At 63.4% G+C, this 48,041-nt stretch carries 44 protein-coding genes, 1 tRNA gene and 1 pseudogene (1 of these 46 only partly in view); 22 read left to right on the forward strand and 24 right to left on the reverse strand.

Annotated features, from left to right (window positions below; genetic code table 11):
- Together BN1136_RS03805 and ubiU are read right to left on the reverse strand one after the other, a co-directional pair.
- Positions 1-620, reverse strand: the 5' portion of a protein-coding gene (locus BN1136_RS03805) for a U32 family peptidase (protein WP_043759878.1). It extends 253 nt beyond the left edge of the window; the window shows 620 of its 873 coding nt (coding positions 1-620); the start codon lies at positions 618-620; the stop codon falls past the left edge of the window.
- A 60-nt stretch (positions 621-680) separates the two neighbouring features.
- Positions 681-1,676: a ubiquinone anaerobic biosynthesis protein UbiU gene (gene ubiU / locus BN1136_RS03810; RefSeq protein WP_043759880.1), complete on the reverse strand. Its 996-nt coding sequence runs from the start codon at positions 1,674-1,676 to the stop codon at positions 681-683.
- Between the two features lie 190 nt (positions 1,677-1,866).
- Here ubiU and ubiT point away from each other — a divergent pair, with 190 nt between their 5' ends.
- A complete protein-coding gene (gene ubiT / locus BN1136_RS03815; protein ID WP_043759906.1) occupies positions 1,867-2,394 on the forward strand; it encodes a ubiquinone anaerobic biosynthesis accessory factor UbiT in 528 nt (175 codons plus the stop codon).
- Here the strand turns inward: ubiT and BN1136_RS03820 are convergent.
- A complete protein-coding gene (locus tag BN1136_RS03820; protein ID WP_043759882.1) occupies positions 2,359-2,775 on the reverse strand; it encodes a hypothetical protein in 417 nt (138 codons plus the stop codon). The genes ubiT and BN1136_RS03820 overlap by 36 nt on opposite strands.
- A gap of 180 nt (positions 2,776-2,955) precedes the next feature.
- On the opposite strand from BN1136_RS03820, the gene trmJ reads away from it, so the two are divergent.
- The 20 genes from trmJ to BN1136_RS03920 all read left to right on the forward strand — a co-directional run bounded on the left by trmJ (position 2,956) and on the right by BN1136_RS03920 (position 22,003).
- Positions 2,956-3,690, forward strand: a complete 735-nt coding sequence (gene trmJ / locus BN1136_RS03825) for a tRNA (cytosine(32)/uridine(32)-2'-O)-methyltransferase TrmJ (protein WP_043759883.1) — start codon at positions 2,956-2,958, stop codon at positions 3,688-3,690.
- Positions 3,691-3,784: 94 nt separating this feature from the next.
- Complete coding sequence (gene iscR / locus BN1136_RS03830) at positions 3,785-4,288, forward strand: Fe-S cluster assembly transcriptional regulator IscR (protein WP_025327241.1); 504 nt, start codon at positions 3,785-3,787, stop codon at positions 4,286-4,288.
- Positions 4,289-4,340: 52 nt separating this feature from the next.
- A complete protein-coding gene (locus BN1136_RS03835) occupies positions 4,341-5,555 on the forward strand; it encodes an IscS subfamily cysteine desulfurase (protein WP_043759886.1) in 1,215 nt (404 codons plus the stop codon).
- Positions 5,556-5,609: 54 nt separating this feature from the next.
- Entirely contained in the window at positions 5,610-5,993 is a 384-nt protein-coding gene (gene iscU / locus BN1136_RS03840) for a Fe-S cluster assembly scaffold IscU (RefSeq protein ID WP_010675059.1), read from the forward strand.
- A gap of 15 nt (positions 5,994-6,008) precedes the next feature.
- Positions 6,009-6,332: an iron-sulfur cluster assembly protein IscA gene (gene iscA, locus BN1136_RS03845; protein ID WP_042076614.1), complete on the forward strand. Its 324-nt coding sequence runs from the start codon at positions 6,009-6,011 to the stop codon at positions 6,330-6,332.
- Between the two features lie 172 nt (positions 6,333-6,504).
- Positions 6,505-7,023, forward strand: a complete 519-nt coding sequence (hscB, locus tag BN1136_RS03850) for a co-chaperone HscB (RefSeq protein WP_043759888.1) — start codon at positions 6,505-6,507, stop codon at positions 7,021-7,023.
- Between the two features lie 28 nt (positions 7,024-7,051).
- The gene (hscA, locus tag BN1136_RS03855; protein ID WP_043808068.1) at positions 7,052-8,902 is read left to right on the forward strand and encodes a Fe-S protein assembly chaperone HscA; all 1,851 of its coding nucleotides are present in this window, start codon (positions 7,052-7,054) and stop codon (positions 8,900-8,902) included.
- A gap of 1 nt (position 8,903) precedes the next feature.
- Entirely contained in the window at positions 8,904-9,242 is a 339-nt protein-coding gene (gene fdx / locus BN1136_RS03860; protein WP_043759889.1) for an ISC system 2Fe-2S type ferredoxin, read from the forward strand.
- 157 nt (positions 9,243-9,399) lie between these two features.
- A complete protein-coding gene (pepB, locus tag BN1136_RS03865) occupies positions 9,400-10,704 on the forward strand; it encodes an aminopeptidase PepB (RefSeq protein ID WP_043759891.1) in 1,305 nt (434 codons plus the stop codon).
- Positions 10,701-11,993, forward strand: a complete 1,293-nt coding sequence (gene pepB / locus BN1136_RS03870) for an aminopeptidase PepB (protein ID WP_043808069.1) — start codon at positions 10,701-10,703, stop codon at positions 11,991-11,993. The genes pepB (BN1136_RS03865) and pepB (BN1136_RS03870) overlap by 4 nt, the downstream gene beginning before the upstream one ends.
- Before the next feature lie 271 nt (positions 11,994-12,264).
- Complete coding sequence (ndk, locus tag BN1136_RS03875) at positions 12,265-12,693, forward strand: nucleoside-diphosphate kinase (protein WP_043759893.1); 429 nt, start codon at positions 12,265-12,267, stop codon at positions 12,691-12,693.
- Positions 12,694-12,860: 167 nt separating this feature from the next.
- A complete protein-coding gene (locus BN1136_RS03880) occupies positions 12,861-13,964 on the forward strand; it encodes a dual-specificity RNA methyltransferase RlmN (RefSeq protein WP_043808070.1) in 1,104 nt (367 codons plus the stop codon).
- Positions 13,965-13,975: 11 nt separating this feature from the next.
- Positions 13,976-14,767: a PilW family type IVa pilus biogenesis/stability lipoprotein TapF gene (gene tapF / locus BN1136_RS03885; RefSeq protein ID WP_081843715.1), complete on the forward strand. Its 792-nt coding sequence runs from the start codon at positions 13,976-13,978 to the stop codon at positions 14,765-14,767.
- The gene (locus BN1136_RS03890; protein ID WP_043759922.1) at positions 14,757-15,692 is read left to right on the forward strand and encodes a RodZ domain-containing protein; all 936 of its coding nucleotides are present in this window, start codon (positions 14,757-14,759) and stop codon (positions 15,690-15,692) included. The genes tapF and BN1136_RS03890 overlap by 11 nt, the downstream gene beginning before the upstream one ends.
- Positions 15,693-15,702: 10 nt before the next feature.
- A complete protein-coding gene (ispG, locus tag BN1136_RS03895) occupies positions 15,703-16,833 on the forward strand; it encodes a flavodoxin-dependent (E)-4-hydroxy-3-methylbut-2-enyl-diphosphate synthase (RefSeq protein ID WP_043759924.1) in 1,131 nt (376 codons plus the stop codon).
- Between the two features lie 153 nt (positions 16,834-16,986).
- A complete protein-coding gene (hisS, locus tag BN1136_RS03900; protein WP_043759925.1) occupies positions 16,987-18,264 on the forward strand; it encodes a histidine--tRNA ligase in 1,278 nt (425 codons plus the stop codon).
- A gap of 3 nt (positions 18,265-18,267) precedes the next feature.
- The gene (locus tag BN1136_RS03905) at positions 18,268-18,918 is read left to right on the forward strand and encodes a YfgM family protein (RefSeq protein WP_043759927.1); all 651 of its coding nucleotides are present in this window, start codon (positions 18,268-18,270) and stop codon (positions 18,916-18,918) included.
- Positions 18,911-20,095, forward strand: coding sequence for an outer membrane protein assembly factor BamB (gene bamB, locus BN1136_RS03910; RefSeq protein WP_043759929.1), 1,185 nt, complete (start codon positions 18,911-18,913; stop codon positions 20,093-20,095). Before BN1136_RS03905 ends, bamB begins: the two co-directional genes overlap by 8 nt.
- A 74-nt stretch (positions 20,096-20,169) precedes the next feature.
- Positions 20,170-21,666, forward strand: coding sequence for a ribosome biogenesis GTPase Der (der, locus tag BN1136_RS03915; RefSeq protein WP_043759931.1), 1,497 nt, complete (start codon positions 20,170-20,172; stop codon positions 21,664-21,666).
- A 106-nt stretch (positions 21,667-21,772) separates the two neighbouring features.
- Positions 21,773-22,003 (forward strand): zinc ribbon domain-containing protein, encoded by a 231-nt coding sequence (locus BN1136_RS03920; protein ID WP_043759933.1) that lies wholly within the window; start codon positions 21,773-21,775, stop codon positions 22,001-22,003.
- 322 nt (positions 22,004-22,325) lie between these two features.
- Here the strand turns inward: BN1136_RS03920 and mltF are convergent, their stop codons facing one another.
- Positions 22,326-23,819, reverse strand: coding sequence for a membrane-bound lytic murein transglycosylase MltF (gene mltF, locus BN1136_RS03925; RefSeq protein WP_043759935.1), 1,494 nt, complete (start codon positions 23,817-23,819; stop codon positions 22,326-22,328).
- 149 nt (positions 23,820-23,968) lie between these two features.
- On the opposite strand from mltF, the gene purL reads away from it, so the two are divergent.
- Positions 23,969-27,862 (forward strand): phosphoribosylformylglycinamidine synthase, encoded by a 3,894-nt coding sequence (gene purL, locus BN1136_RS03930; protein WP_043759937.1) that lies wholly within the window; start codon positions 23,969-23,971, stop codon positions 27,860-27,862.
- Positions 27,863-28,108: 246 nt separating this feature from the next.
- Here the strand turns inward: purL and nuoN are convergent, their stop codons facing one another.
- The 20 genes and pseudogenes from nuoN to BN1136_RS20355 form a co-directional block, all read right to left on the reverse strand.
- Entirely contained in the window at positions 28,109-29,572 is a 1,464-nt protein-coding gene (nuoN, locus tag BN1136_RS03935) for an NADH-quinone oxidoreductase subunit NuoN (protein WP_043759938.1), read from the reverse strand.
- 43 nt (positions 29,573-29,615) lie between these two features.
- Positions 29,616-31,133 carry an NADH-quinone oxidoreductase subunit M gene (nuoM, locus tag BN1136_RS03940; RefSeq protein ID WP_043759940.1) on the reverse strand — a complete coding sequence of 506 codons (1,518 nt, stop codon included), beginning with the start codon at positions 31,131-31,133 and terminating at the stop codon, positions 29,616-29,618.
- A gap of 73 nt (positions 31,134-31,206) precedes the next feature.
- Positions 31,207-33,054 carry an NADH-quinone oxidoreductase subunit L gene (gene nuoL, locus BN1136_RS03945; RefSeq protein WP_043808073.1) on the reverse strand — a complete coding sequence of 616 codons (1,848 nt, stop codon included), beginning with the start codon at positions 33,052-33,054 and terminating at the stop codon, positions 31,207-31,209.
- On the reverse strand, positions 33,051-33,359 hold the full coding sequence (gene nuoK, locus BN1136_RS03950) for an NADH-quinone oxidoreductase subunit NuoK (RefSeq protein ID WP_010675036.1): 309 nt from the start codon (positions 33,357-33,359) through the stop codon (positions 33,051-33,053). Before nuoK ends, nuoL begins: the two co-directional genes overlap by 4 nt.
- 79 nt (positions 33,360-33,438) lie before the next feature.
- On the reverse strand, positions 33,439-33,978 hold the full coding sequence (gene nuoJ / locus BN1136_RS03955) for an NADH-quinone oxidoreductase subunit J (RefSeq protein ID WP_043154784.1): 540 nt from the start codon (positions 33,976-33,978) through the stop codon (positions 33,439-33,441).
- A 9-nt stretch (positions 33,979-33,987) separates the two neighbouring features.
- Entirely contained in the window at positions 33,988-34,530 is a 543-nt protein-coding gene (gene nuoI / locus BN1136_RS03960; RefSeq protein ID WP_042076570.1) for an NADH-quinone oxidoreductase subunit NuoI, read from the reverse strand.
- A gap of 10 nt (positions 34,531-34,540) precedes the next feature.
- Positions 34,541-35,506 carry an NADH-quinone oxidoreductase subunit NuoH gene (nuoH, locus tag BN1136_RS03965; RefSeq protein WP_043759947.1) on the reverse strand — a complete coding sequence of 322 codons (966 nt, stop codon included), beginning with the start codon at positions 35,504-35,506 and terminating at the stop codon, positions 34,541-34,543.
- Positions 35,503-38,232 carry an NADH-quinone oxidoreductase subunit NuoG gene (gene nuoG, locus BN1136_RS03970; protein WP_043759949.1) on the reverse strand — a complete coding sequence of 910 codons (2,730 nt, stop codon included), beginning with the start codon at positions 38,230-38,232 and terminating at the stop codon, positions 35,503-35,505. Before nuoG ends, nuoH begins: the two co-directional genes overlap by 4 nt.
- A gap of 57 nt (positions 38,233-38,289) precedes the next feature.
- A complete protein-coding gene (gene nuoF / locus BN1136_RS03975) occupies positions 38,290-39,675 on the reverse strand; it encodes an NADH-quinone oxidoreductase subunit NuoF (protein ID WP_043759950.1) in 1,386 nt (461 codons plus the stop codon).
- Positions 39,672-40,211, reverse strand: a complete 540-nt coding sequence (gene nuoE, locus BN1136_RS03980; protein ID WP_010675030.1) for an NADH-quinone oxidoreductase subunit NuoE — start codon at positions 40,209-40,211, stop codon at positions 39,672-39,674. The genes nuoF and nuoE overlap by 4 nt, the downstream gene beginning before the upstream one ends.
- A gap of 72 nt (positions 40,212-40,283) precedes the next feature.
- Positions 40,284-42,089, reverse strand: coding sequence for an NADH-quinone oxidoreductase subunit C/D (gene nuoC / locus BN1136_RS03985; protein WP_043759952.1), 1,806 nt, complete (start codon positions 42,087-42,089; stop codon positions 40,284-40,286).
- 2 nt (positions 42,090-42,091) lie between these two features.
- A complete protein-coding gene (locus BN1136_RS03990; RefSeq protein WP_043759954.1) occupies positions 42,092-42,766 on the reverse strand; it encodes a NuoB/complex I 20 kDa subunit family protein in 675 nt (224 codons plus the stop codon).
- Positions 42,767-42,795: 29 nt separating this feature from the next.
- On the reverse strand, positions 42,796-43,200 hold the full coding sequence (locus tag BN1136_RS03995) for an NADH-quinone oxidoreductase subunit A (RefSeq protein WP_043759955.1): 405 nt from the start codon (positions 43,198-43,200) through the stop codon (positions 42,796-42,798).
- A gap of 256 nt (positions 43,201-43,456) precedes the next feature.
- A complete protein-coding gene (locus tag BN1136_RS04000; RefSeq protein WP_043759957.1) occupies positions 43,457-44,332 on the reverse strand; it encodes a flagellar motor protein MotB in 876 nt (291 codons plus the stop codon).
- Positions 44,310-45,068: a flagellar motor protein gene (locus BN1136_RS04005; protein ID WP_025327212.1), complete on the reverse strand. Its 759-nt coding sequence runs from the start codon at positions 45,066-45,068 to the stop codon at positions 44,310-44,312. Before BN1136_RS04005 ends, BN1136_RS04000 begins: the two co-directional genes overlap by 23 nt.
- 523 nt (positions 45,069-45,591) lie before the next feature.
- Positions 45,592-45,679 (reverse strand) — tRNA-Ser (locus tag BN1136_RS04010).
- A gap of 176 nt (positions 45,680-45,855) precedes the next feature.
- Positions 45,856-46,473 carry a TPM domain-containing protein gene (locus BN1136_RS04015; RefSeq protein ID WP_043759960.1) on the reverse strand — a complete coding sequence of 206 codons (618 nt, stop codon included), beginning with the start codon at positions 46,471-46,473 and terminating at the stop codon, positions 45,856-45,858.
- Between the two features lie 21 nt (positions 46,474-46,494).
- Positions 46,495-47,229 carry a TPM domain-containing protein gene (locus BN1136_RS04020; protein ID WP_043759961.1) on the reverse strand — a complete coding sequence of 245 codons (735 nt, stop codon included), beginning with the start codon at positions 47,227-47,229 and terminating at the stop codon, positions 46,495-46,497.
- Positions 47,226-47,831 carry a LemA family protein gene (locus tag BN1136_RS04025; protein WP_043759963.1) on the reverse strand — a complete coding sequence of 202 codons (606 nt, stop codon included), beginning with the start codon at positions 47,829-47,831 and terminating at the stop codon, positions 47,226-47,228. Before BN1136_RS04025 ends, BN1136_RS04020 begins: the two co-directional genes overlap by 4 nt.
- A gap of 42 nt (positions 47,832-47,873) precedes the next feature.
- Positions 47,874-48,041 (reverse strand): annotated as a pseudogene (locus tag BN1136_RS20355) (penicillin-insensitive murein endopeptidase); the annotation flags it as partial.

Below are 48,041 nucleotides of genomic sequence, written 5' to 3' on the forward strand. Positions count from 1 at the left end.
CGGCTGTTGGCCAGCCGTCCGGTGGGGTAGTGGATGCAGGCGAGCTCACAGTTGTCCTTGGGCTTGTCCAGGGAGCGGGCGGTGAAGCAGCGCGCCGAGTAGGCGAGGGGCAGATGACCATAGGCGAAGACCTCCACCTCGAACTGCTGGCGCTCCTTGCCCAGATCCTGGACAAGCTGTACCAGCCAGTCGCGGGAGAGTTCCACCGGCATCACCCAGCGTTGCATCCCGCTCTTGATCAGCATGCGCAGCACGTCGGCGTTGTAGGCGTTGATGGCGGGGCCGCAGACAAAGGGGAGGCCGCCCTCGCGGGCAAGTTGAACCGTGCCCAGATCGTTGGCCTCGATCAGGAGATCGCCGTTGTCGACCAGCCGCTTAACCTCCTTGAGCTCCGACGGGGCCGAGATCAGGGCCAGGGTGGAGAGCACGGCCTGCTTGCCGGAGCCGGCCACCTGGCGGGCCAGGGCAATCCAGTCATCCACTTTGAGTTCGCGGCGCTTGCTGCACACCGTCTCCCCCAGATAGATGATGTCGGCCTGGCTTTGGGCTGCCGCCTCATAGAAGGCCTGGGTATCGGCCTTGGGCCAGTAGAAGAGCAGGGGCCCGAGAGAGAATTGCATCAGTGGCGCTCCTTGTTGCCGCAAGTGAAGAGGAGAAAAGAGAAGGGCATCGGGGACTCCTTACTGCCACTGGCGATGATAGGCACCGAGGGTGGTCTGGCTTCCCTCGGAGACGCGGGCGAGCTGGGCGTCCCACTCGGCCTTGACCTGATAGGCTTCGGGGTTGGCTTGATAGGCATCGATGGCGGCGCGCCAGACCCGGGTTACCTGCTCCACATAGGCAGGACTGCGCTGGCGTCCTTCGATCTTTACCGACTGGATGCCGGTCTGGCACAACTCGGGCAACAGGCCCAGGGTGTTGAGGCTGGTCGGCTCCTCCAGGGCATGGTAGGTCTGGCCGTCCACCTCGAAGCGCCCCTTGCACAGGGTCGGGTAGCCGGCGTTTTCACCCCGGCCGTAGCGATCGATCAGCACCTCGTTGAGCCGCGACTCGAGGCCGAGGGGGGTTTCCTCCCAGCGCACGAACTTGGCGGGTGAGCAGGCCCCCACGGTATTGGGGCTCTCGCCGGTCATGTAGGAGGAGAGGTAGCAGCGCCCTTCCGCCATGATGCAGAGGCTGCCGAAGGCGAACACCTCGAGACCGACGTCGGTCTCGCGAGCCAGCTGTTTCACCTGGTGCATGGAGAGCACCCGCGGCAGTACCACACGGCCGACGTTGAAGTGCTGCTGGTAGAAGCGGATGGCGGCGGCGTTGGTGGCGCTGGCCTGTACCGACACGTGAAGCTCCATGTCGGGGTGGCGGCGGCTGGCGTAATCGAGCACGGCGAGATCGGCGATGATCAGGGCATCGGCCCCGAGTGCCACCCCCTTGTCGACCGCCTGCTTCCAGCGGGCATCGGAGCCAGGGTGGGCGAAGGTGTTGATGGCGATGTGCAACTTGCGGCCGTGCTGGTGCACGTAGTCGACCGCTTTATCCAGCTTGCTGTCGGTGAAGTTGAGGCCGGCGAAATGGCGGGCGTTGGTGTCATCCTTGAAGCCGATATAGACGGCGTCGGCTCCGTTATCCACGGCCGTCTTCAGTGCCGGCAGGCTGCCTGCCGGGCAGAGTAATTCCATCGGGTACGCTCCGAGAGGGCAAAATGCAAAAAAGTGGCCCGATTGTATGCATGCTCGCGCCCCCACTTTTTGACCTGAGGCAGCTTTACGTGGCTTTACCCTTCTCGAGGTAAGTGGGCACAAGTTTGATTTTCAACAGGATCTGGATGAAGGGCCTGTGCTTGAATGCGCAAAAAACTGGGAGTTTATCGTGCTTCAACAACTGCAACACCGCCTGGTCGAACAGGCTCCTCGTCTCTTGCGCCACCCCCTCAAGCTGGTGCCCTTCGCCTTGCAACAGAACCTGATGGAGGCCCTGCTGGCAAAGGTATTCGGGGAGGCCATCGACGAGGGGGATTTTGCATTTCTGGCGGGAAAATGGCTGAAGGTCGAGGTCACGGATCTCGGGCTCTGCTGGTTTATCAGTGAACGTGACGGGAAGCTGGTGGTAGCCCGTCAGTGCGAGCAACCCGACGTCTGCTTCAGCGGCAGCAGCCAGGATCTCATCCTGATCGCCGGGCGCCGTGAAGATCCGGATTCCCTCTTCTTCCAGCGCAGATTGAAGATAGAAGGGAAGACGGAGCTGGGTCTGGAGGTGAAAAACCTGATGGACAGCCTGGATCTCGACGGTCTGCCCGCCCTGATGAAGTATCCCCTGATGGATCTGGCCACGCTGATCGAACGCGTCCGCGCCAACGCGCCCTCAGCGCAGGAGCCGGCTCCCGCGCCTGTGGGTTGAGCTGCGCCTCAGTTGCTTGGCCAACCCCCTTGCATGGTGGCGGTGCAGACGCCGGGCCCACAGGCATCGACAGCCCCACAAACAGGGGAGCAGCGCCAGCAGCGGCGTGGTCTCAGGCAGGCGCAGCAGCATCAGCCCCAGCGCCAGCCACAGAAACGGCAGGGCCTCATAGAACCATTCGGGTTGCAGCCAGCGCTTGGCCGGGAAGATCACGAGATCGGTACGCCGGTAGTTGGAACGCATCATCCAGATGAGGGTCCCCACCACAAACAACAGGGCGGCCGCGAGCCATATCAGGGGAGAGTGGGCGAAGAGCCACAGGGCGGCGGCCATAAACAGATACAGCTGCGGCAGTTGCTCGTAGATCCAGAGAGGAAGCATGGACGGGCTCCGTGACGGCGGCTCATCCTTTAAATCTAGTCTGAGGGCGCACCTCTCCTCAGGCCGGTTGGTTATACGAAGGATCACGTTAGTTCTGAAATGCGAGGTCAGAAGCGGTGCCAAAATAGCGATTGGTTATGTTACAATTGCGCGCCATTTTTGACTGAAGATTGACTGGGCATGCTGGATCAGATTCGTATCGTCTTGGTAAACACCTCCCACACCGGCAACATGGGGTCTGCGGCGCGGGCCATGAAGACCATGGGGTTAACCCAGTTGGTGCTGGTCGATCCGCAAGCCTTGCCAGACGAGGAAGCGGTCGCCCTGGCGGCCGGTGCCAGCGATGTCCTCGCCAGTGCCCGTATCGTGCCGACGCTGGATGAGGCCATCGCCGATTGTGGCCTGGTCATCGGTACCAGTGCCCGCTCCCGTACCCTGAGCTGGCCCATGCTGGATCCCCGCGAGGCGGGCCACCAGCTTGTGCAAGAGGGGGAACAGCATCCGGTCGCCCTGGTCTTTGGCCGGGAACGCACCGGCCTCACCAACGACGAGCTGCAGAAGTGCCACTACCATGTGGCCATTCCGGCCAACCCCGACTATAGCTCGCTCAATCTGGCCATGGCGGTGCAGACCCTCTGCTATGAGATACGGATGCGCTGGCTGGCGCTGCAGGAACAGCCGGCCTCAGAACCGGGTGCGGAGCCGGTGGCCTATCCCAGCGCGCAGCAACTGGAGGGGTTCTATCTGCATCTGGAGCAGACGCTGCAAAAGACGGGATTCATTGCCGACGATCACCCTGGTCACGTGATGAGCAAGCTGCGTCGCCTGTTCAATCGGGCTCGACCGGAGGCGGTGGAGCTGAATATCCTGCGCGGTATCCTCACCTCGGTTCAGAAATCCCGGCCGCAGGATTAATCCCGACTGATTTACTCAACCATATACTTGACTGATTTAGTCGGGTATGTGACCATGTGCCTTATATTGATTGGTTCGCAAGACGGTAAGGCATATGAGACTGACCTCAAAAGGACGTTACGCAGTGACAGCCATGCTCGACGTGGCGTTGCATGCAGAGCAGGGGCCCGTTCCCCTCGCTGATATTTCAGAACGCCAGGGCATCTCCTTGTCCTATCTGGAACAGCTGTTTGCCCGTCTGCGCAAGCATGGCCTGGTGAGCAGCGTACGCGGCCCGGGTGGCGGCTATCGCCTCGGTCTGGCCCCTGGCGAGATTTCGGTAGGTCAGGTGATCACCGCGGTCGATGAATCGGTCGATGCGACCAAGTGCCTCGGCAAGGGGGGCTGCCACGGCGGTACCCAGTGTCTGACCCACTCCCTGTGGCGCGACCTGAGCGAACGGATCTCGAGCTTCCTCGGGGATATCACCCTGGCGGAGCTGGTCGGCCAGGCCGATGTGCGCCGCATCGCCGGCAAGCAAGATGAACAAATGAAGACCGTGTTGTCCCTGGTTGACCGGGCGGAACGCGGTGATGTGAGCTTGAAAGTCCAACTATAAACGTGCTTTCCACGACGAGTCGCAGTGTGACCCCGTCGTAACGGAGAAAAAGATGAAACTGCCTATTTACCTTGATTATTCGGCAACCTGTCCGGTGGACCCGCGTGTCGCAGAAAAAATGATGCAGTGCCTCACCATGGACGGCCTGTTTGGCAATCCTGCCTCCCGTTCCCACCGTTTCGGCTGGCAGGCCGAAGAGGCGGTCGATCTGGCCCGTAATCAAGTGGCAGAGCTGATCGGTGCCGACCCGCGCGAGATCGTCTTCACCTCCGGCGCGACCGAGTCCAACAACCTGGCCATCAAGGGCATCGCCCACTTCTACGCCGGCAAGGGCAAGCACATCATCACCTCCAAGACCGAGCACAAGGCCGTTCTGGATACCTGCCGTCAGCTGGAACGTGAAGGCTACGAGGTGACCTATCTCGAGCCCATGCCCAACGGCCTGTTCACTCTGGAGCAGATCGAAGGCGCACTGCGCGATGACACCATCCTGGTGAGCATCATGCACGTCAACAACGAGATCGGCGTGGTTCAAGACATCGCCGCCATCGGCGAACTGTGCCGCTCCCGCAAGATCCTGTTGCACGTGGACGCGGTCCAGAGCGTGGGCAAGATCCCGGTTGACGTAGAAGCCCTGAAGGTTGACCTGCTCTCCATGTCTGCCCACAAGGTATACGGTCCCAAGGGGATCGGTGCCCTGTACGTGCGCCGCAAGCCGCGAGTACGTCTGGAAGCCCAGATGCACGGTGGTGGTCATGAGCGCGGCATGCGTTCCGGCACCCTGGCAACCCACCAGATCGTCGGCATGGGTGAAGCCTTCCGCATCGCCAAGGAAGAGATGGCGAGCGAGAGCCAGCACATCATGGCCCTGCGTCAGCGTCTGTGGGACGGCATCAAGAACATCGAAGAAGTCTATATCAACGGGGATCTGGACCACCGTGTTCCGGGTAACCTGAACGTCAGCTTCGCCTATGTGGAAGGGGAATCCCTCATCATGGCGCTGAAGGATCTGGCTGTCTCCTCCGGCTCGGCCTGTACCTCTGCCAGCCTGGAACCCTCCTACGTGCTGCGCGCCCTGGGCCTGAACGACGAGCTGGCACACAGCTCCATCCGTTTCAGCATCGGTCGTTTTACCACGGAAGAGGAGATCGACTACGCAATCAAGCTCATCTGCGACTCCATCGGTCGTCTGCGCGAGATGTCCCCCCTGTGGGAGATGTTCAAGGACGGCGTCGATCTGAACACGGTCGAATGGGCACATCACTGATCCTTGCCACAAGTGCAAGTGTTTGGTGAACAACGGAATTAGCAGGAGTTAGATATGGCTTACAGTGAAAAAGTAATCGACCACTACGAGAATCCCCGCAACGTCGGCGGCTTTGACAAGAACGACCCCAGCGTCGCCACCGGCATGGTCGGTGCACCGGCCTGCGGCGATGTCATGAAGCTGCAACTGAAGATCAGCGATGACGGCATCATCGAAGACGCCAAGTTCAAGACCTACGGTTGTGGTTCTGCCATCGCCTCCAGCTCCCTGGTGACCGAGTGGGTCAAGGGCAAGACTCTGGACGAAGCGGCCGGCATCAAGAACACCGACATCGCCGAAGAGCTGGCGCTGCCGCCGGTGAAGATCCACTGCTCCATTCTGGCGGAGGATGCCATCAAGGCCGCCATCGCCGATTACAAGCAGAAGAAAGGTCTTTAAGGTCCGGAGAGCAGTATGGCCATAACCATGACAGATGCCGCAGCGGCGCGGGTTTCCTCCTTCATGACCAACCGTGGCAAGGGCATCGGCCTGCGCCTCGGTGTCAAGACGACCGGCTGTTCGGGCCTTGCCTACGTGCTCGAGTTCGTGGATGAGCTGGCCGCCGAGGATCAGGTGTTCGAGCAAAAAGGCGTCAAGATCATCGTCGATGCCAAGAGCCTGATCCACCTGGATGGCACCGAGCTGGACTTCGTGAAGGAAGGCCTCAACGAGGGTTTCCAGTTCAACAACCCCAATGCCAAGGGCGAATGCGGTTGTGGCGAAAGCTTCAGCGTCTAGGTGATTGAGCTGACGAGAAATCGTCGGCTCAACAGCCTCGCCAGCGTCAAAGGCCAGTGCTTTCGTGTCTGACGCCTTGCTCATCAACACAGTGGTATGACCCCCATGCCACTGCTTCCATGTTCAAGACGAGTGTGATGGCGGTACCCGCGGTATTGTCTGAGGACGTACGATGAATCATTTCGAGCTGTTCGGGCTGGCAGAGGGCTTCGAGCTCGATACTCGCCAGCTGGCTGACACCTATCGTCAGTTGCAAGCCCGTTTTCACCCCGATCGTTTTGCCACCGCCCCCGAGCGGGAGCAGCTGGCTGCGGTGCAGCGTGCTGCCCAGATCAACGATGCCTTTACCACCCTCAAGGCGCCCCTGCGCCGAGCCGAGTATCTGCTCTCCCTGCGCGGTACCGATATCCGCGGCGAACAGCAGACGCTGCAAGATCCTGCCTTCCTGATGCAACAGCTGGAGTGGCGCGAACGTCTGGCCGATCTCAAAGGGGATGCGGATCCTGAGGGGGCCGTCCAAGATTTTCGCCGAGAAATCAGGCATGATCACCAGTCTCTGATGCAACGGCTGACCCAGGCCCTCACGTCCGGTGAGGATCTGACCGCAGCGGATTGCGTCCGCAAGCTCAAGTTTGTCGACAAGCTCCTCGAGGAGCTGGAACGATTCGAAGACTCGCTGTTCGAGTCTTGATCCCCTAACGCAGGAATTGTGATTACCCATGGCATTACTGCAAATCGCCGAGCCTGGCCAGAGCGCCGCGCCTCACCAGCATAAACGGGCCGTCGGCATCGATCTCGGCACCACCAACTCCCTGGTCGCCGCCGTGCGCAGCGGCCAGGCCGATACCCTCTGCGACGAGCAGGGGCGTTTCCTGCTGCCCTCCGTGGTGCACTATCAGACCGATGGCCAGGTGCGGGTCGGGGTCGACGCCAAACGTGAAGCGGCCCTCGATCCCCACAACACCATCGTCTCGGTCAAGAGGATGATGGGCAAGGCGCTGGCCGATATCGATACCCGCCAGCAACCCTATGAGTTCGTGGCCGCCGACAACGGCATGCCCCAGCTTCAGACCCGTCAGGGACTGGTCAACCCGGTTCAGGTCTCCGCCGAGATCCTGAAGACCCTGGCCGAGCGCGGCACCGCCTCCCTCGGGGGAGATCTCGACGGCGTGGTCATCACTGTGCCCGCCTATTTCGACGATGCCCAGCGTCAGGGCACCAAGGACGCGGCCAGGCTGGCCGGTCTGCACGTGCTGCGCCTGCTGAACGAACCCACTGCGGCGGCCATCGCCTACGGCCTCGACTCCGCTCAGGAAGGGGTGATCGCCGTCTATGATCTCGGCGGTGGCACCTTCGATATCTCCATTCTGCGCCTGCATCGCGGCGTCTTTGAAGTGATGGCCACCGGTGGCGACTCCGCCCTCGGGGGGGATGATTTTGACCACCTGCTGGCGGACTGGCTCAAAGAGCAAGCCGGGTTGTCCGGTCAACTCGACGCCCGTACCCAGCGCGAACTGCTGGACGTGGCTGCCAGCGTCAAGCACGGCCTGACGGATGCCGACAGCGTCCCTTGCGTCTTTGCCGGCTGGCAGGGCTCGGTCACCCGCAGCGAGTTTGACGCGCTCATCACCCCCCTGGTCAAGCGAACCCTGCTGGCCTGCCGCCGCGCCCTGCGCGATGCGGGTCTCGAGCAGGAAGAGGTGCTGGAAGTGGTGATGGTCGGTGGCTCGACCCGGGTGCCCCTGGTACGCGCGCTGGTGGGAGAGTTCTTCCAGCGCCCGCCGCTCACCAGCATCGACCCCGACAAGGTGGTGGCCATCGGTGCCGCCATCCAGGCTGACATCCTGGTGGGCAACAAGCCTGACGCCGAGATGCTGCTGCTGGACGTGATCCCGCTCTCCTTAGGGTTAGAGACCATGGGAGGCCTCGCCGAGAAGGTGATCCCGCGCAATACCACCATACCGGTGGCCCGCGCCCAGGAGTTCACCACCTTCAAGGATGGCCAGACCGCGATGGCGATCCATGTGGTGCAGGGGGAGCGCGAGCTGGTGGCGGATTGCCGCTCCCTGGCACGCTTCACTCTGACCGGTATTCCGCCCATGGCGGCGGGGGCGGCCCACATTCGCGTCACTTTCCAGGTGGACGCGGATGGCCTGCTCTCGGTCAGCGCCATGGAGAAATCCTCCGGCGTGCAGGCCGAAATCCAGGTCAAGCCCTCCTACGGGCTGGCAGAAGAGGACATCCTCAGCATGCTGAGCGCCTCCATCGCCAACGCCCAGCAGGACATGGACGCCCGCATGCTGGCGGAGCAGCAGGTCGAGGCGGATCGCGTGGTCGAGAGCCTCAATGCTGCCCTGGCCGCCGATGGCGAGGCGCTGCTGAGCCCTGCCGAGCGTGCACATATCGATGAGGCCATCCAGCATCTGCTGGCCATGCGCCACACTGGTACTACGAATCAAATCAAAGATGCCATCGAGGCGGCGGATGCTGCCAGTGGCGAGTTTGCGGCCCGTCGCATGGATGCTTCCATTCGCAAGGTGCTGACCGGCCAAAACGTCAACAAGGTGTAATATGCCAAAAGTGATCATTCTGCCTCACCCTGAACTCTGTCCGGAGGGCGCCGCTCTCGAGGGCGTGAGCGGTGAGACCATACTGGACATCGCGCTGCGCAACGGCATCGAAGTCGAGCACGCCTGCGAGAAGTCCTGCGCCTGCACCACCTGCCACTGCATCGTGCGGGAAGGGTTCGACTCCCTGGAGCCGAGCGACGAGCTGGAAGACGACATGCTGGACAAGGCGTGGGGGCTGGAGCCGGAATCCCGCCTGAGCTGCCAGGCCAGGCTGGCGGACGAGGATCTGGTGGTGGAGCTGCCCAAGTACACCCTGAATCTGGCGTCCGAACGCCACTGATGGCCGCTTAATTACACATGAGTGAATTGAGTGTGCAGCATCCCGCGGTGCAGTAATGATATGGTGAAGGCCGTGACCCTTGAGGGTGCGGCCTTTTTTGTGCCCGCGATTTCCCTATTCGTAGATGAAAGTGCCAATAACAAGGAAGCAAGAGAACATGGCTGACATGATGAACGTACGGTTGTCCTCCCAGGCGGCCGCTCCCCACTGGGGCGAGGGTGCCCTGCTCAGTTTCAATGGCGACGAGGCCCATCTCCACCTTGGGGCCGGTAGCCAGGAGAAAGAGGCGCTGCGCGCCATCCAGCGCGGGGCCAGACGCCTCGAGTCCAGCGGTATCAAGCGCGTCAGACTGGTGGGCGAGGGCTGGGATCTGGAGCGCCGCTACGCGTTTTCCCAGGGGTTCTACGCCGCCAAGGGCGTGCGCGAACTGGACTTCGGCGAGCAGAGCGACAAGGAAGCTGGCGAGCTGGCGGCCCTGCTCAAGGCGGCCCGCTGGGTGCGCGAAGTGACCAACGGCTGCCCGGAGGAGATCTATCCCATGAGCCTGGCGGAGTCCGCGCTGCTGCTGATCCGCAGCCTGGGGGGCGACAAGGTGAGCGCCCGCATCACCGCCGGTGAGGCGCTGCGTGAATCCGGACACATCGGGATCTGGTCGGTGGGCCGCGGCAGCGAGCGCGAACCCGTGCTGCTCGAACTCGACTACAACCCGACCGGAGATGCCAACGCCCCCGTGCTGGCAGCCCTGGTGGGCAAGGGGATCACCTTCGATTCCGGCGGCTACTCCATGAAGTCCTCCGACAACATGCTGCCGATGAAGTCCGACATGGGCGGTGCTGCCATGGTGACCGGCGCCCTGGCACTGGCCATCAGCCGCGGCCTCAAGCAGCGGGTCAAACTCATCCTCTGCTGCGCCGAGAACCTGGTCTCCGGCCACGCCTTCAAGCTTGGCGACATCCTCACCTATCGCAATGGCATCACGGTGGAGATCCAGAACACCGATGCGGAAGGTCGTCTGGTGCTGGCAGACGGCCTGCTGGCCGCGAGCGAAAGCGGGGCCGCCTACATCCTCGATGCCGCGACCCTGACCGGCGCCGCCAAGACGGCGCTGGGTCGCGACTACAACGCCGTGTTCGCCCTCGATGAGTCCGAGCAGGTGCGTGCGCTGGCCGCCGCCAAGGCCGAAAACGAGCAGGCCTGGGCCCTGCCGCTGGAGCCCTGGCACGCGGGCCAGCTCACCTCCGCCTTTGCCGAGCTGGGCAACGTGGCCTCCGCCGAAGGCACCGCCGGTGCCACCACGGCGGCCGCCTTCCTGTCGCGTTTCGTGCGTGACGAAGGTAAAGGCTGGGTACACCTGGACCTGGCCGCCTCCTATCAGAAGTCGGGCAACGATCTCTGGGCGACCGGCGCCAAGGGCCACGGTCTGAGAACCATAGCGCGCTGGTTGCAGGAGGTGAGCGCATGAACGTCTGGTTGAGCCGAGAGTTTGCGCCGGCCGAGTGGGGGGAGGGGGCACTGCTCTCCCATCGCGCCGATGGCATGGTGATCCACCTGGTGACCGCCACCCCCTTGCTGGACATCCAGCAGGCGGCGCGTCGCCTGTGCAGCCAGGGGATCCAGCAGGTGGTCCTGGCCGGTCACTGGGAACGGGAGCAGCAGTGGGCCTTCGCCCAGGGGCTGCAGACGCCCAAGGCGGAAGTGGCCCTGCAGTGGGCCACCTCGTCCGAGGAGGACAGGGAGGAGCTGGAGGCGCGCTGGCTCTGCGGGCGCTGGGTGCGGGAGATGACCAATGCCACGCCGGAGCAGCTGGGACCGCTGGAGCTGGCGGTGGAGGCGGCAGCCTTCCTCACCGAGCTGGCCCCCGACAAGATCAGCCATCGCATCCTCAAGGGAGAGGCGCTGCAGCAGGCGGGTTGGGTCGGTCTCTACCAGGTCGGCCGTGGCAGCGATCGCGAGCCCGTGATGCTGGAGCTGGATTTCAATCCCAGCAAGGATCCCAAGGCGCCGGTGGCGGCCGCACTGGTGGGCAAGGGGATCACCTTCGACTCCGGCGGCTACTCCATGAAGACCTCCCAGGGCATGCTGACCATGAAGCACGACATGGGGGGCGCCGCCATCGTGACCGGTGCCCTGGCGCTGGCCATATTGCGCGGGTTGGACAAGCGGGTGAAGCTCATCCTCTGCTGCGCCGAGAACCTGGTCTCCGGTCATGCCTACAAGCTGGGCGACATCCTCACCTACAAGAACGGCACCACGGTGGAGATAGTCAACACCGATGCCGAGGGTCGCCTGGTGCTGGCGGATGGCCTGCAGCTCGCCGGCGAATCCGGCGCGCCCCTCATCATCGACGCGGCCACCCTGACGGGGGCGGCCGTGATGGCGCTGGGTGGGCGCTACAACGCCCTGTTCGGCCTCGATAAGGGGCTGGTGAGCCGCGCCATGGCGTACTCGGATGCAGAGCAGGAGCCGGCATGGCCCCTGCCGCTGGAACCCTGGCATCGCCACCAGTGCCCGTCCCACTACGCCGACACCGCCAACAGCCGTCCGGTGCCGGGGGGCGGCCCGGGCGGTGCCTCCAACGCGGCGGGCTTCCTCTCCCGCTTCGTGCCCAACGAGGGGAGGGGGTGGTTGCACGTGGATCTGGCTGCCTGCTTCAACGAGAACGGTGACAGCCTCTGGGCGCCGGGGGCCAACACCCTGGGGATGCGTACCATAGCGCACGCCCTGCTGACGGAGACACGTTCGGCGATCTGATAACGCGAAAGGGCACCCCGGGGTGCCCTTTTCGACCGTGCTGCTTTGCTGAGCAATTGATAGGGTTTCAGGGCATTAGCAAGGCAATCGTGCGCAAGCGCACATTTTTTCTTACCCCCATGGCACAAGATGAGTCACCATGTTGTTTCAAGGAATCTTTTGTTTAACAAAAAGTTGATTTTTTGTGTGTTGTTTCGCGCTTTGTTTACGTATAATCGCCGCCGAAAAATGGATTCCTACAATAAACCTCTGTAGTTAAGGAAAGAACTCAATGGCTATCGAACGTACCTTCTCTATCGTCAAACCGGACGCGGTCAGCAAGAACCTGATTGGTGCCATTTATGCTCGCTTCGAGAGCGCCGGTCTGAAAGTGGTTGCTGCCAAGATGCTGCACCTGACCAGCGAACAGGCCGCCGGTTTCTACGCCGAGCACCAGGGCAAGCCGTTTTATGACGGTCTGGTCGGCTTCATGACCTCCGGTCCCGTCATGGTGCAAGTGCTGGAAGGGGAAGACGCCATCCGCCGTCACCGTGAAATCATGGGCGCCACCAACCCGAAAGAAGCCCTGGCCGGTACCCTGCGTTCCTGCTACGCCGAGAGCATCGATCGCAACGCCGTTCACGGCTCCGACGCCCCGGCCTCTGCCGCCCGCGAGATCGCCTACTTCTTCTCCGACGACGAGATCTGCCCGCGCGGCTGATGTTGTCTGGTGATGCCCAAGGGAGCCTCGGCTCCCTTTTGTTTTTTGGTCATTCGGTCAATATCCACTTATTCTCCAGGTGGAAAGCCGGACCCATTATTTGTACAATGCCGCCCCCTGACGTAGGTCAGCCGATAATTTATGAAGTGTGTGAGCTGAGGCCCTTGATGAGCGAAATGAAAACCAACCTGCTGGATCTCGATCGGGATGCCATGCGTGCCTTCTTCGTCGAATTGGGCGAGAAGCCGTTCCGGGCCGATCAGATAATGAAGTGGATCTATCACTTTGGTTGTGATGATTTCGATCAGATGAGCAACGTCAACAAGGCGCTGCGCGAACGCCTCAAGGCCATCGCCGAGATCCGTGCCCCCGAAATCAGCCGCGAGCAGCGCTCCGCAGACGGCACCATCAAGTGGGCCCTGCAGGTGGGAGATCAGGAGGTCGAGACCGTCTACATCCCGGAAGCGGATCGCGCGACCCTGTGCGTCTCCTCCCAGGTGGGCTGCGCCCTGGCCTGTACCTTCTGCTCCACCGCCCAGCAAGGTTTCAACCGCAACCTGAAGGTCTCCGAGATCATCGGTCAGGTGTGGCGCGCCGCCAAGGTCGTCGGTGGCAAGCGTCCCATCACCAACGTGGTGATGATGGGCATGGGCGAGCCGCTGCTCAACCTCGCCAACGTGGTGCCGGCCATGAAGCTGATGATGGACGACTTCGGCTTCAGCATCTCCAAGCGTCGCGTCACCCTCTCCACCTCCGGCGTGGTACCTGCACTGGACATGCTGGGGGACCAGATCGACGTGGCCCTGGCCATCTCCCTGCACGCACCGAACGACCAGCTTCGCTCCGAGATCATGCCGATCAACGACAAGTACAACATCGAGTCCTTCCTTGCCGGGGTTCGCCGCTATCTGGCTAAATCCAACGCCAACGGCGGTCGGGTCACCGTGGAATATGTGCTGCTCGATCATATCAATGACGACATGCAGCATGCCCATGAGCTGGCCAAGGTCCTCAAGGAAACCCCTTGCAAGATCAACTTGATCCCGTTCAACCCCTTCCCGGGCAACCCGTTTGGCAAGCCGAGCAACAGCCGCATCGACCGCTTCTCCAAGGTGCTGATGGAATATGGTCTGACCGTCATCGTGCGCAAGACCCGCGGGGACGACATCGATGCCGCCTGTGGCCAGCTGGTGGGGGAGGTAATCGACCGTACCAAGCGCACCATGAAAAATCGGATGCAACAGGATGGGATTTCCGTCAAAATGGTTTAACTCCTAAGCCATTGTATAGACAGGAAATGGATATCCGTACATTGATCGTAGTGGCAGCGCTCAGTGCGCTGCCAGGCTGTGTGACAGAGACCACTTACGCTGGCCAGAATTCGACCCAGCGTGAAGTGGGTCCCGACCTCAAGGCCGCTGCCCAGACTCGCCTCGATCTGGGGATCCAATACCTGCGTCAGGGCAATGCCGAACAGGCGAAGTTCAACCTTGACCGGGCCCTCCAGTACGATCCCAATAATCCTCAGGTTTACATCGGTTTTGCCTACTTCTACCAGCAGGTGTCGGATTTTAAGGCGGCCGAGGTGAACTACAAGAAAGCGCTGGCCATGGATCCGTCCAATGCTGACGCGATGAACAACTATGGCGCCTTCCTCTGCAACCGCGGCCGCTTCGACGAGGCGGACAAGGCTTTCATGCAGGCGGTGAGTCAGCCCGATTACGTCAAGATCGCCGATACCTACGAGAATGCGGCGCTCTGCTCGATGCAAAATCACAGAAATGATAAGGCCGGCGAGTACTATCGTCTGGCCTTGGGGTATAATCCCCGCAATCCTAGGTTATTGCTGGACATGGCGGAGCTTTCCATGAAAGATGGCAAGCTGCCTGACGTCCAGTCTTACCTCGTGCGCTTTGCCGAAGTGGCAGAGGAAAACGAGGAGAGCCTCTGGCTCCGGCTGCGGCTGGCCCAGGCCATGGACAAACCGGCATTACTTCACCAATTCGGGACTGAGCTGGTAAGGCAATATCCCACTTCGCAACAAGCCAAGCGTTACTTAGCCAATGACTACTGAACAGCCACACGATTTCCAAGACGACTCCCAGGCAGCGGGCCCAGGCCAGCTGCTGCGCAATGCCCGTGAACAGCTCGGCTGGACGCGAGAACAGGTTGCGTCCCGCATTCACCTTCGTCTGACCCTGATCGCCGCCATCGAAGCGGATACCTACGACAAGCATACGTCCCATACCTTCATTCGCGGCTATCTGCGCGCCTATGCCAAGCTGGTCGGCATTCCCGAGGAGACCATCCTCGCCGCCTACGACAAGCTGGGGTTGACCCCCCCCGACAACATCGACATGCAGAGCTTCTCCCGCCGCTCCCGTCAGCAGGCCAATGACAGCCGCCTGAAGGTGATGACCTGGCTGGTGATCCTGGTGTTGATCGGTCTCTCCGTCGCCTGGTGGTGGCAGAGCACGGCGCGCCGCTCCGCCGGTGAGGAGGCTCTGGCCGCTACCGAGATAAGCAGCACCGAGAGTACCCCCAGCGCCGCCGTGCCGTCCGAGGTGGATGTCGACGACGCCGCGCCCGTTCTGCCCGCTGCCTCCGAGGCCGTCTCCACCGAGCCTGTCGTGAGCGATGCCGCCGCGACCGTGCCGGCCGTGGTGGCCGAGCCGAGCGCCGCTGTATCGACCGATGCCTCTGCCGCCGTGGCGACCGAGTCACCTGCCCAGGATGAGACTGCCGAACCGGCCAAGGCGCCGCAGCTCAAGATGAGCTTCACCGCCGACTGCTGGCTGGATGTGAAGGATGCCAACGGCAAGACCCTGTTCAGCGGGCTGAAGAAGGCGAACGACGAGCTTGTGCTGGAAGGACCCGAGCCACTCAAATTCATCATTGGCGCGCCCATGGCGGTCAATCTCGAATACCAGGGCAAGTCCTTCGACATGAGCCGTTACAACAACGGCCGGACTGCCCGCTTCTCACTGCCGCAGGAGTAATCAGTCCGCCATGTCTGTTCACGAAAAGCCCGCACACGAATCTCCCATCATTCGTCGCAAATCCAGGCAGATCATGGTCGGTAATGTACCGGTTGGGGGCGATGCCCCCATCACGGTGCAGACCATGACCAACACCAAGACCACGGACGTGGCCGCCACCGTCGAGCAGATCCAGCGGATCGAGCGGGTGGGGGCAGACATCGTCCGGGTGTCGGTGCCCACCATGGAGGCGGCGGAAGCGTTCAAGCTCATCAAGCAGCAGACCCGCATCCCCATCGTCGCCGACATCCACTTCGACTACCGCATCGCCCTGAAAGTGGCCGAATACGGCGCCGACTGCCTGCGCATCAACCCGGGCAACATCGGCAACGAAGAGCGGGTGCGCGCCGTGGTCGACTGCGCCCGCCATTACAACATCCCGATCCGCATCGGGGTGAACGGCGGCTCCCTGGAGCGGGACCTGCAGGAAAAATACGGGGAACCCACCCCTGAGGCCCTGCTGGAATCCGCCATGCGCCACGTGGATTACCTGGATCGCCTCAACTTCGACAACTTCAAGGTGAGCGTCAAGGCCTCCGACGTCTTCCTGGCGGTCGGCGCCTACCGCCTGCTGGCCAAACAGATCGATCAGCCGCTGCATCTGGGCATCACGGAGGCGGGCGGTTTTCGCGCCGGCGCAGTCAAGTCCGCCATCGGCCTCGGCATGCTGCTGAGCGAAGGGATAGGCGACACCCTGCGCATCTCCCTGGCCGCCGATCCGGTGGAAGAGGTGAAGGTGGGCTTCGACATCCTGAAATCCCTGCGCATCCGTTCCCGCGGCATCAACTTCATCGCCTGTCCCTCCTGCTCCCGCCAGGAGTTCGACGTCATCGGCACCGTCAATGCCCTGGAAGAGCGGCTGGAGGACATCATCACGCCGATGGATGTCTCCATCATCGGCTGCGTGGTGAACGGTCCGGGGGAGGCGCTGGTCTCCGATCTGGGCCTCGCGGGCGCCGCCAACAAGAGCGCCTTCTACGAAGGGGGCCAGCGGGTCGACCGGCTCGACAACAAGGATCTCGTGCCGACCCTGGAGCGACGCATCCGCGCCCGGGCCGCCATGCTGGATCCGGCCAACCAGATCCAGATAGACAAGGGTTGAACCCCTGAGGGTTCAACCAGAGCGGGGCCACCTGGGGTGGCCCCGGCTTTAGGTTATTGATTTTACATCCCGCATCCGGGCACCCGATTTTACCTCGGGGTCGAAAATCCCTATAATGCGGCCAAATTTTACCTCTTTTTCTCGAGTATCAACGTGGCAAAACAGATCCAAGCGATTCGCGGTATGAATGATTGCCTGCCGGAGCAGAGCCCGGTATGGCAGAAAGTGGAACAGATCCTGCGCCAGGTCGTCGCCAGCTATGGCTACAGCGAAGTGCGCATGCCCATCGTCGAGCAGACCCATCTGTTCAAGCGCGCCATCGGTGAAGTGACCGACGTGGTCGAAAAAGAGATGTACACCTTTGAAGACCGCAACGGCGACAGCCTGAGCCTGCGTCCGGAAGGGACCGCCAGCTGCGTGCGGGCCGGCATCGAGCACGGTCTGCTTTACAATCAGGAACGCCGGATGTGGTACATGGGCCCCATGTTCCGCCACGAGCGTCCCCAGAAGGGCCGTTATCGCCAGTTCCATCAGTTCGGGGTCGAGCTGTTTGGCATCAACGGGCCGGACATCGACGCCGAGCTCATCATGCTGACCCATCGCCTGTGGCGCCTGTTCGGCATCCAGGATCACGTCACCCTGCAGCTCAACACCCTTGGTCAGAGTGCAGAGCGCGCCGCCTATCGCGACGCCCTGGTGGCCTATCTGGAGCAATACAAGAGCGAGCTGGACGAAGAGAGCCAGCGCCGCATGTACAGCAACCCGCTGCGGGTGCTGGATTCCAAGGACGAGAAGGTCCAGGCCATTCTGGTGGGCGCGCCGCGCCTGTTCGATCACCTGGGCGAAGAGAGCCTGGCCCACTTCGAGGGGCTCAAGCGTCTGCTCACCGCCGCCGGCATCCAGTTTGAAGTGAACGAGCGCCTGGTTCGCGGCCTCGACTACTACAACCTCACCGTGTTCGAGTGGGTCACCAACAGCCTGGGTGCCCAGGGCACCGTCTGTGCCGGTGGCCGCTACGACGGCCTGGTGGAGCAGCTGGGTGGCCAGCCGACCCCGGCCGTGGGCTTCGCCATGGGCATGGAGCGTCTGGTGCTGATGCTGGAGACCCTGGAGCTCAATGCCGACATCCGCCCGGCGGTGGATGTCTACCTGTGCATGGTGGGCGAGGGGACCGAGCAGGCCGGCTTCAACCTGGCCGAGCGGCTGCGCGATGCGCTGCCTGACCTGCGCCTGATGAGCCACTGCGGCGGCGGCAACTTCAAGAAACAACTCAAGCGTGCCGACAAGAGCGGCGCGGCCATTGCCCTGATCCTCGGCGAGACCGAGGCGCAAAGCGGCGAGATCACCATCAAATATCTGCGTGGCCAGGCCGAGCAACAGACCGTCTCGGTCGATGCCGCCATCGCCCTGCTGGCAGCTAAAGGAGAGTAAGCTGTGGAAGTGTATACCACTGAAGAACAACAGGTTGAGGTCATCAAGAACTGGTGGAAAGAGAACGGCACCTCGGTCATCGCAGGGACGGTGATCGGTCTGGTCGGTCTCTTCGGCTGGCGTTATTACAACGAGATGCAGCAGGGCAACCAGGAAGCCGCCTCCCAGGCTTACAACGAGATGACTGCCCAGCTCGCCAAGGGTGACGACGCCGCCCTGGAACAGGCAAAGAGCTTCATCACCGCCCACAAGGGTGATGCCTATGCGGAGCTGGCCGCCCTGCAACTGGCAGCGGCTGCCGTCAAGGCAGGCAAGCTGGATCTGGCGGCCGAGCAGCTGACCCAGGTGGCCAGCAGCGGGGACGACAGCATCAAGCCCATCGCCGGCCTGCGCCTGGCCCGTGTCCTGAACGATCAGGGCAAGGCCGATGAGGCCCTGGCCCAGCTTGGCAAGATCAGCAACGACGCCTTCAAGGCCCAGGTGGCCGAAGTGCGTGGCGACATCCTGCACAAGCAGGGCAAGGCCGAAGAGGCGCGGGATGCCTACCAGGCGGCGGCGGATGCCGGCGGTCTGCAGTCGAGCAGCGAACTCAAGTTGAAGATGGACGATCTGGCGCTGCCAGCGGTGACTACGGGCGAGGCTCCGGATGCGTAATCTCTACAAGCGAGTGGTGCTGGGAGCGGCCGTCTCCCTGGCCCTGCAGGGGTGCTCCCTGTTCAGTTCCGACGAAGATCTCAACCCCATGGCCCCGTTGCCCACGGTGGAGTCTGCGTTCACTGCCGACACCGCCTGGTCCTCCTCGGTGGGCGATGGCATCGGCGACTTCTACTCCCAGCTCAAGCCGGTGGTGGAAGAGGATCACATCTATGCCGCGGCCCGGGACGGTGACGTGACAGCCTTCGATCGCGAGAGCGGCAAGGAGCTGTGGAGCGTGGATCTGGCTGACTTACCGATCAACGCCGACAAGCGCAGCGCCCGCCTCTCCGGCGGTCTGGTCTCCCGCTATGGCAAGCTGTTCCTGGGGTCCGAGAACGGGGTGGTCTACGCCCTGAACGAGGCGAACGGGGAAGTGCTGTGGCAGACCACTGTGCCCGGTGAAGTGGTGGCGAGCCCCGCCGTCGAGGATGGCCGTGTGGTGGTGCTGACTACCTCGGGTCGCCTGGTGGCGCTCGACACCGACGAGGGCAAGCTGCAGTGGAGCCTGTCCGAAGAGCAGCCCCCCCTGACCCTGCGCAGTGCCGGTGCTCCCATCATCACCAACGGCGCCGTACTCTACGGCCGTGCCGACGGCAAGGTGGGCATCGCCCTGCTCAGCAACGGCCAGCCGGTGCGCCAGTCCAAGGTGGCCGACCCGCGCGGCGCCACCGAGCTCGACCGCATGGTGGACGTGGACGCCACTCCCCTCATCGCCGGTGATGAGCTCTATGCCATCGCCTACAATGGTCAGCTGATGGCCCGCAAGCTGATGAGCGGCGACGAGGTGTGGAAGCGCAAATACTCCGGCTACCGCGACATGGCGGTGACCGGCAATGCCATCGTATTGACCGACAGCCGCAGCCACCTGTTTGCGGTCGACCGTCGCAATGGCCTCGAGCTGTGGTCCAACACCCAGCTGGAAAACCGCACCGTGACTGCCCCCGTCATCCTGGGTGACTATGTGGTGGTCGGCGATGTGGAAGGTTACCTGTACTGGCTGGATCGGACCGACGGGTCCATCAAGGCCATGCAGCAGCTCGACAGCAGTGGTCTGTATGCCGCGCCCCTGGTGGACGGCGACACCCTGTATGTGCAGAGCCGGGGCGGCAAGCTGTACGCCATCAAGCGTCCCTGATCGCCCGATAATTGGAATATCCGGCTCCTGGTCTTCGGACCCGGAGCCTTTGTCGTCTTGAGAATGAGGCTTTTATGACTCCTGTAGTAGCCCTGGTGGGCCGCCCCAACGTGGGGAAATCCACCCTGTTCAACCGCCTGACCCGTACCCGGGATGCCCTGGTTGCCGACTTCCCCGGCCTGACCCGGGACCGCAAATACGGCCAGGCGAAGCTGGGCGAGCTGGAATTTATCGTGGTCGATACCGGCGGTATCGATGGCACCGAGGAGGGGATCGAGCTGAAGATGGCCGAGCAGTCCCTGCTGGCCATCGAAGAGGCGGACGTGGTGCTCTTCATGGTGGATGCGCGGGCCGGCTTGACCGCCGCGGATCAGGCCATCGCCGAGCACCTGCGCAAGACCCACAAGAAGGTGTTTCTGGTGGCCAACAAGACCGACGGCATCGACGGTGATTCCGCGGTCTCCGAGTTCTACGGCCTGGCCCTGGGCGAGGTCTACCAGATGGCGGCGGCCCACGGCCGTGGCGTACTGAGCCTGCTGGAGCTGGCCCTGGCTCCCCACCTGGAAGAGCTGGTCGGTGCGGCCACCGGGGAAGAAGCGCAGGAAGAAGAGGAGGACTTCGACGAAGAGGCCCTGCTGCGCCTGGTAGCCAGCGGCGAGCTGGACACCCGTGAGGACACCAAGGAGACCCCGTTCGCCGATCTGCCCATCAAGTTTGCCATCGTCGGTCGCCCCAACGTCGGCAAGTCCACCCTGACCAACCGCATGCTGGGTGAAGATCGCGTCATCGTCTACGACATGCCGGGCACCACCCGCGACTCCGTCTACATCCCGATGGAGCGTGACGAGCAGAAGTACGTGGTCATCGACACCGCCGGCGTGCGTCGTCGCGGCAAGGTGCACGAGACGGTGGAGAAGTTCTCCGTCATCAAGACCCTGAAGGCCATCGAGGACGCCAACGTCTGCCTGCTGGTGATCGATGCCCGCGAGACCATCACGGATCAGGACTTGAGCATCCTCGGCTTCGTGCTCAACAGCGGCCGCTCCGTGGTGCTGGTGGTGAACAAGTGGGACGGCCTGGATCAGAAGGTGAAAGAGGACGTCAAGAACGAGCTGGACCGTCGTCTGGGCTTCATCGACTTCGCCCGCGTTCACTTCATCTCCGCCCTGCATGGCAGCGGTGTCGGCCACCTGTTCGAGTCCATCAACGAGGCCTACGAGTCCGCTACCCGTCGTACCAGCACCGCCATGCTGACCCGCATCATGCAGATGGCCCAGGAAGATCACCAGCCGCCCATGGTGAACGGTCGCCGGGTAAAGCTGAAGTATGCCCACGCCGGTGGCTACAACCCGCCGCGCATCGTGATCCACGGCAACCAGCTGAACGATCTGCCGGATTCGTACAAGCGCTATCTCATCAACTACTTCCGCAAGTCGTTGAAGATCATGGGTACCCCGATCCGGGTCGAGTTCCAGGAGTCGGTCAACCCGTTCGAGGGCAGGAAGAACACCCTGACCCTGAGCCAGGAGCGCCAGCGCAAGCGTCTGCTCAAGGCCAAGACGAAGAAATAAGGCCAGGCGGCTGCCCTCACCGGCAGCCGTTTTTATTGGAGTCGATGGAGGAGGGGAAGGCGCGGTGGGCCCACCCAGCGCACATTCACTTTGAGAGGAGTCGAGTATGAGTGCACCCTTGTGTCCGGCCTGTCAGGCCGAACTGGACAGCCGTGGCGACGAGACGCGCTGCAGCCAGTGCCAGACCCGCTATCACATCCGGGCCCAGTGCCCGACCTGTGGGCAGGGGTTGGAGCGACTGCGGGCCTGCGGCGCGGTGGATTACTTCTGCAATCACTGCAACACCCTGGTCTCCAAGCGCACCGTGCAGTTCGAGGCGGTGGCGGCGCCGGAGTGAGGCAATAAAAAACCCGGCGGATGCCGGGTTTATACTGTGTGCTCCGCTATCAGCAGCGTGAAGGAGCGGTTTCTGTGCCATATCTTGCGCTTGGTGTCGGCCAGCTTGAGCTTGCGTCTCGGGCTCCAGGCACATTTGGTCTTCCGGGCCAACATGGCTCTTCTGCGTGCTCGCATCTTGTTCTCCTCCCTGGTCTCCTCGGCCGAAGGGCGGCTGGGCAGGTAGTGCAACGTGATGAATACATTGCAATAAGCCAGACTCGCGTCCCTCGGATCTGGTTGGATGTTAACAGAGAATCTGCCGGGAAAACACACCCCCAGGGCTAGGGCGTGATGATCTGCTTGACCACCTCGGCGATGATGGCGGGACGCTCTGCCGGGGCGGCCGGTTCGCTGCTGTCGTCTTCATCCAGCTCCTCGCGGCGGTGGGCCTTCTGCTGTTCGTTGTCGAGCCAGAGCAGACTCTGGTAGTACTGGCGCACGTTGTTGACATAGTTGCGCGCCTCGCCGCCACGGGCATAGCCGTAGCGCACCTTGCGATGCCAGCGTGCCTGTTGCAGCAGGGGCAGCACTTCTTTCACGTCGCTCCAGGCATCCGGATTCTTGCCAAGCTGCTTGGTCAGGCGCCGCGCATCCATCATGTGGCCGTAGCCGATGTTGTAGGCGGTGAGGGCGAACCACACCTTCTCGTCCGCCGGCACCGAGTCCGGCACCTTATCCATCATCTCCTCTAGATAGCGGGCACCGCCCTTGATGCTCTCCTCCGGATGGGTCCGGTCGCTGATCCCCATCGCCTTGGCAGTGGGCTCGGTCAGCATCATCATGCCGCGCACCCCGGTGTAGGAGCGGGCCTGGGGGTCCCAGTGGGACTCCTGATAGCTGATGGCGGCCAGCAGCCGCCAGTCTATCTCTCGGGCGTGGGTCTGGAACATCGCCTGGTACTTGGGCAGCAGACTCTTGGCACGCTTGAGGAAGGTGCGGGTGTCGACGAAATCGAAGTTCTGCACGTGGCCGAAGTACTTCTCGTCCAGCTTGGCGATGGCGCCATCCATGAAGCGCTGGCCGAAGAAATCGATGATGCTGGCGTAGAGGCTGTCATCGGGCACCTTGGTCATGGCCCAGGCCACGGTCTGCTTGCTGGCCAGGGTCAGCCCCTCGGTGAGCTCGGGATAGTAGCGCTGGGTACGGGCCAGTATGGTGTCCTGCACCACCGTGTAGTCCACCTCGCCGTCGGCCACCTGCTTGAGCAGTTCCTCCACGTCCGCGTCCCGGTTGGTGCGCCAGTTGAGGTTGGGGTACTGCTTGGCCAGCTCCCTCATCAGATCTTCGCCGGTGGAGCCCGCCGGCACGACGATGCTGCCCTTGATGTCCCCCAGCCCTTTGGGCCTGGGAGAGCCGTTGCGGTAGACCAGCTTGGGAGAGACCTGGTAGAAGCCGGGGCCGAAGCGAAACAGCTTGCGGCGCTCCGGGGTCACGACGATGGCAGCGGCGGCGAGATCCAGCTTGCCCTTTTGCAGCTGTTCGACCAGCTCGGCGGTGCTGTAGGCCGGCACTATGGTCAGCTTGACCCCCAGCCAGTCGGCGTAGAGCTGCGCCAGTTCATAGTCGAAGCCCTGGGCGACGTCATCACGCTGGTAGTAGGAGGTGGGGCCATAGAGGGTGCCGACCCGGATCTCGCCCCGTTGGCGGATCTGTTCCAGCTGGCTGGAGGGGGTATGGAAGTCGCAACCGGCCAGGGCCAGCGTCAACATCATCCCGATAAACAGTCGAAAAATGCAGCGCAAGTAGGTGAGTACCCTTGTTGAAAAAATCGGCATTTGTCAAAAGAGAGGCCCCTTTATACCAGAGAGTCCGGAGGGAGTCACATCGTGGGAGATGAGAAAAACGTTTGTTCGTGCTGGGGCTGATCCCTATAATACGCGCGTCTCAAATCCCCCCACACTCTAAAACTTGGTGAGAAAGGTATATGGAAATCTTGCGTGGTGCCCCAGCACTGTCTGAGTTTCGTGTCCACAAGCTGCTGCAGAGCTGCGCACAGAGAGGAGTAGAGATAGCAAGCGTCTATGCCGAATACGTGCATTTTGCCGAGCTGACGAGCCCGCTGTCGCCCCCGGAGCGAGCGACCCTGGGCCAGCTGCTGCGCTACGGCCCAACCATCCCGGAACACACCCCCAGCGGTCAGCTGTTCCTCGTTACCCCCCGCCCCGGCACTATCTCCCCCTGGTCTTCCAAAGCAACCGACATCGCACACAACTGCGGCCTGAAACAGGTCAAACGGCTGGAGCGCGGCATTGCCTATTACGTGCAGGCCAAGGGTGAGCTGAGCGCTGCCCAGCGCGCCGATGTGGCTGCCCTGCTGCACGATCGCATGATGGAAGTGGTGTTCGGCGAGATGAACGAGGCCGCCGCCCTGTTTGCCCACCACGAGCCCCGTCCCTTTACCCAGGTGGACGTGCTGGGTGGCGGTCGCGCCGCCCTGGTCGAGGCCAACGTGGCTCTGGGTCTGGCCCTGGCGGACGACGAGATTGACTATCTGGTGACGAACTTCACCAAGCTTGGTCGCAACCCCAACGACATCGAGCTCTACATGTTTGCCCAGGCGAACTCCGAGCACTGCCGTCACAAGATCTTCAACGCCGACTGGACCATCGACGGTGAGCAGCAGCCCAAGTCGCTGTTCAAGATGATCAAGAACACCTTCGAGCAGACGCCAGATCATGTCCTGTCTGCCTATAAAGACAACGCCGCCGTGATGGAAGGGAGTCAGGGGGGCCGCTTCTTCCCGAGCCCCGCCAGCGGCGAATACCAGTATCACCAGGAGCGCGTCGACATCCTGATGAAGGTGGAGACCCACAACCACCCGACCGCCATCTCCCCGTTCCCGGGGGCGGCCACCGGCTCCGGCGGCGAAATCCGCGACGAGGGCGCGACAGGCCGTGGCGCCAAGCCCAAGGCGGGCCTGGTGGGCTTCTCCGTCTCCAACCTGCGCATCCCCGGCTTCGAGCAGCCCTGGGAGCAGGATTTCGGCAAGCCGAGCCGCATTGTCAGCGCCTTCGACATCATGCAGGAAGGCCCGCTCGGCGGCGCTGCCTTCAACAACGAGTTCGGTCGTCCGGCCATTCTAGGTTACTTCCGCACCTTCGAAGAGCAGGTGCCGAGCCACAACGGCGTCGAGGTGCGCGGCTACCACAAGCCCATCATGCTGGCAGGCGGCATCGGCAACATCCGCTCCGAGCACGTCCAGAAGGGCGAGATCCCCGTGGGCGCGGCCCTGATCGTGCTGGGGGGCCCGGCCATGAACATCGGCCTGGGGGGCGGCGCCGCATCAAGCATGGCCTCCGGCCAGTCTGCCGAGGATCTCGACTTTGCCTCCGTGCAGCGTGACAACCCCGAGATGGAGCGCCGCTGTCAGGAAGTGATCGACCGCTGCTGGCAGCTGGGGGATGAGAACCCCATCGTCTTCATCCACGACGTGGGGGCCGGTGGCCTCTCCAACGCCATGCCGGAGCTGGTGAGCGACGGCGATCGCGGTGGTCGCTTCGATTTGCGCGCCATCCCGAACGACGAGCCGGGCATGAGCCCGCTGGAAGTCTGGTGCAACGAGTCCCAGGAGCGTTACGTGCTGGCCGTGGCCCAGGACAAGCTGCCCCTGTTCAAGGCCCTGTGCGAGCGCGAACGCGCCCCCTATGCCGTCATCGGCACCGCCACCGAAGAGAAGCACCTGACCCTGTCCGATGCGCACTTCGACAATCAGCCCATCGATCTGCCGCTGGACGTGCTGCTCGGCAAGGCGCCCAAGATGCACCGCGACGTGCAGAGCCTGCCCGCCCAGGGCAAGGCGCTGCAACTGGACGGCATCACCTTGAGCGACGCCACCGAGCGCGTGCTGCGTCTGCCGACCGTGGCGGAGAAATCCTTCCTTATCACCATCGGCGATCGCTCGGTGACGGGCCTGGTCAACCGCGACCAGATGGTCGGCCCCTGGCAGATCCCGGTGGCCGATTGCGCCGTCACCGCCGCCACCTACGACAGCTATCACGGCGAAGCCATGTCCATGGGCGAGCGTACCCCGGTGGCGCTGCTGTCTCATGCGGCGTCGGCCCGTATGGCGGTGGCCGAGGCCCTGACCAACCTGGCGCCGGCCCACATCGGATCGCTCAAGCGGGTCAAGCTCTCCGCCAACTGGATGTCTGCCGCCGGTCACCCGGGGGAAGATGCCGGTCTCTACGAGGCGGTGAAGGCGGTGGGCGAGGAGCTCTGCCCGGCCCTGGGCATCACCATCCCGGTGGGCAAGGACTCCATGTCCATGAAGACCCGCTGGCAGCAGGACGGGGAGGAGCACAGCGTCACCTCGCCGCTCTCCCTGCTCATCTCCGCCTTTGCGCGGGTGGAAGACGTGCGCAACACAGTGACGCCGCAGCTGCGCACCGATCTCGGTGAAACCGACCTCATCCTCATCGATCTTGGCAACGGCAAGCAGCGCCTCGGCGCCTCCGCCCTGGCCCAGGTCTACCGTCAGCTGGGGCAAAGCGCCCCGGATCTGGACAACCCGGTCCAGCTCAAGGGCTTCTTCAACGCCATCCAGGCGCTGGTGGCGGATCGCAAGCTGATCGCCTACCACGACCGCTCCGACGGCGGCCTCTTCGTCACCCTGACCGAGATGGCGTTTGCCGGCCACTGCGGCCTCGACATCCAGCTCGACCGCGTGGGTGGTGACCTGCTGCCGGCCCTGTTCAACGAGGAGCTGGGTGCCGTCATCCAGGTGCGCCGCGACGACAAGGAAGCGGTGCTGACCCTGCTGGCCGGCCACGGCCTGGCCGCCTGCTCCCATGTGCTGGGCACGGTGCGCGAAGACGACCTCATCCTGTTCCAGCGTGCCGGCACCGAAGTGTACCGCGCGAGCCGCACCGCCCTTCGCACCATCTGGGGTGAGACCAGCTGGCAGATGCAGCGCCTGCGTGACAACCCGGAGTGCGCGGATCAGGAGCACGCCGCCCGCCAGGACGCCACCGACCCGGGCCTGCAGGCACGACTGACCTACAACCCGTCCGAGGACGTGGCCGCGCCCTACATCGCCCGCGGGGTCTCCCCCCGTCTGGCGGTGCTGCGCGAGCAGGGGGTCAACTCCCACGTGGAGATGGCGGCGGCGTTCGACCGCGCCGGCTTTGCCGCGGTGGACGTGCATATGAGCGACATCCTCAGTGGCCGCATCAAGCTGGAGGAGTTCCAGACCCTGGTGGCCTGTGGCGGCTTCTCCTACGGTGACGTGCTGGGGGCGGGCGAAGGCTGGGCCAAGTCCATCCTGTTCAACGACAATGCCCGCGAGCAGTTCCAGCGCTTCTTCGAGCGCGGCGATACCCTCTCCTTGGGCGTGTGCAACGGCTGCCAGATGATGTCCAACCTGCGCACCCTGATCCCGGGGGCCGATCTCTGGCCGCGCTTCGTGCGCAACCGCTCCGAGCGTTTCGAGGCGCGCTTCAGCCTGGTGGAAGTGCAGGACTCTCCGTCCGCCTTCTTCGCCGGCATGGCGGGCTCCGTGATGCCGATTGCCGTCTCCCACGGGGAAGGGCGCGTGGAAGTGCGCGACGGCGCTCACCTGGATGCGCTGCAACAGAGCGGTCTGGTGGGCCTGCGTTTCGTGGACAACCGCGGCAACGTGACCGAGCAGTACCCGGCCAACCCGAACGGCGCACCGGCGGGCATCACTGCGGTGACCACCACGGACGGTCGCGCCACCATCATGATGCCGCACCCGGAGCGGGTGTTCCGCACCGTGGCGAACTCCTGGCACCCGGACAACTGGGGCGAGGATGGCGCCTGGATGCGCATGTTCAGAAACGCCCGGGTGCGCCTGGGTTAATCCCGCGCGTACTTGAGCTCCGAATCAGAACCGGCCCCCGTGGCCGGTTTTTTTATGGGCGGGTGGGGCACTCTTCAATCCTGTGAGCCGATGGCCGGAGGCAGATGCACACTGGTCAGAGCAATACGGGAAGCGGGCTAAGAGGGGAGGGGGCAGGCACCCTGATCCGGGCTGCCCCCGGGGAGCAGTATCCCGGGAGATAAAAAAACCGGCCTCAGGGGCCGGTTTTTGTTGTGTGCCAGGGGCTTAACGCAGCACCACGTGCTGAAAGCCCTGCACCAGGCTGATGACAGGCTGGGGATAGATGCCGAGCGCTACCACCAGGATGGCGGAGAGCAGTACCACCAGGCCCCCGGAGGAGAAGGCCCAGTCGGCCGTGGCATCGCGCAGTTGCATGCCGGGCTCGCGCAGGTAGAGGGTGACCATGACCCGCAGGTAGTAGTAGAGCCCCAGGGCACTGCCGAGCACGATGGCGCCACTGAGCCACCACAGCTTGGCATCCACGGTGACGCCGATGAGGTAGAACTTGCCGATGAAGCCCAGCGTCATGGGGATGCCCGCGAGGGAGAGCATCATCACCGTCATCACCGCCGTCAGATAGGGGCGCTTCCAGAACAGGCCGCGATAGCTGTGCAGGGAGTCCGCATCCTTGCCGCGATAGGGGCTGGACATCATGCTGATGACGCCGAAGGCCCCCAGGCTGGTGAAGAGGTACATCAGCAGATAGACGCCGGCCGCTTCCACCGGCATCTCGCCGAGGCGACTCGCCACCACCACCGCCAGCAGGTAGCCGAAGTGGGAGATGGAGGAGTAACCCATCATCCGCTTGATGTTGGTCTGGATCAGTGCCAGGAGGTTGCCGACCACGATGGAGATGACCGCCATGGCCGCCAGCAGCCAGTGGATCATGGGATCCGAGGTGGCCGGCACCGCCAGGTAGAAGCGCAGCAGCACGCAGAACACGGCGATCTTGCTCACGGTGGCGAGGAAGGTGGCCACAGGTGCAGGGGCCCCTTCGTAGACGTCCGGGGTCCAGAGGTGGAAGGGGGCGAGGGAGAGCTTGAAGGCGAAACCTACCAGCATCAGGCCGAAGCCCCCCATCAGCAGCGGGTGGTGGGCCGGGCTCTGGGCCAGGGTCAGGCCGAGATCGCTGAAGCTGAGGCTCCCCGCCTGGGCATAGAGCAGCGCCATGCCGAACAGCAGGAAGGCGGTGGCGCTGGCGGAGAGCACCATGTACTTGATGCTGGCCTCCAGCGAATGGCGCTCGCGATAGGCATAGCCCACCAGGCCGAACATGGGCAGGGTCAGCATCTCGATCCCGATAAACAGGGACGCGAGATGGCGGGAGCCCGCCAGCACCAGACCACCGGCAGTGGCGATGAGCAGCAGCAGGTAGAACTCTTCCCGGTTGTCCGGGTAGCCCTTGAGCCAGGTGCGGCCGAAGGTACAGGTGGCCAGGGCGCCGATGAGCACCAGCCCCATGTAGAAGACCGCATAGCTGTCCACTTGCAGCAGGGGCGTGACCCCCTGATCCCCCTGGGCCATCACGACGGGCAGGGAGAAGAGCGCCAGGTTGAGGCCGGCAATGGTCACCACGAAGGCGGTGTCGTCGCAGCGCTTCCAGGCGATGGCCAGCATCAGGGCCACCATGGCCCCTGTGGTCAGCAGCAGGGGCAGCAGGGCCAGCAGTTGAGAAGCAGTAAACGTCATGACAGGGCTCCCGACATGGACATGGAAGGCGAAAGAGAAAGCATCATTGCAGCGCTCCCGTGTCTGGCAGCGCATACCAGTGCAGCACGCTCAGGAGACTGCTGCTGGCGGTATCCAGCACCGGCTGGGGATAGAGGCCGAGCAGCACCAGGAGGCCGGCGATGGTCAGCATCATGGCCAGTTCCCGCTTGTCCAGCCCCTTGAGCACGCTCTCCTCCTTGGGGGTACCGAAGCAGGCGCGCTGCAGCATGATGAGGGAGTAGACCGATGCCAGCACCAGGCCGAAGGTGGCGATGACGGTCATGATGGGGGCCACCTGGAAGCTGCCGATGAGGATCAGGAACTCGCCGACGAAGTTGCCGGTGCCCGGCATCCCGAGGGAGGCCACAGAGAAGAACAGCATGACGCCGGGCAGGTAGCGCAGGCGTCCCCAGAGGCCGCCCATCTGGCGCAGGTCCCGGGTGTGCAGGCGCTCGTAGAGCTGGCCGCACAGGATGAAGAGGCCGGCGGCGGAGAGACCGTGGGCGATCATCTGCACCACGGCACCCTGCAGGGCGAGCTCGCTGCCGGAATAGATGGCGATCATCACGAAGCCCATGTGGGAGATGCTGGTGTAGGCCACCAGCCGCTTGATGTCGGTCTGGGCGAACGCCAGCAGGGCGCCGTAGACGATGCCGATGAGGCCGAGGCCCATGGCGTAGGGAGCGAACTCGGCGGAGGCCTCGGGGAACAGCGGCAGGGTGAAGCGCAGCAGGCCGTAGGCGGCGGTCTTGAGCAGGATGCCAGCGAGATCCACGGAGCCTGCGGTGGGCGCCTGGCTGTGGGCGTCAGGCAGCCAGCCGTGCAGGGGCACCAGGGGCATCTTGACCGCGAAGGCGATGAAGAAGCCCAGCATCAGCAGCCACTGTACCGTGCTGCTCATGGGGGTGTTCAGCAGCTCCTGATAGTTGAAGGTGAAGACGCCGGTGGCGGCGTGGTGGGTCAGCACCAGGCCCAGGATGGCCACCAGCATGATGAGGCCGCTCGCCTGGGTGTAGATGAAGAACTTGGTGGCGGCGTTGATGCGCGACTTGCCGTCGGTGACCGAGTGTCCCCAGAGCGCGATCAGGAAGTACATGGGGACCAGCATCATCTCCCAGAAGAAGAAGAAGAGGAACAGGTCCACCGCCATGAAGACGCCGAGCACGCCCCCCAGGATCCACAGCAGGTTCAGGTGGAAGAAGCCGATGCGCTGCACGATCTCCTTCCAGGAACAGAGGATGGCCAGCACGCCGATGAAGCTGGTGAGCATCACCATCAGGAGCGACAGGCCGTCCACCGCCAGATGCAATGAGATGCCGAAGCGGGGGATCCAGGGCTGTTGCCACTCTGCCGCCCAGACGGGCAGGCCGGGGTTGGCCAGGGTGAAGTCACCGCCGAGCCAGATGGCGCTGGAGAGCACCAGGCAGGCGCTCATGGAGGCGAGGGCCACCCAGCGGACGAACTGGCCGCCGAGTCGCTCCATCTGCCAGCAGAGCAAGCCGCCGATGAAGGGTATTAACAAGATCCAGAGTAAGGTCACGATATCAGCTCTCGTCTATGTTCTGGTCGTTGTGCAGGCCCGCAGGCCTGCGTGAAATTGAAATGCCATGGGATCAACCGAGCAGCAGCAGGGCCAGGATCAGGGCGGCACCCATCCCCATGGAGGCGGCATACCAGCGCAGCTTGCCGGAGACGGTCCATGCCAGCAGCTGGTGGCCGGCTTGTGCCAGCACGGCGGGCAGATTCATCAATCGGTCCAGCGGGTCCTTGCCGAGCAGCCGGGTGGCCAGCAGGTAGGGCTTGACCCAGAGCAGGTCATAGAGCCAGTCAAAGCCCCAGGCGTTGAACCAGAGGGTACCCAGCAGACGGCCAGGCCCGCTCTCGGCGATACCCTTCACCAGACGGCGCTCGCCCAGGAACAGGAAGGCGGCCAACGCGATGCCTGCCACGGCGATGAGTCCGGAGAGGATCTCCAGGGCATGGCGACCCTCCTCGATCTGATCCCCCGGGCCCGCCGGCAGCACACCGGCCAGCGGCGGCACGATGAGGGCTCCCACACCGGTGGAGAGCACCAGCAGCACCAGCAGCGGCAGCTGGTGGGCCAGGCCGTGGCCGGCGTGAGCCTCGGTCTGCGCCTTGCCGTGGAAGGCGATGAAGATGAGGCGGAAGGTGTAGAGGGAGGTCAGGAAGGCCCCGCCCAGACCCGCCCACAGCAGGGCGCTCTGGCCGCTGGCCTGCACCTGCCAGAGGATGGCGTCCTTGCTGTAGAAGCCGGCGGTCACCAGCGGCAGCGCGGCGAGCGCCGAGCCCCCCACCAGGAAGCAGGCGTAGACCAGGGGCAGACTCTTGCGCAGGCCCCCCATCTTGAAGATGTTCTGCTCGTGGTGGGTCGCATTGATGACGGCACCGGCGGAGAGGAACAAGAGCGCCTTGAAGAAGGCGTGGGTCATCAGGTGGAAGATGGCCCCTTCCCAGGCACCGACCCCCAGGGCCAGGAACATGTAGCCGATCTGGCTCATGGTGGAGTAGGCCAGGATCCGCTTGATGTCGGTCTGCACCAAGGCGGCGAAGCCTGCCAGCACCAGGGTCACGGCACCTACGACGGCCACCAGATGCAGGATCTCGGGGGCGAGCAGGAAGAGACCGTGGGTACGGGCGATGAGGTAGACCCCCGCCGTCACCATGGTGGCCGCGTGGATCAACGCCGAGACCGGGGTCGGACCCGCCATGGCATCCGCCAGCCAGGTCTGCAGCGGCAGCTGGGCGGACTTGCCGACCGCGCCGCCGAGCAGCATCAGGCAGGCGAACGACAGGGCAGGGGAGCCGTCGGCAAACATCGCCGGGGCCCTTACCAGCAGCTCGTGGATGTTGAGGGTGCCGAGTTCGCGATAGAGCACGAAGAGCCCGATGGCGAGGAAGACGTCACCGACCCGGGTCACCACGAACGCCTTGAGGGCGGCCGCCCCGTTGGCGGGGTTGCGGTAGTAGAAGCCGATCAGCAGGTAGCTGCACAGGCCCACCCCTTCCCACCCCAGGTAGACGAACAGCAGATCGTCTGCCAGCACCAGGAACAGCATGCTGGCGATGAAGAGGTTGGTGTAGGTGAAGAAGCGGGAGTAACCCTCTTCCCCGCGCATGTACCAGGAGGCGAACAGGTGGATGAAGAAGCCCACCCCGGTCACCACCCCCAGCATGGTGAGCGACAGCCCGTCCAGGGAGAGGCGGAAGGCGGGCTGGAACTCGCCCACCGTCATCCACTGCCACAGGGTCTGGGTATAGACGCCGCCTTTCGGCATGGTGTTGAGGAAATCGATGCCGACCCAGAGGGTAGTCAGGGCCGACAGGCCTATGCTGCCGACGCCGATGAGCGCAGAGGTGCGCTCACCGAGGCGGCCGAGGGAGAAGGCCAGCAGCAACCATCCCAACAGAGGGAACAGAAAAGTCAGATATAGGAGGCTCATCCGCGCATCTCGCTCACAGTGTCCACGTTCAGGGTGTGGTAACGACGATAGAGCAGCAGTAACAGGGCGAGGCCGATACTGGCCTCCGCTGCCGCCAGAGAAATCACCAGTATGTACATGATCTGGCCGTCGGCCTGGGCCCAGCGGCTACCCGCCACCACGAACGCCAGGGCGGACGCGTTCATCATGATTTCGATACTCATGAGGATAAACAGTAGGTTGCGGCGTATCAGCAGGCCGCACAAGCCGATGGCGAACAGGATGGCCGCCAGCAGAAGGCCGTGTTCCATGGGTATTCCACTCATCGCCATTCTCCTTGCGCTTGCTGGATGGAAAGGGGGCAGGCCGCCAGCAGCAGGTTATGCATCACCATGGGAATGCCGCTCATTGCTGACCTCCTTCTTGTGTGGTGCGGGGCACCGAGAGCACTTCGCCGCTCTTGTCCTCGCGGCCAAGGTGATAGGCGGTGACCAGACCCGCGAGCAGCAGGATGGAGGCGAGCTCCACCGCCAGCACATAGGGTCCGAACAGGGCGATGCCGACCTCTTTGGCGCTGACGTCGGTCTGGCCAAGCGTGCCGCCGGTCACACCGAGGATGCCGTGGGCCAGGAAGCCCAGCAGGACGAGGGAGAGCAGGGCGGGGCCACCCCAGGTGGTGGGGGTGAGCCACTTCTTCTCCTGATCCTGGGCGCTCCCCAGGTTCAGCATCATCACCACGAACACGAACAGCACCATGATGGCGCCCGCGTAGACGATCACCTGCAGGGCCCCCGCGAAGGCGGCGCCCAGGCAGAAGAAGATCATGGCCACGGCGATGAGGGAGATGATGAGATTGAGCAGCGCGTGCATGGGGTTGCTGGTGCTGATCACCCGCAGCGTGCTGTAAACGGCGACCAGGGCCGCGGCATAGAATGCCAGTTCCATGATTGACTCCTAGGGCAGCAGGCTCTTGACATCGATGGGCTTGGCTTCGTTCTCGGCATCCCCTTTCGGCTTGCCGTCGATGGCCATCCCGCTCATGCGGTAGAAGTTGTAGTCCGGGTACTTGCCGGGGCCGCTTATCAGCAGATCTTCCTTCTCGTAGACCAGATCCTGGCGGCGATACTCTCCCATCTCGAAATCCGGCGTCAGCTGGATGGCGGTGGTGGGGCAGGCCTCCTCGCACAGGCCGCAGAAGATGCAGCGGGAGAAGTTGATGCGAAAGAACTCCGGGTACCAGCGGCCGTCTTCCCGTTCCGCCTTCTGCAGGGAGATGCAGCCGACCGGGCAGGCCACGGCGCACAGGTTGCACGCCACACAGCGCTCGTCGCCGTCGGGGTCGCGGGTCAGCACGATGCGGCCGCGAAAACGCGGGGCGGCATAGACCGGCTGTTCCGGGTAGCTCAGGGTCTCGCGAGGGCGCCAGGCATGGGAAAAAACCATCCCCAGACTGCGTAATTGGGTGCCGACACCCTTGATAATGCTCGTAATTTTCATTGGTGCCTCATTACATGTTCAGCAGCACGACTGCGCCTGTGACCAGCATGTTGAGCAGGGTCAGGGGCAGGCACACTTTCCAGCCAAAGGACATCACCTGGTCGAAGCGCGGGCGGGGCAGGGAGGCCCGCAGCAGGATGAAGAACACCATGAAGCAGGCGGTCTTCAGGGCGAACCAGATGAAGGGCGGCAGCCAGGGGCCGTGCCAGCCACCGAAGAAGAGGGTCACGATGAGGGAGGAGATCAGCACGATGCCGATGTACTCGCCCACGAAGAAGAGACCCCACTTCATGCCCGCGTACTCGATGTGATAGCCATCGGCGAGCTCCTGCTCGGCTTCCGGCTGATCGAACGGGTGGCGGTGGGTGACGGCGACCCCGGCGAACAGGAAGGTGACGAAGCCCAGGATCTGGGGGATCACGTTCCACATGCCGGCCTGGGCCTCGACGATGTCACGCAGGTTGAAGCTGCCGGTCTGGATGACGATGCCCATGAGCGAGAGACCGAGGAACACCTCGTAGGAGAGGGTCTGGGCCGAGGCGCGCAGGCTGCCGAGCAGGGAGTACTTGTTGTTGCTCGACCAGCCGGCGAACAGCACGGCGTAGACCGCCAGCCCCGCGATGGCCAGGATGTAGAGCAGGCCCACGTTGAGATCCGCCACGCCCCAGGTGGGGGTGATGGGCACCACCGCAAACGCCAGGATGAAGGCGGTGAAGGCGATGATGGGGGCCAGCACGAAGATCCGGCGATCCGCGAACGGCGGGATCCAGTCCTCCTTGAAGAACATCTTGACCATGTCGGCCGCCAGCTGCAGCAGACCGAAGGGGCCAACCCGGTTGGGGCCGTAACGATCCTGCCAGAGTGCCAGCAGACGGCGCTCGATGAAGCTCATGAAGGCACCGGCCCCCACTATCCCCACCAGCACGATCAGGGCCTTGCCGATCTCCAGCAACAGATCCATCAGCGAGTCGCTCATGCGATCACCTCCTGCAGGTTATCGATCAGGGCGTGGTGCAGGGCGGTCGGCAGGCCGTTCACCCCGAGCGGCAGCCCCACCAGGCCCCGGGCCAGGGCATCGCTGACGCGAAGGCGCAGGCGCCAGTGATTGCCACCCCAGGAGAAAGCCACCTGGCTGCCGGCACTCAGGGCGAGACGAGCCGCGTCTGCGTGGTTCAGCACCAGGGCGGGCTCGCCCATGCGGGCCTGGATGACCGGACTGCGGGCGGAGAGTTCTTCGCCGCCGAACAGCTGATCGTAACTCACCACCTGCAGGGCTGCCTGGGCGTGGAAGGGGGCGGGGATGACATCGAACCAGCCGAGGCTGTCCTCGCCCGGTTCCAGCAGGCGACGGCCGGGATCCCCGGCGCGCAGGTTGCCACCCACCTCGTCCTGGAACTTGTTCCAGGCAGACGGCGAGTTCCAGCCCGGCGCCCAGGCGAAGGGCACCTGGGAGAGGGGCTGGCGGGCACCGGCGTAGCCTTCCATGGAAAAGGCGAACGGGGAGTCGGGATCCTGCGCCACCCGGGGCTCGCTCACGTTCTGATCCGCCAGCATGGAGGTGCGGCCGCTGTAGCGGTGCGGCTCGCGGGCGAGCTTCATGCCGCGAATGCGCAGGCCGGCGTTGGGGGCGGGCTCGCGCATGGCACCGAGCTGCGGGGTGCTGGCTGCGCACTCGGCGCTCACGTCGTCGAAGGTGTTCCAGCGCAGGGGCTTGCGCGCCAGTGCCCCTTGCAGGGCGGCCAGCCAGCGCCAGCTCTCGCGCACCTGGATGTCGGCGTCGTAGAAGGCGGGGGAATAGACCTGGAAGAAGCGCTGGGCGCGACCTTCCATGTTGACCTGGGTACCGTCCGCCTCGGCGAAGCTGGCGGCGGGCAGCACCAGGCTCGCCTTCTGGGCGGTCTGGCTGGCCTGGTGATCCACCACCAGCAGGTGCTGCAGGCGATCCAGGGCGGCATCCACCCGGCTGCGCGGCGCACGGCGGTAGAGATCGTTCTCCAGCACCACCAGGGCGAGTTTCTCCTCCCCTTCGATGCGCTCGAGAGCGGCCTCCAGGGGGGCGGCATCCCGGGCCAGCATGGCCAGCCCCAGACTGTTGACCTCCTGGGCCACCAGGGCGAGCTCCACCGCCTGGCCGCGGCCCTTGAGGGCGCGGGCGATGTTGCTGGCCGCCTCGATCAGGGCCAATGAGCGGGCACCATTGCCTGCGATGATGAGGGGCTTCCTGGCGCTGCCGAGCAGTTCGGCCCAGCGGGCTGCCAGGGCCTGCTGCTCGGGAGCAAGATCCGTCGGCGCCGGAGCAGAAGCATCCAGCAGGTGGGCGATGGCGAAGCCAAGGCGCGCCTGATCCGCGTGAGGGGCGTGCAGGGTGCCGCTCGCCACGTCGTCCAGACGGGTGGCATCCAGGCTGGTGATGAGCAGGGGGTAGCGTTCGTTCTGGGCCAGGGTCTGCACTGCGGCGACCTGCCAGAGATCCACTTTCAGCTTGCGGGCGATCTCGCGGCCCTTGCCCTTGACCGCCTGGCGCAGGGCCAGGGCGATGCGGGCGGCGGTCTGGGTGACGTCTTCGCCGAGCACCAGCACGGCGTCGGCCTCTTCCATGTCGCGCAGGCTGGGGGTGCGCACACCGCCCTGCTCCAGGATCTGCAGCATCTTCTGCAGGCATTCCCATTCGCTCTGCTCAACACCAGAGTAGAAGTTGGCGGCCCCCACCAGCTCGCGCAGGGCGTAGTTGCTCTCAAGCGACGCCCGGGGCGAGCCGATGCCGATGAGGCCGGAGGCGGTGCGCAGGGCATCGGCGGCGCGGTTCAGGGCACCGTCCACCGTGATGGCCAGCCTGTCGCCACCCTCTTGCAAGAGGGGCTGGCGGGGGCGGTCGGCCAGGTTGACGTGACCGTAGCCGAAGCGACCGCGATCGCACAGGAAGTAGTGGTTCAGGGCGCCGTGGAAGCGGTTCTCGATGCGGCGCAGCTCACCGTAGCGCTCACCCGGGCTGATGTTGCAGCCGACGGAGCACCCCTGGCAGATGCTGGGGGCGAACTGCATGTCCCACTTGCGGTTGTAGCGCTCGGAGTGGGTCTTGTCGGTGAAGACGCCGGTGGGGCAGACCTCCACCAGGTTGCCGGAGAACTCGCTCTCCAGGGTGCCATCCTCGACCCGGCCGAAGTAGACGTTGTCGTGGGCGCCATAGACCCCGAGATCCTCGCCACCGGCGTAATCCTTGTAGTAGCGCACGCAGCGATAGCAGGCGATGCAGCGGTTCATCTCGTGGTTGATGAAGGGGCCCAGATCCTGGTTCTGGTGGGTGCGCTTGGTGAAGCGGTAGCGGCGGCTGTTGTGGCCGGTCATCACCGTCATGTCCTGCAGGTGGCAGGCGCCGCCCTCTTCGCACACCGGGCAGTCGTGGGGGTGGTTGGTCATCTGCCACTCCACCACCGTCTTGCGAAACTCCTTCGCCTCTTCGTCCTCGATGGAGATATAGGTGCCATCGGTGGAGGGGGTCATGCAGGACATGACCAGGCGGCCGCGTTTGTCGTCGGCATTCTGATACTGTTTGACCGCACACTGGCGGCAGGCACCGACGCTACCCAGCGCCGGGTGCCAGCAAAAATAGGGGACGTCCAGACCCAGCGACAGACAGGCTTGCAGCAGGTTGTCTGCCCCGTCTACCTCGTACTCTTTACCGTCTACATGAATGGTTGCCATACAACTTCCCTGAAACCTGTTTTGTGAAATCGGCTATTGCCCGATGCGTCCCGGCGCTTACCAGCGCTCGCCCAGCAGGTTGGGCTGGATGCCCTTGAACAGCTTGTGATTGTCCTGCGCGGCCTTGACTCCGGCCTCGAATTCGGAGCGGAAATACTTCATCGCACTGCCAAGGGGCTCGACGGCACCTGGGGCGTGGGCGCAGAAGGTCTTGCCCGGGCCGAGGAAGCTGACCAGCTGCTCCAGGGTGGCGAGATCCTCGGGCTGGCCTTCACCCCGCTCCAGGGCCCGCAGGATCTTGACGCTCCAGGGCAGGCCGTCGCGGCAGGGGGTGCACCAGCCGCAGGATTCGCGGGCGAAGAACTCCTCCATGTTGCGCAGCAGAGAGACCATGTTGATGCTGTCGTCCACCGCCATGGCAAGGCCCGTCCCCATCCGGGTGCCGACCTTGCCGATGCCGCCGGCATACATCTGGGCATCCAGGTGTTCGGGCAGCAGGAAGCCGGTACCGGCGCCGCCCGGTTGCCAGGCCTTGAGGCGATAGCCGGGTTTCATGCCGCCGGCGTACTCCTCGAACAGCTCGCGGGCGGTGATGCCAAAGGGCAGCTCCCACAGCCCCGGGGTGTTCACCTTGCCGGAGAAGCCCATCAGCTTGGTGCCGTGATCTTCCGAACCTGGCAGCGCCAGCCCCTGATACCAGGCCACACCGTTGCCGATGATGGCGGGCACGTTGCACAGGGTTTCGACGTTGTTGACGCAGGTGGGTTTGCCCCAGACGCCGGAAACGGCGGGGAAGGGGGGTTTGGCACGCGGGTTGGCGCGCCGCCCTTCCAGGGAGTTGATGAGGGCAGTCTCCTCGCCGCAGATGTAGCGGCCGGCGCCGGTGTGGACGAACAGCTCGAAATCAAATCCCGAGCCCAGGATGTTCTTGCCAAGGAGCCCGGCGGCCTTGGCTTCTTCCACGGCGCGGCGCAGGTGGATGGCGGCGTCCACGTACTCGCCGCGCAGGAAGATGTAGCCGCGATAGGCCTTGAGGGCCCTGGCCGAGATGATCATCCCCTCGATGAGCAGGTGGGGCAGCTGCTCCATCAGCAGCCGATCCTTGTAGGTGTTCGGCTCCATCTCGTCGGCGTTGCAGAGCAGGTAACGGATGTTCATGCTCTCGTCCTTGGGCATCAGTCCCCACTTCACCCCGGTGGAGAAGCCTGCGCCTCCGCGCCCCTTGAGGCCGGCATCCTTGACGGTGCTGACAATCTCGTCCGGGCTCATCTGGCCAAGTGCCTTGCGAGCGGCCTCGTAGCCCTGCTTGGCCTGGTACTCCTCGAGCCAGACCGGCTGGCCGTCGTCCCGCAGGCGCCAGGTGAGGGGATGCGTCTCGGCAGCGCGGGGGATGCGGTTGGCGGTGCCGAGGGAGGCGAGAGTCTTGCCTGGCTGGATGCTCATGGGTAAGCCTCCAGGGTCTTGAGCAGGCTGACGGCGTCGAGCCCGCCATAGGTGTCGTCATCGATCATGATGGCCGGTCCCTTGTCGCAGTTGCCGAGGCAGCAGACCGGCAGCAGGGTGAAGCGGCCATCCGGGGAGGTCTGGCCGGGGGCCAGATTGACGACCTCTTTCAGGCCGGCCAGCAGCTGTTCATGGCCGTTGATGTAGCAGACCATGCTGTCGCAGACGCGAATGATGTGGCGACCCACCGGCTGGCGGAAGATCTGGCTGTAGAAGGTGGCGACCCCTTCCACATCGCTGGCGGGGATGCCGAGTTCGGCACCGATGGCGTGGATGGCACCATCCGGTACCCAGCCGCGGGCCTGCTGCACTATCTTGAGCGCTTCTATGCTGGCGGCACGGGGATCTTCGTAGTGGTGTTTCTCGTGTTCGATGGCATCGCGCTCCGCTTGGCTCAGGACGAAATCGCCCTGCTGGCTGCTGCATGCCCCTTGCCCTTGTGGGGTCTGGTTATTGTGACACTGACATTGGCTCATGACTTGACCTTTTGTGGCTTGTCCCTTTACTGCGCGTCTCGCCCTTCGCCCCGTCTGCCGGGGCGAGAGGACTCAACGATCCACATCTGACATAACGAAATCGATACTGCCCAGGTAGACGATGAGGTCCGACACCATCTGGCCGCGGATCACCGAGGGGATCTGCTGCAGGTGGGCGAAGCTCGGGGTGCGGATCCGGGTCCGGTAGCTCATGGTGGAGCCGTCACTGGTCAGGTAGTAGCTGTTGACCCCCTTGGTCGCCTCTATCATCTGGAAGGACTCGGCGGCCGGCATGACGGGCCCCCAGGAGACTTGCAGGAAGTGGGTGATCAGGGTCTCGATGTCCTGCAGGGTGCGATCTTTCGGCGGTGGCGTGGTGAGCGGGTGATCCGCCTTGAACGGCCCTTCGGGCATGTTCTTCATGCACTGCTCGATGATGCGCATACTCTGGCGGATCTCCTCGATGCGCACGGTGGCACGGTCGTAGGCATCCCCGTTCGCTCCCACCGGCACCTCGAACTCGAACTGGTCGTAACCGGAATACGGACGCCATTTGCGCACGTCGAAGTTGAGGCCGGTGGCGCGCAGACCGCCCCCCGTGGTGCCCCAGGCCAGGGCCTGCGCCGTGTTGTAGGCGGCGACGCCTATGGTGCGGCCGCGCAGTATGCTGTTGCGCATGGCGGCTTTTTCATACTCCATCAAGCGCTTGGGCAGCCAGCTCAGCAGGTTGTCCTGGATGAGGCGGGCCCAGCCGGTGGGCAGATCGTGGGCCACGCCGCCGATGCGGAACCAGGCCGGGTGCATACGCGCGCCCGTGATGGCTTCGATGATGGTGTAGATCTTCTGCCGGTCGGTGAAGGTGAAGAAGACCGGGGTCATGGCCCCCACGTCCTGGATATAGGTGCCAAGGAACAGCAGGTGGCTCTGGATGCGGAACAGCTCCGCCATCATGACCCGGATCACGTCGACCCGGCCCGGCACCTTGATGCCCGCCAGCTTCTCGACCGCCAACACATAGGGCAGGTTGTTCATCACGCCGCCCAGATATTCGACCCGGTCGGTGTAGGGGATGTAGCTGTGCCAGGACTGGCGCTCTCCCATCTTCTCGGCGCCGCGGTGGTGATAGCCGATGTCGGGCACGCAGTCGCGGATTTCCTCCCCGTCGAGCTGCAGCACCAGGCGGAAGGCGCCGTGGGCGGAGGGGTGGTTGGGGCCGAGGTTCAGGAACATGTAGTCCTCGTTCTCGTTGCCCCGGGCCATGCCCCACTCTTCGGGCTTGAACAGGAGGTTGTCCTGCTCCTGATCCTGCTTGACCGCATCGAGCATGAAGGGATCGAACTCGGTCGCCCGCGCCGGGTAGTCCTTGCGTAGCGGGTGTCCCTGCCAGCTCTTGGGCATCATGATGCGGGTCAGATGGGGGTGGCCGTCGAAGGTGATGCCCATCAGATCCCACACTTCACGCTCGTACCAGTTGGCGTTGGGGAAGTGGCGGCTGACGGTGGGCAGATGCAGATCGCTCTCCTTGAGCGGCACCTTCAGCATGACGTCGGCGTTGCGGTCGATGGAGACGAGGTGATAGAAGACGGTGAAGTCGCTCTCGGGCAGACCGTGGCGATGGCTGCGCATCCGTTCGTCGGTGGCGCTCAAGTCGAACAGCATCACGAAGGGGGAGGGCAGCGTTTTAAGGAACCCCATCACGTCCAGCAGCAGTTCCCGGGAGAGCCAGATGACGGGGACACCGGTGCGGGTGCTCTGCACGGTGAAGCGCTCGGCGCCGAAGTGGGCGAACAGCTCGCCCACCACCTGGGCATCGGCGTGATCGGCGGTTTGCCACTGGGCCATGGTGTAGTTGCTTGGGAATTCTCGAGTCAGTTTCATGGTCAGATCTCATCCGGCGTGCGCAGGTTGGTCACGTTGATCCGCTCGCCGCGCTTGCGTTCCTTCTCGGCCTGCATCTGGGGGCGATAGACCCCCTGATCTCCCACTACCCAGGAGAGGGGACGGCGTTCCTTGCCGATGGAGTCCTGCAGCAGCATCAGGGCCTGCAGGAAGGCCTCGGGGCGGGGCGGGCAGCCCGGAATGTAGACGTCGACCGGCAGGAACTTGTCCACCCCCTGGACGACGGAGTAGATGTCGTACATGCCGCCGGAGTTGGCACAGGCGCCCATGGAGATGACCCACTTGGGTTCGAGCAACTGTTCATAGAGGCGCTGGATGACGGGCGCCATCTTGATGAAGGGGGTACCGGCGATCACCATGAAGTCCGCCTGGCGCGGTGAGGCGCGAATGACTTCGGCGCCGAAGCGGGCCACGTCATGGGGGGAAGTGAAGGCGGTACACATCTCCACATAGCAGCAGGAGATGCCGAAGTTGTAGGGCCAGAGGGAGTTCTTGCGGCCCCAGTTGACGGTGTCTTGCAGCACCTCTTCGAGACGCCCGATCATGATGCCACGGGTCGCTTGCTGCGCCAGTGGATCATCGACGGTCTGGCGCTGTTCCTGGGGGTAGCGCTCGACGGGCGCATCCGGGTCAATCCGGGTCAGGGTGTACTTCATGGTGCAACCTCAAAGAGATAATCGGTAGTTCAGTCTGGTTTCTTGTCAGTCAGGACACGCTTTTTCGGCGCCCAGTCGAGGGCGCCGATGCGCCACAGGTAGATGAGGCCTACCAGCAGCAAGGTGATGAAGATGGTGGCTTCTATGAAGCCGACCCAGCCGCTTTCCCGAACGGACACGGACCAGGCAAAGAGATAGAGCGCCTCGACATCGAAGATGACGAAGAACATGGCGACCAGATAAAACTTGGCGGAGAAGCGCAGGCGGGCGTTGCCCACGGAATCCACGCCTGACTCGAAGGGTTTGTTCTTGGCTCGGCCATAGGCACGACCCCCCAGCAGAGCTGCCAGACCTATCATGATGAGGCAGATGCAGATGGCGCCAATGACATAGACAGCAAAAGCCCAATGCTGGACGGCAATATCAGCAAACATATAGGTTTTCCCTAACCAAATTAATCATGTGACTTAACAATGGTGTTACGTAGTATGCCACTTTCATACTGATTTACATGCCATTTCAGCGGATTAATTATTAATCATCAGAGGGAAAATCGCGTTTTGCTAGCGGGGTCAATTTTCTCATTTGAGAATCGTTTTCAATCGTTTTTGAGAGGCCCCAAAAACAGGGAATGTTTGAAAAGAGGGAGGCGTCGCAGGAGAGAAAAGACCCCGCATGGCGGGGTCTGTTTCAGGGTTTGAGGAGGGGCAGGGCCTGTTCCGCCGCTTTGCCCTGGGAGAGCACGATCTCCACCCGCCGATTGGCCTGGCGGTGTTCCGGGGTGTCATTGGGATAACGGGGCTGGGTGTCTGCCACCCCTTGTGCAATGACCCGTCGCGAGTCCAGCTTGGGATTGGTCAGCAGGGTGTGGACTATGGTGGCCGCCCGCAACACCGACAGCTCCCAGTTGTTGCGATAGAGTTCCACCGGTGCCTGGGAGTTGTCGGTGTGGCCGGTGACCACCACCATGCCGGGGATATCGGCCAGGACGTCGGAGACCTTGTTGACCAGGGGGATGAACTGGGGTTGCAGGAAGGCCGAGTCCGCCGGGAACAGGGTCTTCTCGCCGATGCGGATCACCAGCTGGCTGCCTAGCTGTTCTACTTCGATCTCCTTGGATTCGATCTGGCTCTTGAGCTGCTGCTCCAGCTTCTGCTTGGTGCTGATGGTCCAGTCCTGCTCCTTGGTCTTGTGGGGCCAGGATTCGGTCGCACTGGGCTTCTCGGACGAGCCTATGGTCTCGTTGAAGGGATCGGAGGCCGATGCAGGAGCCTCGGTGTCGAGCACCTTCTCCTGCTGCGACGTACCCGGGGTGGTCTTGGACTCGGGCTCCAGGATACCTGTGCCCCCCTGCATCACGGGGGAGCCCGCAGGCAGCGAGACCAGGCCTATCTTGCCGAGCGACTCGATAAAGCCCTGTATCAGTACCCGGGTCTCCGACTGCTTGGCCATGGCGAACGAATAGAGCACCACGAACAGGGCGAACAGCAATGTCATGAAGTCGGCATAGGAGACCAGCCAGCGCTCGTGGTTCTCCGGTGCCTCAGCCTTTTTCTTTTTCGCCACCGTGGCCTCCGAGGTAGGGTTCAAGGGTCACTTGCAGTCGCTGTTGTGACTCGCCGTCCACGATGCAGAGGATGCCGGTCAGGGTCATCTCCTTGTAGTGGCGGATCTGGTGGGCGAAGCCCTTGTAGCGGTTGCCAAAGGGCAGGAAGATCAGGTTGGCGGCACCGACCCCGTAGATGGTGGCGATGAAGGCCACCGCGATGGCGCCCCCCAGTTTGTCCGGTGCATCCAGCAGCCCCATGGCGTGGATGAGGCCAAATACGGCCCCGACGATCCCCATGGTCGGGCAGTAGCCGCCCATGGCTTCATAAAATTTGACGGTCTGTTCGAGATCTTCCTGCTCGAACTCGATCTCGTTTTCCAGCACCTCGTGGATCTTGGTCTTCTCGTAACCGTCCACCATCATCTGGACCCCTTTCTTCAAGAAAGGATCCTTGATGTCGTCGATCATCCCCTCCAGTGCCAGCATGCCGCTGCGCCGCGCATTGCCTGCGAGGGTTTCCAGCAGCTGGGCCTGTTCCAGCATGTCGAGACGCAGGGGAGATATGAGCCACTTGAAGCGTTTGAAGGTCTTGCCGACCACGGAGAAGGGGAACTGGGTCAGCGCCGCCCCCACGGTCCCGCCGATGACGATGAGGAAGGCGGGGAGATCGAGCAGGGCACTGGGATGCCCCCCCTCGATGATGTTGCCACCCAGGATGGCAGCCAGGGCCAGCAGCAAACCAATCAGACTCATGTGTCCATATTCCCTATGCGTTGTGTGTGGCTAGTGTAGCCACTTAACTATCAGTTTTTCAAAACGATATCCAATCGGTGAGCAAATATCCGGGGGGCTGCACCGACAGGGAGACACCTCCCTGTGTCGGCCAGAACGGGAAGATCATAAGGGCAGGAAAACGAGGATGACGGGGTTGTCCATCGGGCGCGATGGGGCGAGGGCGGGCTTGTGCAGGACTGGAAAGCGAAAGGGGGGCTGTGGACTGCGTTTTGAGGCCAGTCGCCTTGTCCGCACCCGGTGAGAGGGCTGGCTTTCCCTTGCGGCATTTGCGGGCAGGCCGGTGTGGAAAGCAAAAAACCGACCATCAGGTCGGTTTTTCAATCTGTACGCCGGGTCGAGATTGACTCGTGCCATCCCTGGCGCTCGCCCTGCGGGCAGCCTGCGGCTGTCCTGCCCCTTGTCGAACCAGGGTTAGAACCGAGCCGCCCGTCACCGGATAAAACAAAAGGCCCAGTCTTGCGACGGGGCCTTTTGTTTTATTTGGCGGTGAGGGAGGGATTCGAACCCTCGATACGTTGCCGTATACACACTTTCCAGGCGTGCTCCTTCAGCCACTCGGACACCTCACCAAATTTTGGTCTGTGGTTTAACGTGTTCAGCCAACACGTGTTCGTTGCGCCGTTGCGCTGGAACGGGGCGTAATTTAGGGGAAAGGGCTGCCGTGGTCAACCTCTTTTCCCCTTATTTTTCATAATCTTTATCGAATGCCTATCCCTTGAACAGAATGCCGTTTTTTTGAACCCGCTCAGGGCTTGCCCAGGATGATCAGGCTGTCGGGCAGCTCGTTCTGATCCCGGGTCGCCGGAAACGCATCCGTCAGGATGGCGCTGGTGCGCTCCACACACTCGAGGAAGCCCTGCTCGATCTCCTTGTTGCGCACTCGCACCACGAAGTCGTCGATGATCTCCTGCCACTGGGCGTTGTCGATGTGCTGGGCGATGCCGTCGTCCACAAGGATCTCCACATAGTGCTCCGCGACCGAGACGAAGATCAGCACTCCAAGCCGGTCGCGGGTGCGGTGCAATCCCTGCTCGATAAACTGCAGGCGGGCCATCAGGGCGGCCCTGTGCTGGCGCACCTTCTTGGGAATGAGCCGCATCTTGATGGGGGTCCAGTGGAACAGCAGGCTCAGCAGCAGCCAGACGGACCATTGCACCAGCAGGATCTCGTACCAGCCGAGCCAGAAGCCGAGCTGGAACACCAGCAGGGGGGTGAGCATGGCCAGCAGGGCGGCCCACAGGGTCGGAATGTAACGGTAACCATCGCTGGCCGGTGCCAGCACCGTCACGAGTTCGGCGTCCGTGGCCTGCTCGGCCTGGCGCACCCTGGCCTGCAAGGTGTGATAAAACTGTTTTGAAATCATTTTGTTGTCTCGTTTCCCTGATTACCAACCGCCGGAGGCGCCGCCGCCACCGAAACTGCCACCACCACCGCTGAAGCCGCCACCGCCCCCGAAGCTGCCACCGGAGCGACCGGCGCCAAATCCACCGGCCAGATAGGCGGCGCGGCGTCGGCCACGACCGCCCCCACCGCCGCCCCCGCGCAGGTTGTGCAGCACGATCATCACAATCACCACTAGGATAAAGAGCCAGGGGCCCCCGAGTTTTTCCTCCTTGCTGGCGTTGTCCACGGGCTGATACTCCCCGGCCAGGGCCTGCATGATGGCCTGGCTGCCGGAGACGATGCCGTCCACCATGTTGCCCCGCTTGAAGGCGGGCAGGATCCGGGTCTGGATGATGTTCGCGGCGATGGCGTCGGGCAGGGCGCCTTCCAGGCCATAACCCACCTCGATGCGCACCTTGCGCTCGTTCTGGGCGATGAGCAGCAGGACGCCGTTATCTTTTCCCTTCTGGCCTATGCCCCAGTGGCGACCGAGCTGATAGCCGTACTCCTCTATGGTCTCGCCATCCAGGCTGTCGATGGAGACCACCACCAGCTGGATACCGCTGCGCTGCTCGAAGGCGGCCAGTTGCTGGGTCAGCTGGTGGGCCTGCTTGCGGGACATCAGGCTGGCGTCATCCACCACCCGCCCGGTCAGGGCCGGGAAGTCGGGGGCGGCATGCAGCGCCGTGGCCCAGCACAGCAGGCAGAGCGTCAGCCAGCGTTTCATCAGGCTCATTGGAAGCTGACCTTGGGCGCCTCATCGGCACCGTGCTTGGCGCTGAACGTGGGCTTGGCCTCCAGATCCGAGTAGAGCAGATTGGACCAGATGACCCCGGGGAAGGTGCGGATCTCGGTGTTGAACTGGCGCACTGCCTCTATGTAGTCCCGTCTGGCCACCGCGATGCGGTTCTCGGTGCCCTCCAGCTGGGCCTGCAGGGTGAGAAATTGCTGATCCGCCTTGAGGTCGGGGTAGCGCTCGACCACCACCATCAAGCGGGAAAGGGCGCTGGAGAGCTGATCCTGGGCCGCCTCGAATGCCTTGAGCTGGGAAGGGTCGCTCGCCTGCACGCTGCCGACCCGGGCCCGGGCATCGGTCACGGCCTTCAGGGTCTCCTGCTCGTGGCTGGCGTACCCCTTGACGGTGGCCACCAGGTTGGGAATGAGATCGGCCCGGCGCTGGTACTGGTTCTCCACCTGGCCCCAGCTCGCCTTGACCTGCTCATCCAGGGTCGGAATGGTGTTCACACCGCAGCCGGTCAAGCCCAGCAGCAGGGTCAGGGTCAGCAGGCCGCGCAGGGCCCCGCGCCAGAGTGCAGTAGCCATCTTGTTGTTCTCCATTAAAATTTCCAGCATTTATCGGTTCACCATAACAGCTTGTGGTCAGCCCTCACAACGTCCGGGCAGCACGGGGGGACGGTAGCTCATCGACACCTTGGGCAACTGGGGCTTGTCCTTGATCCAGGAGGCCAGCTCCTCCCCGCAGCCGTTGCCGGGGGGGAGCTGGCCTCCTGGATCAAGGACAAGCCCCAGTTGCCCAAGGTGGCGATG

Origin of the sequence: Aeromonas taiwanensis (genome assembly GCF_000820165.1) — a bacterium.
GTDB classification, from domain to species: domain Bacteria; phylum Pseudomonadota; class Gammaproteobacteria; order Enterobacterales; family Aeromonadaceae; genus Aeromonas; species Aeromonas taiwanensis.

Coding starts and splice junctions, on each gene's coding strand:
- BN1136_RS03880 (WP_043808070.1), top strand. CDS start 12,861: ATGAGCGAAATGAAAACCAACCTGCTGGATCTCGATCGGGATGCCATG.
- purL (WP_043759937.1), top strand. CDS start 23,969: ATGGAAATCTTGCGTGGTGCCCCAGCACTGTCTGAGTTTCGTGTCCAC.
- fdx (WP_043759889.1), top strand. CDS start 8,904: ATGCCAAAAGTGATCATTCTGCCTCACCCTGAACTCTGTCCGGAGGGC.
- nuoJ (WP_043154784.1), bottom strand. CDS start 33,978: ATGGAACTGGCATTCTATGCCGCGGCCCTGGTCGCCGTTTACAGCACG.
- mltF (WP_043759935.1), bottom strand. CDS start 23,819: ATGCCGATTTTTTCAACAAGGGTACTCACCTACTTGCGCTGCATTTTT.
- BN1136_RS03995 (WP_043759955.1), bottom strand. CDS start 43,200: ATGTTTGCTGATATTGCCGTCCAGCATTGGGCTTTTGCTGTCTATGTC.
- nuoN (WP_043759938.1), bottom strand. CDS start 29,572: ATGACGTTTACTGCTTCTCAACTGCTGGCCCTGCTGCCCCTGCTGCTG.
- bamB (WP_043759929.1), top strand. CDS start 18,911: ATGCGTAATCTCTACAAGCGAGTGGTGCTGGGAGCGGCCGTCTCCCTG.
- nuoI (WP_042076570.1), bottom strand. CDS start 34,530: ATGAAAATTACGAGCATTATCAAGGGTGTCGGCACCCAATTACGCAGT.
- BN1136_RS04015 (WP_043759960.1), bottom strand. CDS start 46,473: ATGATTTCAAAACAGTTTTATCACACCTTGCAGGCCAGGGTGCGCCAG.
- BN1136_RS04020 (WP_043759961.1), bottom strand. CDS start 47,229: ATGAGCCTGATGAAACGCTGGCTGACGCTCTGCCTGCTGTGCTGGGCC.
- nuoH (WP_043759947.1), bottom strand. CDS start 35,506: ATGAGCGACTCGCTGATGGATCTGTTGCTGGAGATCGGCAAGGCCCTG.
- hscA (WP_043808068.1), top strand. CDS start 7,052: ATGGCATTACTGCAAATCGCCGAGCCTGGCCAGAGCGCCGCGCCTCAC.
- nuoG (WP_043759949.1), bottom strand. CDS start 38,232: ATGGCAACCATTCATGTAGACGGTAAAGAGTACGAGGTAGACGGGGCA.
- ndk (WP_043759893.1), top strand. CDS start 12,265: ATGGCTATCGAACGTACCTTCTCTATCGTCAAACCGGACGCGGTCAGC.
- der (WP_043759931.1), top strand. CDS start 20,170: ATGACTCCTGTAGTAGCCCTGGTGGGCCGCCCCAACGTGGGGAAATCC.
- BN1136_RS04005 (WP_025327212.1), bottom strand. CDS start 45,068: ATGAGTCTGATTGGTTTGCTGCTGGCCCTGGCTGCCATCCTGGGTGGC.
- iscU (WP_010675059.1), top strand. CDS start 5,610: ATGGCTTACAGTGAAAAAGTAATCGACCACTACGAGAATCCCCGCAAC.
- ispG (WP_043759924.1), top strand. CDS start 15,703: ATGTCTGTTCACGAAAAGCCCGCACACGAATCTCCCATCATTCGTCGC.
- ubiU (WP_043759880.1), bottom strand. CDS start 1,676: ATGGAATTACTCTGCCCGGCAGGCAGCCTGCCGGCACTGAAGACGGCC.
- nuoK (WP_010675036.1), bottom strand. CDS start 33,359: ATGAGTGGAATACCCATGGAACACGGCCTTCTGCTGGCGGCCATCCTG.
- BN1136_RS03920 (WP_043759933.1), top strand. CDS start 21,773: ATGAGTGCACCCTTGTGTCCGGCCTGTCAGGCCGAACTGGACAGCCGT.
- trmJ (WP_043759883.1), top strand. CDS start 2,956: ATGCTGGATCAGATTCGTATCGTCTTGGTAAACACCTCCCACACCGGC.
- nuoL (WP_043808073.1), bottom strand. CDS start 33,054: ATGAGCCTCCTATATCTGACTTTTCTGTTCCCTCTGTTGGGATGGTTG.
- pepB (WP_043759891.1), top strand. CDS start 9,400: ATGGCTGACATGATGAACGTACGGTTGTCCTCCCAGGCGGCCGCTCCC.
- pepB (WP_043808069.1), top strand. CDS start 10,701: ATGAACGTCTGGTTGAGCCGAGAGTTTGCGCCGGCCGAGTGGGGGGAG.
- nuoC (WP_043759952.1), bottom strand. CDS start 42,089: ATGAAACTGACTCGAGAATTCCCAAGCAACTACACCATGGCCCAGTGG.
- nuoF (WP_043759950.1), bottom strand. CDS start 39,675: ATGAGCATCCAGCCAGGCAAGACTCTCGCCTCCCTCGGCACCGCCAAC.
- BN1136_RS03820 (WP_043759882.1), bottom strand. CDS start 2,775: ATGCTTCCTCTCTGGATCTACGAGCAACTGCCGCAGCTGTATCTGTTT.
- BN1136_RS04025 (WP_043759963.1), bottom strand. CDS start 47,831: ATGGAGAACAACAAGATGGCTACTGCACTCTGGCGCGGGGCCCTGCGC.
- nuoE (WP_010675030.1), bottom strand. CDS start 40,211: ATGAGCCAATGTCAGTGTCACAATAACCAGACCCCACAAGGGCAAGGG.
- BN1136_RS03990 (WP_043759954.1), bottom strand. CDS start 42,766: ATGAAGTACACCCTGACCCGGATTGACCCGGATGCGCCCGTCGAGCGC.
- BN1136_RS03890 (WP_043759922.1), top strand. CDS start 14,757: ATGACTACTGAACAGCCACACGATTTCCAAGACGACTCCCAGGCAGCG.
- iscA (WP_042076614.1), top strand. CDS start 6,009: ATGGCCATAACCATGACAGATGCCGCAGCGGCGCGGGTTTCCTCCTTC.
- BN1136_RS03835 (WP_043759886.1), top strand. CDS start 4,341: ATGAAACTGCCTATTTACCTTGATTATTCGGCAACCTGTCCGGTGGAC.
- hscB (WP_043759888.1), top strand. CDS start 6,505: ATGAATCATTTCGAGCTGTTCGGGCTGGCAGAGGGCTTCGAGCTCGAT.
- iscR (WP_025327241.1), top strand. CDS start 3,785: ATGAGACTGACCTCAAAAGGACGTTACGCAGTGACAGCCATGCTCGAC.